The sequence below is a fragment of the Evansella tamaricis genome (assembly GCF_019042215.1).
GTDB lineage: Bacteria > Bacillota > Bacilli > Bacillales > Salisediminibacteriaceae > Evansella > Evansella tamaricis.
Genome location: NZ_JAHQCS010000054.1, coordinates 1 through 40386, shown reverse-complemented (window position 1 = coordinate 40386; position 40386 = coordinate 1). Strand labels below are relative to the sequence as shown.

General features: G+C 34.8%; 40 protein-coding genes and 5 tRNA genes. 36 read left to right on the top strand and 9 right to left on the bottom strand.

The features are described from left to right. Positions 1-186 precede the first annotated feature (186 nt). The 19 genes from KS419_RS04065 (at position 187) to rlmH (ending at position 17381) form a co-directional block, all read left to right on the top strand. On the top strand, positions 187-1122 hold the full coding sequence (locus tag KS419_RS04065; protein WP_217064802.1) for a YybS family protein: 936 nt from the start codon (positions 187-189) through the stop codon (positions 1120-1122). 12 nt (positions 1123-1134) lie between these two features. Beyond that, positions 1135-3105: a DHH family phosphoesterase gene (locus tag KS419_RS04060; RefSeq protein ID WP_217064801.1), complete on the top strand. Its 1971-nt coding sequence runs from the start codon at positions 1135-1137 to the stop codon at positions 3103-3105. Continuing rightward, complete coding sequence (gene rplI, locus KS419_RS04055) at positions 3102-3545, top strand: 50S ribosomal protein L9 (RefSeq protein ID WP_217064800.1); 444 nt, start codon at positions 3102-3104, stop codon at positions 3543-3545. Before KS419_RS04060 ends, rplI begins: the two co-directional genes overlap by 4 nt. A gap of 34 nt (positions 3546-3579) precedes the next feature. Further along, complete coding sequence (gene dnaB / locus KS419_RS04050; protein ID WP_217064799.1) at positions 3580-4944, top strand: replicative DNA helicase; 1365 nt, start codon at positions 3580-3582, stop codon at positions 4942-4944. 340 nt (positions 4945-5284) lie between these two features. Continuing rightward, positions 5285-6571: an adenylosuccinate synthase gene (locus KS419_RS04045; protein WP_217064798.1), complete on the top strand. Its 1287-nt coding sequence runs from the start codon at positions 5285-5287 to the stop codon at positions 6569-6571. 214 nt (positions 6572-6785) lie between these two features. Continuing rightward, positions 6786-6860, top strand: a tRNA-Glu gene (locus KS419_RS04040). Positions 6861-7202: 342 nt separating this feature from the next. Further along, positions 7203-7279: transfer RNA gene (locus KS419_RS04035), tRNA-Met, on the top strand. A gap of 107 nt (positions 7280-7386) precedes the next feature. Further along, a tRNA-Asp gene (locus KS419_RS04030) sits at positions 7387-7462 on the top strand. Positions 7463-7483: 21 nt separating this feature from the next. Beyond that, positions 7484-7559, top strand: a tRNA-Phe gene (locus KS419_RS04025). 11 nt (positions 7560-7570) lie between these two features. Then, positions 7571-7646, top strand: a tRNA-Thr gene (locus tag KS419_RS04020). A 359-nt stretch (positions 7647-8005) separates the two neighbouring features. Beyond that, positions 8006-9487, top strand: coding sequence for a M23 family metallopeptidase (locus KS419_RS04015; protein ID WP_217064797.1), 1482 nt, complete (start codon positions 8006-8008; stop codon positions 9485-9487). Positions 9488-9667: 180 nt separating this feature from the next. Further along, the gene (yycF, locus tag KS419_RS04010) at positions 9668-10375 is read left to right on the top strand and encodes a response regulator YycF (RefSeq protein ID WP_217064796.1); all 708 of its coding nucleotides are present in this window, start codon (positions 9668-9670) and stop codon (positions 10373-10375) included. Between the two features lies 1 nt (position 10376). Beyond that, the gene (gene walK, locus KS419_RS04005) at positions 10377-12209 is read left to right on the top strand and encodes a cell wall metabolism sensor histidine kinase WalK (RefSeq protein ID WP_217064795.1); all 1833 of its coding nucleotides are present in this window, start codon (positions 10377-10379) and stop codon (positions 12207-12209) included. Beyond that, positions 12187-13539 (top strand): YycH family regulatory protein, encoded by a 1353-nt coding sequence (locus KS419_RS04000; RefSeq protein WP_217064794.1) that lies wholly within the window; start codon positions 12187-12189, stop codon positions 13537-13539. The genes walK and KS419_RS04000 overlap by 23 nt, the downstream gene beginning before the upstream one ends. Further along, positions 13526-14320 carry a two-component system regulatory protein YycI gene (locus KS419_RS03995; RefSeq protein ID WP_217064793.1) on the top strand — a complete coding sequence of 265 codons (795 nt, stop codon included), beginning with the start codon at positions 13526-13528 and terminating at the stop codon, positions 14318-14320. Before KS419_RS04000 ends, KS419_RS03995 begins: the two co-directional genes overlap by 14 nt. Before the next feature lie 6 nt (positions 14321-14326). Beyond that, positions 14327-15121, top strand: a complete 795-nt coding sequence (locus KS419_RS03990) for an MBL fold metallo-hydrolase (protein ID WP_217064792.1) — start codon at positions 14327-14329, stop codon at positions 15119-15121. 180 nt (positions 15122-15301) lie between these two features. Beyond that, complete coding sequence (locus tag KS419_RS03985; RefSeq protein ID WP_217064791.1) at positions 15302-16531, top strand: S1C family serine protease; 1230 nt, start codon at positions 15302-15304, stop codon at positions 16529-16531. A gap of 144 nt (positions 16532-16675) precedes the next feature. Next, entirely contained in the window at positions 16676-16846 is a 171-nt protein-coding gene (locus tag KS419_RS03980) for a CxxH/CxxC protein (protein WP_217064790.1), read from the top strand. A 55-nt stretch (positions 16847-16901) separates the two neighbouring features. Further along, complete coding sequence (gene rlmH, locus KS419_RS03975; RefSeq protein WP_217064789.1) at positions 16902-17381, top strand: 23S rRNA (pseudouridine(1915)-N(3))-methyltransferase RlmH; 480 nt, start codon at positions 16902-16904, stop codon at positions 17379-17381. Here rlmH and KS419_RS03970 read toward each other — a convergent pair. The 3 genes from KS419_RS03970 to KS419_RS03960 are packed head-to-tail and all read right to left on the bottom strand — an operon-like array spanning position 17322 to position 20756. Further along, on the bottom strand, positions 17322-19037 hold the full coding sequence (locus tag KS419_RS03970; protein WP_246593646.1) for a recombinase family protein: 1716 nt from the start codon (positions 19035-19037) through the stop codon (positions 17322-17324). The two genes, rlmH and KS419_RS03970, sit on opposite strands and share 60 nt — an antisense overlap. Before the next feature lie 59 nt (positions 19038-19096). Then, a complete protein-coding gene (locus KS419_RS03965) occupies positions 19097-20581 on the bottom strand; it encodes a recombinase family protein (RefSeq protein WP_217064788.1) in 1485 nt (494 codons plus the stop codon). Further along, entirely contained in the window at positions 20574-20756 is a 183-nt protein-coding gene (locus tag KS419_RS03960; protein ID WP_217064787.1) for a hypothetical protein, read from the bottom strand. The genes KS419_RS03965 and KS419_RS03960 overlap by 8 nt, the downstream gene beginning before the upstream one ends. A 400-nt stretch (positions 20757-21156) precedes the next feature. On the opposite strand from KS419_RS03960, the gene KS419_RS03955 reads away from it, so the two are divergent. Both KS419_RS03955 and KS419_RS03950 read left to right on the top strand, forming a co-directional pair. Further along, a complete protein-coding gene (locus KS419_RS03955) occupies positions 21157-22161 on the top strand; it encodes a phage/plasmid replication domain-containing protein (RefSeq protein WP_217064786.1) in 1005 nt (334 codons plus the stop codon). Between the two features lie 592 nt (positions 22162-22753). Then, complete coding sequence (locus KS419_RS03950; RefSeq protein WP_217064785.1) at positions 22754-23581, top strand: hypothetical protein; 828 nt, start codon at positions 22754-22756, stop codon at positions 23579-23581. 149 nt (positions 23582-23730) lie between these two features. On the opposite strand, the gene KS419_RS03945 is transcribed toward KS419_RS03950, so the two are convergent. After that, a complete protein-coding gene (locus KS419_RS03945; protein WP_217064784.1) occupies positions 23731-23934 on the bottom strand; it encodes a hypothetical protein in 204 nt (67 codons plus the stop codon). A 121-nt stretch (positions 23935-24055) separates the two neighbouring features. Between KS419_RS03945 and KS419_RS25135 the strand changes: the two genes are divergently transcribed. From KS419_RS25135 to KS419_RS03930, 3 genes are all read left to right on the top strand, one after another. Continuing rightward, complete coding sequence (locus KS419_RS25135) at positions 24056-24442, top strand: ankyrin repeat domain-containing protein (RefSeq protein ID WP_217064783.1); 387 nt, start codon at positions 24056-24058, stop codon at positions 24440-24442. A 303-nt stretch (positions 24443-24745) separates the two neighbouring features. Then, a complete protein-coding gene (locus KS419_RS03935; protein ID WP_217064782.1) occupies positions 24746-24940 on the top strand; it encodes a hypothetical protein in 195 nt (64 codons plus the stop codon). A 78-nt stretch (positions 24941-25018) separates the two neighbouring features. Then, positions 25019-25450, top strand: a complete 432-nt coding sequence (locus tag KS419_RS03930; RefSeq protein WP_217064781.1) for a hypothetical protein — start codon at positions 25019-25021, stop codon at positions 25448-25450. Positions 25451-25701: 251 nt separating this feature from the next. Here KS419_RS03930 and KS419_RS03925 read toward each other — a convergent pair whose 3' ends face one another. Beyond that, positions 25702-26226 (bottom strand): hypothetical protein, encoded by a 525-nt coding sequence (locus KS419_RS03925; protein ID WP_217064780.1) that lies wholly within the window; start codon positions 26224-26226, stop codon positions 25702-25704. A gap of 184 nt (positions 26227-26410) precedes the next feature. Between KS419_RS03925 and KS419_RS03920 the strand changes: the two genes are divergently transcribed. From KS419_RS03920 to KS419_RS25130, 11 genes are all read left to right on the top strand, one after another. After that, positions 26411-26701 carry a helix-turn-helix domain-containing protein gene (locus KS419_RS03920; RefSeq protein WP_217064779.1) on the top strand — a complete coding sequence of 97 codons (291 nt, stop codon included), beginning with the start codon at positions 26411-26413 and terminating at the stop codon, positions 26699-26701. 493 nt (positions 26702-27194) lie between these two features. After that, complete coding sequence (locus KS419_RS03915; RefSeq protein ID WP_217064778.1) at positions 27195-27788, top strand: restriction endonuclease subunit S domain-containing protein; 594 nt, start codon at positions 27195-27197, stop codon at positions 27786-27788. After that, positions 27781-29310 (top strand): type I restriction-modification system subunit M, encoded by a 1530-nt coding sequence (locus KS419_RS03910; protein WP_217064777.1) that lies wholly within the window; start codon positions 27781-27783, stop codon positions 29308-29310. Before KS419_RS03915 ends, KS419_RS03910 begins: the two co-directional genes overlap by 8 nt. Before the next feature lie 11 nt (positions 29311-29321). After that, positions 29322-30188 (top strand): restriction endonuclease subunit S, encoded by an 867-nt coding sequence (locus KS419_RS03905; RefSeq protein WP_217064776.1) that lies wholly within the window; start codon positions 29322-29324, stop codon positions 30186-30188. Then, a complete protein-coding gene (locus KS419_RS03900) occupies positions 30188-30562 on the top strand; it encodes a restriction endonuclease subunit S (protein ID WP_217064803.1) in 375 nt (124 codons plus the stop codon). Before KS419_RS03905 ends, KS419_RS03900 begins: the two co-directional genes overlap by 1 nt. A 44-nt stretch (positions 30563-30606) precedes the next feature. After that, positions 30607-33708 carry a type I restriction endonuclease subunit R gene (locus KS419_RS25440; protein WP_217064775.1) on the top strand — a complete coding sequence of 1034 codons (3102 nt, stop codon included), beginning with the start codon at positions 30607-30609 and terminating at the stop codon, positions 33706-33708. 13 nt (positions 33709-33721) lie between these two features. Beyond that, positions 33722-34447, top strand: coding sequence for a M48 family metallopeptidase (locus KS419_RS03890; RefSeq protein WP_217064774.1), 726 nt, complete (start codon positions 33722-33724; stop codon positions 34445-34447). 363 nt (positions 34448-34810) lie between these two features. Further along, complete coding sequence (locus KS419_RS03885) at positions 34811-35194, top strand: hypothetical protein (RefSeq protein ID WP_217064773.1); 384 nt, start codon at positions 34811-34813, stop codon at positions 35192-35194. A gap of 19 nt (positions 35195-35213) precedes the next feature. Continuing rightward, positions 35214-36182 carry a caspase family protein gene (locus tag KS419_RS03880; protein WP_217064772.1) on the top strand — a complete coding sequence of 323 codons (969 nt, stop codon included), beginning with the start codon at positions 35214-35216 and terminating at the stop codon, positions 36180-36182. 31 nt (positions 36183-36213) lie between these two features. Then, positions 36214-36813, top strand: a complete 600-nt coding sequence (locus KS419_RS03875; RefSeq protein WP_217064771.1) for a DUF6338 family protein — start codon at positions 36214-36216, stop codon at positions 36811-36813. 16 nt (positions 36814-36829) lie between these two features. After that, complete coding sequence (locus KS419_RS25130) at positions 36830-36964, top strand: hypothetical protein (protein WP_281419765.1); 135 nt, start codon at positions 36830-36832, stop codon at positions 36962-36964. 468 nt (positions 36965-37432) lie between these two features. Here the strand turns inward: KS419_RS25130 and KS419_RS03870 are convergent, their stop codons facing one another. The 4 genes from KS419_RS03870 to KS419_RS03855 all read right to left on the bottom strand — a co-directional run bounded on the left by KS419_RS03870 (position 37433) and on the right by KS419_RS03855 (position 39272). Next, positions 37433-37744, bottom strand: coding sequence for an EVE domain-containing protein (locus tag KS419_RS03870; protein WP_343215024.1), 312 nt, complete (start codon positions 37742-37744; stop codon positions 37433-37435). Positions 37745-37748: 4 nt separating this feature from the next. Next, entirely contained in the window at positions 37749-38141 is a 393-nt protein-coding gene (locus KS419_RS03865; RefSeq protein ID WP_217064770.1) for a rhodanese-like domain-containing protein, read from the bottom strand. A gap of 18 nt (positions 38142-38159) precedes the next feature. Next, on the bottom strand, positions 38160-38579 hold the full coding sequence (locus KS419_RS03860; protein ID WP_217064769.1) for a MarR family winged helix-turn-helix transcriptional regulator: 420 nt from the start codon (positions 38577-38579) through the stop codon (positions 38160-38162). A 102-nt stretch (positions 38580-38681) separates the two neighbouring features. Next, positions 38682-39272, bottom strand: coding sequence for a hypothetical protein (locus tag KS419_RS03855; RefSeq protein WP_217064768.1), 591 nt, complete (start codon positions 39270-39272; stop codon positions 38682-38684). A 394-nt stretch (positions 39273-39666) separates the two neighbouring features. Here KS419_RS03855 and KS419_RS03850 point away from each other — a divergent pair, with 394 nt between their 5' ends. Continuing rightward, positions 39667-40143: a CarD family transcriptional regulator gene (locus tag KS419_RS03850; RefSeq protein ID WP_281419764.1), complete on the top strand. Its 477-nt coding sequence runs from the start codon at positions 39667-39669 to the stop codon at positions 40141-40143. Positions 40144-40386: the final 243 nt, after the last annotated feature.

Below are 40386 nucleotides of genomic sequence, written 5' to 3'. Positions count from 1 at the left end.
ATTAAATCAAGAAAGCGTTGTCAACAAAAACTTAACAAAAAGAGGCATTCCTGAACTCACTAAAAAATATGCCCACAAATGGTTGACGCAAACAATACTATTTAACCTTTTGTTCTTTCCGTCTTTATCGTGCTACAATAAGGAACGACATATAGATTTTCGAGAAGAAATGGGGTACCTCATCAAATGGAGCGCTCAAGTATTGTTCGTGAAGGAGCTATTTTACTAGGAATTTACTTATTACTAACTTTTATAACACTATTAATTCCCGTGGTTGGAATAATATCAATGTTTCTGTTACCTGTTCCATTCGTTTTTTTCACAAAAAAGTATGGATTAAAACCTGCGATCCTCTTCGGAATTCTTTCCTTTTTTTTCATCTTTATTTTTGTTGGACCAGTTGCTTTACCAATTACGATTAGTTTTGCTATAGGTGGTATAGTCATTGGTGAGCTTTATCATAGGGAAAAAGACGCTTTTGCCGTTCTTCTAGGAGGATCATTATCCTTTATATCCTCATTATTAGTACTTTATATTGGATCGATTCTCTTGTTGGGTGTAAATCCAATGGAAGAAATGCAAAACATTTTTACAGAATCCTTGGAAACAACAGAGGAAATGCTTATATTATTATCCATGGAAGATGATTCTGTACTTGAAGTTGCAGAAGAAATGATACAGCAATTTGTTTATGTAGCGCCAACGATAATCATTATGCTAGGAGTTTTCTTTGCCTTTGTAGTTCAATGGATTTCATCAAGATTTTTAATTAGAAGAAAATATACCATATCACAATTCCCTCCGTTTAGAGAATGGACTTTTCCAAGGGCATTTATCTGGTATTATTTAATTACTTATCTTTTTCTCTTAATTGGTACAGAAGTAGGATCACCAATGTATATAGTTATTGTAAACTTAAGACCAATCTTAGAGACAGTTATGGTTATCCAAGGATTTTGTTTTATGTATTTCTATTTTCATCATAAGAAAAAGTCAATTGTTTGGCCAATTCTTTTAACAATCACCGCGTTCCTTTTGCCAATTTTACTTTATATCATTCGTATCTTAGGTATAATTGACTTAGGATTCGAATTAAGGAAGCGTATGAACTCAAAGAAGTAGGAGTTGTAAAGAATGCCTAATTTCCTATTAAAAAGATGGCACGGCTATCACGTCATTGGATTATTTAGTATTGCCGTGCTATTTACAGGAATTTTAACAATATATCAGTGGAAGATAGGTATCTTAGGATTTATTTGCTTAAGTGTAGTCTTTTACTTGATGAAACGAGCCAAAACAGAGTTTGAAGATGAATTATCGGAATATATCTCTACGTTAACTTATCGTGTAAATAAAGTCGGGGAAGAGGCTGTTAGCAACCTTCCACTAGGTATTATTCTTTATAATGAAGAACATAAAATACAATGGGCAAATCCTTATATAGTTAATCTTAAAGCTGATGATTGTATTGGGAAACCATTAGAATACTTATCTGACTATCTTAAGGAATACTTTGAAGAGGAAAATGATCAATTTATTTTAAAGATTGAGAATCATAAGTTTAGAGTAATCCATAAACGAAATGAGCGTCTATTTTATTTTTTTAATGTTACTGAAGAACAAAAGATTAAAGAACTGTTTGAAAAAGATAAAACGGTTGTGGGATTAATTTATTTAGATAATTATGACGAAGTAACCCAAGGAATGGATGATCAGGTAAGGAGTAAATTATTAGCACATGTTACAGAAAATCTTAACAGGTGGTCACAGAGAAATGATGTATTATTAAGAAGAACTGCTGCGGATCGTTTTATCTCGATTTTTAATGAAGGCACCCTTTCAACTCTAGAAAGGGATCGTTTTACAATATTAGATGAAGTACGGGAGTCAACCGCAAAAGAGCGTATTGCTTTAACATTGAGCATAGGAATTGGAAGTGGAAGTTCCAAGATAAGAGAATTAGGTCAGTTAGCACAATCTAGCCTCGATTTAGCATTAGGAAGGGGCGGGGATCAAGCTGCAATTAAACAAATGAATGGAAAAGTCCGTTTTTACGGAGGTAAATCCAATGCAATGGAAAAACGAACCCGTGTTAGGGCCAGAGTTATTTCACATGCCATAAGAGATTTCATTTCAGACAGTGATAAAGTTTTTCTCATGGGTCATAAAAATCCAGACCTGGACTCTGTTGGAGCTGCAATAGGGATGTTAAAAATCGCAGAAGCGAACGGAAAAAACGGGTTTATTATATTAGACACATCGGATATTAATTCGAGTGTCGAGAAATTAATAGATCAGATTAAGCAGAAAAGGGAATTATGGAATAAATTTATTACTCCAGAAGAAGCTCAAGAGATGGTCACAGAAAAATCATTACTAATTATAGTAGACACACACAAACCATCTTTAGTAATTGAACCTTCGTTAATCTCCATTTCAGAAAGGATTATTGTCATTGATCACCATAGAAGGGGGGAAGAGTTTATTGAAGATGCCCTCCTTGTATATATGGAACCTTATGCATCCTCTACTGCAGAGTTAGTAACAGAACTATTGGAATATCAGCCCAAACATCCAAGACTGGATGTTCTAGAATCCACTGCACTACTTGCAGGTATCATTGTTGATACGAAAAGTTTTGCTATACGAACTGGTTCAAGAACATTCGATGCCGCTTCATATTTGAAAAGCAGAGGTGCAGATACGACACAAGTCCAACTACTCATGAAAGAAGACTTAGATCAATTCGTTAAGCGTGCTAAACTAGTGGAGAAGGCATTTATATATACAGGTGGTACTGCTATTGCATTAGGGGAAGAAGATCAAAATTATGGGCAGTTACTTATTGCACAGGCAGCTGATACACTTTTAACCATGAATGGAGTAGTTGCATCCTTTGTTATATCAAAACTAGGTGACGGGCGCGTAAGTATAAGTGCAAGATCATTAGGCGATGTAAACGTACAAGTTATCATGGAAAAATTGGGTGGTGGTGGCCATTTATCAAATGCTGCAACTCAAATAGAAGGAATAGAATTGGAAGAGGCTGAAGAATTATTGAAAGAAAAAATTGATGATTATTTCAAAGGAGGACAATCGACGTGAAAGTCATCTTTTTGAGTGATGTAAAAGGTAAGGGAAAAAAAGGTGAAGTTAAGAATGTATCAGAAGGATACGCGCGTAACTATTTGTTTAAGAATAATTTAGCTATTGAAGCTAACGCCGGTAATATGAAAACATTAGAAAAAAAACAAGAAAGTAAACAGCGCCAAAGGGAAGAAGAAGTAAAACAAGCTGAGGAATTGAAAGCAAAACTGGAAGCTATGGAAATTAAAATCAAAACAAAATCTGGAGATAACGGCCGACTTTTCGGTGCGGTAACAAATAAACAAATAGCAGAACATTTAAAGAAAATGAAAGTAAAAGTTGATAAGAGAAAAATAGAAATGGATGAACCCATAAGAACATTAGGATATACAAATGTTGCTCTTAAACTACATCCAAAAGTAACAGCAACGCTAAAAGTACATGTCATCGAAGAATAATTCATCTTTTGAACAGAAATGAGGGAATTTGGTCATGAGTGATCTTTTTACTGATCGCACCCCACCACAAAATATTGAAGCTGAACAAGCTGTACTAGGTGCTATCTTTATTAATGATCAAGCCCTTGTTACGGCATCTGAACGATTAGTACCAGAGGATTTTTATAGAGCTGCCCACCAACGTATTTATACAGTAATGTTATCATTGGCGCAAAAGGGAGAACCGGTGGATTTAATTACGGTGACTTCTGAATTACAGACAAAAAAATGGCTAGAAGAAGTTGGCGGAGTATCTTATTTAAGTGATTTAGCGGGGGGAGTACCTACAGCATCTAATATTGAATATTACAGTCAAATGGTAGAAGAGAAGTCTTTACTACGCCGATTGATTCGTGTGGCAACTAATATAGCACAAGAAGGCTATGCAGCAGATGAAGATGTAGACTCCATTTTAAATGATGCTGAGAAAACAATACTAGAGGTTTCCCAAAAGAAAAATTCAGGTGCTTTCATTTCAATAAAGGACGTTCTTGTGGAGGCATTTGATAAAATAGAATTATTACAGCACTCTGCTGGAGAGATCACTGGAATTCCAACAGGATTTACAGAGTTAGACCAAATAACAGCAGGTTTTCAACGTAATGACCTCATTATCGTAGCTGCAAGACCTTCTGTTGGTAAAACGGCTTTTGCCCTTAATATATCTCAAAATGTGGCAACTAAGACGGATGAAAATGTAGCTATATTTAGCCTTGAAATGGGTGCCGATCAACTTGTTATGCGTATGCTCTGTGCTGAGGGTAATATAGATGCTCAACGATTACGTACAGGGAAATTACTTGATGAAGACTGGCAAAAGTTAACAATGGCCATGGGGAGTTTATCAAAAGCAGGGATTTATATTGACGATACACCGGGTATAAAAGTTAATGAAATCCGTGCTAAATGTCGACGCTTAAAGCAAGAACGTGGCCTTGGAATGATTATGATTGATTACTTGCAGTTAATTCAAGGAGATGCCAGAAGTGGAGAGGGCCGACAACAGGAAGTATCTGAGATTTCCCGTTCATTAAAAGGGTTAGCTCGTGAATTAGAAGTCCCTGTTATTGCATTGTCTCAGCTCTCAAGGGGAGTTGAATCAAGGCAAGATAAACGCCCAATGATGTCGGATATTCGTGAATCAGGGAGTATTGAACAGGATGCCGATATTGTAGCCTTTTTGTATCGAGATGATTATTATGACCGTGAAAGTGAAAAAAAGGATATTATAGAAATCATTATTGCTAAACAACGTAATGGTCCTGTTGGTACCGTGGAACTGGCTTTTGTAAAGCAATATAATAAATTTGTAAATTTAGAAAAGAGATATGATGAAGGAGATATACCTCCGGGAGCCTAGCTGAAGAGCTAGGTTCTTTTTAGTAGGTAAGAATTTATAAGTTTGGGTACCTTCGCTACGGGGCACTTCGGAAGTGACAACCGAAGTCAAAAGCGGACTTCTAGTTGTCATTCCTCCACTGCCCTCCGCTCGTGACCATAGGCGCTTACGCTTTTCTTATAATCACGAACAAAAACCTTTAATCATATTTATATTGTTCGGATATATTATTGACTATGTGATAGTTAACTGATAAACTAACGTTGGTTTTCATGTTTAACGGATAAGTGGTAAAAACTAAAAAATGTTTATTAATTGTAAGATAATAAAATAAGGAAGATTAAATGGAGGTGCTCACATTATGCCATCCGTAGTAGTGGTTGGAACACAATGGGGAGACGAAGGAAAAGGGAAAATCACTGATTTTTTATCAGAGCAAGCAGAAATGGTAGCAAGATATCAAGGTGGTAATAATGCCGGTCATACCATTGTATTTAATGGAAAAAAGTATAAACTACACCTTATCCCTTCAGGAATTTTCTATAATGAAAAAACATGTGTGATAGGAAATGGAATGGTTATTGATCCAAAGGCTTTGATAACAGAATTACAATACTTGCACGATCAAGATGTTGATACGAGCAACCTTCGAATTAGTAATCGCGCACATGTTATTTTACCTTACCATTTGAAACTAGACGCAGTGGAAGAAGATAGTAAAGGTGTTAATAAAATTGGAACAACACGTAAAGGAATCGGCCCTGCATATATGGATAAAGCTGCGAGAGTTGGCATTAGAATTGCTGATTTATTAGATAAAGAAACGTTTAAGGAAAAATTAGAGTACAACCTTAAAGAAAAAAATCGTCTATTTGAAAAGGTTTATGAAGTGGAAGGATTTAAAATAGAAGATATTTTAGAGGAATATTTTGAATATGGACAGCAGTTTGCCAAATATGTAATAGATACTTCAGTTGTTTTAAACGATGCTCTAGATGCGGGAAAACGTGTTTTATTTGAAGGTGCACAAGGTGTGATGTTAGATATAGACCAGGGAACCTATCCATTCGTAACTTCTTCTAACCCAATAGCAGGGGGAGTAACAATCGGTTCTGGAGTTGGCCCTTCAAAAATAAATCATGTAGTAGGTGTTTCCAAAGCGTATACTACACGTGTTGGCGATGGCCCTTTTCCTACAGAACTGAAAGATGAGTTAGGGGACCATATTCGGGAAGTTGGTAATGAATACGGAACGACAACAGGACGCCCAAGGAGAGTTGGGTGGTTTGACAGTGTTGTTGTTAGACATGCACGCCGAGTGAGTGGCATTACAGACTTATCGTTGAATTCCATTGATGTCTTAACTGGGATTGAGACTCTAAAAATATGTGTAGCTTATAAATATCGTGGGGATATCATTGAGGAATTTCCAGCTAGTTTAAAAATCCTTGCAGAGTGTGAACCTGTGTACGAAGAACTCCCAGGATGGACAGAAGATATTACTGGAGTGAAATCACTTCATGACCTTCCAAGAAATGCACTATTTTATTTGGAGCGAGTATCCCAATTAACAGGGATTCCATTAACTATTTTTTCTGTGGGACCTGACCGTAATCAAACGAATTTAGTCAGAGGAGTATTTGCATAACAATAAGGAAAATAGCTGTCTCTAGAGAATTTTATACAACTAGAGACAGCTATAATACTAAATGGAATAAATTACATTAAAATAACAGACATCTATTTCAGAAAAAGAAGTTGCAATATAAGCTGGAAGGTGATAAGATAATTCTTGTCGCCAAGGAATGAGACCAATCAAGGTTATCGATGCATTATTGCAGTTATGAATAACCACAAAAATTGGCCCGTTGGTCAAGTGGTTAAGACACCGCCCTTTCACGGCGGTAACACGGGTTCGAATCCCGTACGGGTCACCAATATATAGATTTACAAAATATATAAATATAATGTATAATAACCAGAGTAACCTCACATACTAAAAAAGTAGTCACTTTGATCGCGGGATGGAGCAACGAGCGAAGCATCATCGAATAAACTTCGAGTTGTCTCGACGCATACACTACAAAGCGATACTAGAAGAGGAAGAGACAGTCTGAATCTTCGATCCGAAAACTTTCATATCGTCGCGGGGTGGAGCAAGGAGCAAATCTTCTCCGAAAAAGCAGCGACTTGTCCCGACGGATATTACTACAAAGCTTAGCTAGTAGAGGAAGGGACAACATCACTGAAATAGCATCATCCAACAACTTTCATATCGTCGCGGGGTGGAGCAGTCTGGTAGCTCGTCGGGCTCATAACCCGAAGGTCGGTGGTTCAAATCCGCCCCCCGCAACCAATTATATTCCCATGAGAATTAATACAAGCGCTCGTAACCACTGAGTATTTTAATAGTTTTAGAAGCTAATTTTTTTTTATTTTTTAAACATTAGTATCATAAAATAAGGTCCCGTGGTGTAGCGGTTAACATGCCTGCCTGTCACGCAGGAGATCGCGGGTTCGATTCCCGTCGGGACCGCCATTTATCTTATAACCCCATTTTGGCTCGGTAGCTCAGTCGGTAGAGCAATGGACTGAAAATCCATGTGTCGGCGGTTCGATTCCGTCCCGAGCCACCACTACTAAATTAGCTGGCCTAGCTCAATTGGTAGAGCAACTGACTTGTAATCAGTAGGTTGGGGGTTCAAGTCCTCTGGCCAGCACCATTACATAATATAAGCTTAACTACTAAAATATGTAGTTAAGCTTTTTATATTGTTTAACTATTTAGAGAATACAAGTCTATATGATCCATCAAATTACGACATGAGACATCATGTACTCTAGATAATTTCATCAATATCATCAACTAATAGTAGAAAAGTTTCAATAGTATGTCTAATTAGTAGTATTTTTGATAAAAATGTAACATTAGTAATACAGTTTTTTTACGTTTTTAACTGTAGTCTCCCATATCTACTAATTTATGATAAAATGACACATGCTAATAGATGGGAAATATTATCTATCAAAACAAGTTTAATAATCTGAATAATATCTACCCTGAATGTATAGGAGGAAAATAATGAGACCAAGTCAACTTTTCTTATCTGATTCAACCATGACTGGTATGTTGATTTTTGCAGGAAAAAAATTAATGGCAGTTTTAATTATACTATTATGTTTCATGATTTTTTATACATGGGAAGTATCTGCTAATGAAGAAGGGATTGATAATCCATATTCCATTGAAACAGTCTATCATGTTTTCTTTGGAGACGAGAGAGTTGGAGTAGTAGATGATCCGAATTTAATAAAAGAATTTGAAAAAGATTTCATAGAAAACTATTCAAAGAAATATGAAGGTTACATTCTTCGTTTGAATAAAGACTTATACTTAGTACCAGAGATAGTATTTAATGATCAGTCTAATAATGAAGATACGCTTGAATCATTAGAAAAATCATCAATCATTTCGGCAGAATCATTTGAATTACAAGTTGGAGAAGATTTTATTGGGCAAATAAATGGAAAAGAGGACATGGAGCAGCTATTGAAATGGATTACCCTTGAATATATTTCCGAAGAAGAATTTAACCAGTATAGATCCTTATCCGAAACAGAAGAAGATTTAGAAGAACTTTTTGTTGGTGATGAAAGAATCTTAGATATTAGTTTTTCTGAAGAAATTACTTGGAAGGAATCTTTGGCTGATCCTGATGATATACTGAGTATAAAGGAAGCTTTTGAAATCATCACGAACGGAGTTTTAGAGGAAGAGGTATACACTGTAAAAGAGGGAGATGTGTTAAGTTCAATTGCCAGTGAACATGATCTTTCTATGGAGGAAATAAAAGAAATCAATCCTGAAATTTCAGAAAACACATTATTACAAGTGGGAGATCAATTAAAAGTTACGGTGTTAGAACCTTTGACTTCCGTTTTAGTAGAAAAGGAATTAAAAAAAGAAGAAACAATAGAATATGACACAGAAACAATAGAAGATAGCGATATGTGGCAGGGAACTAGTAATGTAAAACAAGATGGTAAAGAAGGAATCAAAGAAGTACATTATACCGTTACATATGAAAATGGACGGTCTGTAGAATCAAAGGTAGTTTCAGAAAATATAAAGAAAGAACCGATTAATAAAATTGTGGTTAGGGGAACTAAAACTTCACCTTCACGTGGAACAGGTCAACTGTCGTGGCCGGCTGTAGGTGGATATATATCCAGTTACATGGGTAATAGATGGGGAAGGTTTCACAGAGGGATTGATATTGCACGGCCATCAAACTTTAATATCCTAGCAGCAGATAATGGAACAATAAAATCAGCTGGCTGGGAAAATGGATATGGGAATACCATTCGAATAAATCATAATAATGGAATGGAAACTTTATATGCACACTTAGAAAGGATAGACGTTAGTGTTGGTCAAACAGTTGGAAAAGGACAAGTTATTGGTAAAATGGGTACTACTGGTAACTCAACTGGAATTCACTTACACTTCGAAGTAACGAAAGATGGTGAATTGAAAAACCCAATGGATTACCTAAACAGATAAATAATTTGCTTTAAACCCTCTAAGCAATTTTAGCTTAGGGGGATTTTATGATAAATAATCGTAAAACAGACAATAATCACTATTTCCTGATATTAAAAAAGTTTTGATGAATGTGATAGAATATAGGAAGTATAGGATGATAAATTTAGTCTTATAAGACTACAGGAGCTGGTAAAAACGATGGATAAACAAAGAATTCTTGTCGTGGATGATGAACAGCCTATCGCTGATATTTTAAAGTTTGGCTTAGAAAAAGAAGGTTATGAAGTAATATGTGCATACGATGGAAATGATGCAGTTGATAAAGTCAAAAAGTTTACGCCAGATTTAATATTATTAGATATTATGCTCCCATATTTAGACGGGATGGAAGTTTGTAGAGAAGTTCGAAAAACATTTGATATGCCTATCATTATGCTTACAGCAAAGGATTCTGAAATTGATAAAGTACTGGGGCTTGAACTAGGCGCTGATGACTATGTAACAAAACCATTTAGTACAAGGGAAATTATTGCTAGGGTAAAAGCAAACCTTCGTAGAAATCAGAAATCAAAAGAAACAGAACACGGGAAAAAGAATATTGAAGTGGGACCTTTATTAATACAACCAGATGCCTATCTAGTATCGAAACGGGACGAACCAATTGAACTAACCCATCGTGAATTTGAGCTTATTTATTATTTAGCCAAACATCTTGGTCAAGTTATGACTAGGGAGCATTTGCTCCAAGCCGTATGGGGATACGATTATTTTGGGGACGTCCGAACCGTTGATGTTACTGTTAGAAGACTCAGGGAAAAAGTAGAGGATAATCCAAGTCATCCTACTTGGATTGTAACCCGTCGAGGCGTTGGATATTATCTAAGGAATGCTGATCAGGAGAAGTAGTATGGATAAAATCAGTATTTATAAATCGATCCATGTAAAAATCGTAATTATTTATGTTCTTTTAATACTTATTGCCATGCAAGTAATAGGGGTTTATTTTACTGGTAAACTGGAAGATGAGTTAGAAGAGAACTTTTTGGAGACGTTGACAGAACGTGCAAAATTACTTTCATATAATGTGGAACAAGAAATGACTAGGGATCAAGAAGAAACAGAGCGGACTCTTACTTCCCGCGTAAGCAGTCTTCTATTTGAACTATATAATATCGAAGGTACAGATGTACAAGTAATCGATTCTCATAACACAGTAATAAGTGTTACAAATCCTACTCAAAGACAAAATATCGGAAAACGAACAACAAACTATTTAGTAAAACGGGCACTTTTTGGTATAGAAGGTACAGACACTGCAGTTAATCAATCAGGGAATCTTATTAGAGTATTAGCGATACCAATACATTCTGATGATACTATTATTGGTGCCATTTATATTGAAGCATCGATGGAAGAGATATACGAGCAAATGCAACAAATTAATCATATATTAATGACAGGCACAGTGATCGCTCTTGGTATAACTGCAATATTAGGTATCCTTTTAGCAAGAACTATTACAAGACCAATTGTGGATATGAAAAGACAGGCCGTAGTTATGGGGAAAGGTGATTTTACTCAAAGTGTTAAAGTTTATGGTAATGATGAAATTGGACAATTAGCAAATGCATTTAATGTTTTAACCAACAAACTCCAAGACGCAAATGCAACAACAGAGGGAGAGAAGAGGAAGCTTACATCCGTTTTAACACATATGACAGACGGTGTCATAGCTACGGATAAAAATGGTAATGTTATATTAATGAACAAGCGGGCAGAAGAAATGCTCCTTAAAAAACAAGAAGATGTTTTGCAAATGGAACTTACAAAGGTATTAAATTTAGACAAGTTCTTAAAATTAGAAGATCTTTATCGTTTTACTGACCCTATTCTATTAGATTTTGATAACGCGGATCATGAATTAATTCTAGAAGCACATTTTTCGATAATTGAAAAAGAAAATGGAAATCAAAACGGATTGATTGCAGTTTTACATGATGTGACGGAGCAGGAACGTATCGAAGACGAAAGAAGAGAATTTGTTGCAAATGTCTCACATGAACTAAGAACTCCACTCACATCAATGAAAAGTTATCTGGAAGCATTAGCTGATGGGGCATTGGAAGATCCAGAAATTGCACCGAGATTTATTAACGTGACACAAAATGAAACAGAAAGAATGATTAGGTTAGTTAATGATTTGTTACAACTATCAAAGATGGATAGTAAAGATTATCAAATGAATATTGCAACCATTAACCTAACATTGTTTACAGAACAAATCGTGGAACGATTTCAGATGTCAACCAAAAATGAATCCATCTTATTTAAAATAAAAGTTCCAAGTAAAGATGTGTTTATTATAGGTGACAGGGACAAATTAACACAGCTAATGGATAATATTCTATCGAATGCAGTGAAATATTCCCCTGAGGGAGGAACAATTTCATGTGTAGTAAAAGAGGAGAAAGAAAGAGTGATTGTAACGATAAAAGACGAAGGCGTGGGAATACCTAAAGAAAATATTCCATATGTGTTTGACAGATTTTATCGTGTTGATAAGGCTCGCTCAAGAAATTTAGGAGGTACTGGATTAGGACTAGCCATAGCAAAGGAGATTGTGCTAGCCCACGGAGGTAATATTTGGGTTAGTAGTGATTGGGGTAAAGGTACGGCTATCTCATTTAGTCTTCCATATGATGAGGCGGTGAACGAGGATGAAGATGATCGAACATATTAAAACCGTCATACTTTGGTTGCTCATTATAAGTAGTGTTTTTCTTACTTGGATGATTTGGACGTATCAACCTGAATACAAAGTATTGGAATCATCAGAGACTAGTTTTATTGAAAGTGAAAGAATTGGGGAAGAGAGAACAATATCCTCATTTTTAATACCAAGTCAAATTGTTATTCATGAGGAAGAGGATCAATATTGGCTTCAGCCGTTAGAAGAAACTTATCAAGAAATAATGGAAAATGTTCGTAATATTGAGGTTGATCAACTCATTCCAACATATACAAAACCTCCGTCAATGGATAATCAATATAAGGGTATTGAGTTAATATTCTCTCAAAAACTTCACAAAAGTTGGTTACAGCGTATTGTAAACATGAATGAAATTGATATTCCATTGGAAACAATCGACAGAATTCTTATTTATGTAAATGAGAAATCCACGGATCCAGAAGTGATTATACGTTTTATTTCCTTTGAAGAAGAAATGATGTACCAAGGTAATACACAAATATCAGAAAATCAACTTCAGTCTTATCATACTGGATTTGAAAATGAATTATATGTACCAGTCAGAGCTTTGGACTTTAATATGAATTTAGAGAGTTCCTACCGGAAAATCAATTATGTACCTTCAGAGGGTTTCAGTATGAAAGGTTATACTTATTTCTCTGTAAATTCTATAAATCCTGATTCATTTAAGCAAGCATTGTTTGGAGATCCTGAATTTGTTAAACACTATTTCCAGGGAAATGATGAGGTCTACACGGATGGAAATAGAATTATGTATGTTGTGGAAAACAGTAATGTATTAAGATACGCTCACCCAAGGTCAGGCAGTACATTAACCATTCAGGAAGGGAATGTGGTGGAAGACAGTATTGATTTTATTAATGGTCATTCAGGCTGGACTGATAAGTATCGAGTAGATTATTGGAATCACTCGAACTTAATTGATCAAGTCATTTTCAGAATGACAATGAACGGACTTCCTGTATTAGGAATTAACAATAATAGAGTAGAGTATTATACGATGGAATTAAGAAGAGATGTGAATCAAATCACGGAATATACTCGTCCTTTATTTACTATGGAAGAGGAGGACTACGTTCCCCTTGAATTGGAATTCAATATCCCATCTTATGATCGGATCATGGAAATAATTGAAGAGAGTGAAACAATTGAAATAGATCAAATCGAAGATATAAAAATAGGATATTTCATGGAGAAAAGACAGTCATTTACGACATTTAAACCATCATGGTTTGTGAAGGAAAGAGATAGATGGAAACTTGTCAGTCGGGAAGAAGGTGGTCTAAATGGATTGGAGTAAAACAAAATCAATTTTTATTGCCACATTCTTTTTACTGAACCTTTTTTTGGGATATCAACTTATAGAAAAACAAAGCGACAGTAATTTAAATATGCTTACACAGTCAACATTACAGGAAAAACTTCAAGAGAATGAGATTAATATTGCAATTAACAATTCGGATGAAGTAAAATCAGGGTCACCAATAACTGGTTCATTCCGTACCTTTAACCAACTAATCCTTACGGAGCAGTTGGAAAATCAGGAAATTGAAGTATTAAGAGATGAAACGATTTATTCCACTTTAGATACTCCATATCGGTTAGTGGAAGGAAATATCCCCGCAGTTGTTAATTCTTTTGTTGAACAATATGTTCTTTATGGGGATCAATACGTTTTTACTGTTTACAATGAAGAGGAAATGTATATTGGAATGCACCAAACATTTGAAGGAAGAGCAATTGATAATCATAAAGAAGGGCCATTTCATTTAAAAATAAATCTAAATGAAGACCTGGAAATTATCAGCTATCAACAAATGTTCATGGATATTAGTCCACAAGGGAGAGAGCAAGACTTACTGTCACCTGTAAAAGTAATTGAAATTCTTTTTAATGATAACTATATCCCTGCAAATACAACTATTGAAGAGGCAGAATTAGGATTCTATAATCCACTCCAAGGAATGGTTGATTTGGAGTTTCGCGTGTTTGCACCCATGTGGAGAGTGTTAGTGCAAGATACATTTTATTTTGTAAATGCAATAAATGGGGAAGTACAACCAATTAATATTCAGGAGTGATGCAGCATGAGTTTAAGAGTGAGTGTGCTCGCAAGCGGAAGCACCGGGAACTCCATTTATGTGGAGACAGATGATCAATGCCTCTTAATCGATGCTGGATTGAGCGGGAAAAAAATGGAGCAATGTTTTGAGCAGATTAAATTATCTCCCTCAAAATTAAATGGGATTCTAGTAACTCATGAACATAGTGATCACGTGAAAGGTGTAGGAATCCTTGCGAGGAAATATAAACTACCAATCTATGCAAATACTCGTACATGGAAAGCAATGGAAAACGGGCTTGGAAAGATTCCAGTGGAGCAGAAGTTCCATTTTGAAACCGGAGTAACAAAATCATTTGGAAACATAGATGTTGAATCCTTTGGAGTATCCCATGATGCAGCAGAACCAATGTTTTTTACCTTCCATCACAATGGTAGAAAACTCTCAATTGTAACAGATACAGGTTATGTTAGTGAACGAATTAAAGGGATCACAAAAGGATCAAACTCATTTGTTTTTGAATCCAATCATGATATGGATATGCTTAGAATGGGGAAATATCCTTGGAGTGTCAAACGTAGAATATTAGGCGATGAAGGTCATGTATCCAATGTGGACGCAGCTATTGCATTAAGTGAGATACTGACAGATGATCCAGTAAATGTGTATCTTGCTCATCTGAGTCTTGACAATAATATGAAAGAGTTAGCCCGAATGACTGTTCATCAAACGTTGGAGGAGAAAGGGTATGAGATTGGAAAACGTGTGAAACTATTTGATACAGATCCTTTTAACCCAACACCTCTTACTGCAGTGTAATACTATGTATGTTTAATGTATCACATTAAAGGTAATCCTATTGTTGTGTGAAAAATAATCGAAAATCTCGTGCACTAATAGACGTTTTTATTACTAGTTTTGTAAAATATAATTGTCGGTTTCGTACACATGACTTTTCTCCACTAAACAAAGAAGCTAAACAATAGAGGAGGGTTTTTAATGGGATACTATGATTATGAACCAACAAGAAGAGAACAGAGAGGAACTAAAAAATCAGCATTGTACTCTTTCTTCAGTGCCCTATTTGGTGCATTAATCGTTGTTTTTACTATTCCTGTGCTGGCCAATTATAATATATTGCCCTATGAAATTGTTCCAAAGGGGACTCATCAAGTCTTGGATTCGATGGAGCAATCAAATGAATCAGAAACTGCAGTAACCGCAGCAACAAATACAGTAAATATATCCATGACTTCTGAAGTCATTGAAGCGGTTGACCGTGTTTCGGAGGCAGTAGTTGGTGTTGTCAATGTGAGGCAGGCGTCTACTGGAGGGTTTTTTAGTTCTGGTGGAGGAGAAGGAACCGGTTCAGGTGTGATTTATAAAGTCGAAGGTGATCGTGCCTTTATCGTAACCAATCAACATGTTATAAACCAGGCGAATCAAATTGATGTGACATTGAGTAATGGGTCAAGAGTACCTGCGGAGCTTGTAGGGGAAGACACGTTAACCGATTTAGCAGTTCTAACTATAGATGCAGAAGACATTGATACCATTGCGGAGTTTGGCAGTTCTGATGTTCTAAGAGCAGGTGAACCTGCCATCGCTATAGGGAATCCCCTATCCTTTGAAGGTTCTGTAACGTTAGGTATTATTAGTGCGGTGGAAAGAAGTATACCAGTGGATACAAGCGGTAACGGGCAGCCTGATTGGAACGCAGAAGTACTTCAAACGGATGCTGCAATTAATCCCGGGAACAGCGGTGGTGCATTATTAAATATTCAAGGAGAAGTAATTGGAATAAATTCCATGAAGATTGCACAGTCTGCTGTGGAAGGAATTGGTTTTGCTATTCCTACAGCCATTGCAATACCTGTTATTGAAGATATTGAAAGATATGGAGAAGTCCAACGTCCGCAGATGGGGGTAATGATCAGTTCCTTAAATGAGATACCTAGTTTTCACTGGCATGATACACTGGGCCTTCCAGAGGATGTAAAAGGTGGTGTCTACTTACAAGGGGTTACACCTAATTCCCCTGCAGAAATAGCGGGACTTCAAGAAGGGGACGTTATTGTGGAATTAGACGGTGAAGAGATACGTGACGGCCATGATCTTAGGAAATACTTGTATACGGAAAAACGAATCGGCGATACATTAATGGTAGGTTTTTATCGTAACGGGGAAAAGCAGGAAGTGGAGCTAACTCTTCAAATGCAAGTATTTTAAATCAAAGGGGACCACTCTAATTGTGGTCCCTATTTTCATCTAATATTATGCCATTGATTAACAGTTATCCACAATTGATGTGATTAATATGGAATGGTATAGTAAGGAATAGTTTAAATTTGCTTCAAAAAGGAGCGGGTATCGATGTACTATAGCTGTCCAGAACATATTGATTTAGCGCTAGACGAGACTGTTGATGAGACGTCAATGCCTCCGGAATTAGATCTAGTGGAGGAAACGAACAGTAAAGAAGTTAGATGTTCCTTTTGCAATGAACAAGCAAAATATAGAATTCATGTGGATAAACCCCAGTGAATTTGTGTATATGTGGATAAGTGTGTGGATAAGTGTGTTTGGGAGGGGGGGTATTGTGAATATCTCTATTATTACAGTAGGAAAACTAAAAGAAAAGTATTTAAAACAAGGTATAGAAGAATATTTAAAGCGTCTTTCTTCTTATGCAAATGTCCAAATTGTAGAAGTAGCAGATGAAAAGGCTCCGGACAACATGAGTGAAACGGAAACAGACATGATAAAAGAAAAAGAGGGCGAGCGGATTTTAAGTAAGATAAATCCGGATACTTATGTAATGGCGTTAGCCATAAAGGGTAAAAAGTGGAGTTCAGAGCGCCTTGCAAAGGAAATAGACCACTTAGCCACCTACGGTAAAAGCAAGATTGCCTTTGTGATTGGAGGATCTGTCGGATTAAGCGATGCAGTTTTAGGGCGGGCCGATGAGCAGCTGTCCTTTTCCGAGATGACATTCCCACATCAATTAATGCGGTTAATTCTAGTGGAGCAAATTTATAGAGCATTTCGGATTAATAGAGGTGAACCGTACCATAAATAGAGGCAAAAAAAGTTGTAAATAAGGTGGTATTTTATTGTCGGAAGCGGGTATTGAAAGTGATGATTCTTCTTCATTATCCGTTTCTCGATAGAGCTTGTGTATAAGTGTAAATGTCTTAGATATGTTGATCTCTGTAAAGTCTAAGTCGATTTCAATCTTATTAAGCATTCGTGAACGTTCCTTAAATTGTGTAATCGTAATTTCGTTAATTAGAAGATGAAGCAAATGTTTTTTATTGTCTCTTGTTGCATTCTTATATACTAAGAGGAATCGTTCTAATAGTTTTTCGATAATATCTGGTTGAATAATTTTTGTTTCAGTAGAACCTAAATGTATAGTTATCTCATTTTTCCTTTGCTCTAACTCCTCTTTTTCTTTAGCAACCTTTTGTAACCTTTCTTGTAGAATTGCTGTAGGAAGAGTATTCTTTTCGAATGCTTCCAAATATCGGTTCTGTAATAACTCTACCTTAGACAGTTGATCTTCAATCTGTTCTAACTCTTTCTTAAGCAGACTAATAGAATCAACGGAATGCGAGTTTATATCTTGTAGCGTTTTATATAGCATTTTCTTATTGGAAAGGAAATTATCAATTCTGTTGATAACTGCATCTTCCGTTTCATACGCTTTTATGGAGTTTGCTTTACAAGCGGAAGATCCTTTATTGTGGAAATTACCACAAACATAATAACGGTGCTTTCGTTTGGTTCCATCTTTACGAGTATATGTAGTTATGGAAGGAACCATTCCTTGGCCGCAATCAGGACAACGTAATAGAGTACTGAGTAAAAAAGGTTCATGTGATTGACGCTGTTTAAATGATTTGCTTTTTCTCCTTTCTTGTACAACACTCCACATAGCATCTGAAACAATGGCTTTGTGCTGACCTTCAACAAGTATAGGATTAGGGTTTTTTCCTCTTCTTCGCTTCGTATCCCAATTCTCAACCTTTAACCAACTAATTTTTCCATTATAGATAACATTATCTAAGATGGTTGCTACCCCATTGATGGAGAAGTGGCGATTGCGTTTAGTTCTATATCCTGCTTTATTTAAGTGATTAGCAATTGCTTTTAGACCTTTACCATTGGCATATAATTGATAGATTAGTTGCACTATTTCTGCTTCCTTTTGGTTGATAACAAGCTCCTTTTTAATAGTTTCATACCCAAATACTACACCACCGTTCCACGATCCTTCTAATGCCCTTTGCTTCATACCGAGCTTAACATTTTCTGAAAGAGTGTTTCTCTCCATTTCTGCAATTGATGCCATTAGTTGAACCACTAAACGACCAATAGGGCTTCCTGTATCGAAGTTTTCTGAGTAAGAAATAAACTTTACTCCGAAATCTTCAAATTTGTCTAATAGTGTAAGAGTGTCCAACATATTGCGTGAGAGACGAGAAATTTTCCATACTAGAACGGCTTGGAACTTATCCTTTTCAACATCTGCTACAAGTCGTTGCATAGCGGGTCGACCTTTAATATTTTTACCAGAAATTCCTTCATCCACATACTCTTCTGCAACTTCCCAACCATAGAGTTGAGTGTATTGACGAAGAGTCTGTAACTGGGCAGAGATACTATATCCCTCAGTTGCTTGTTCTTCTGTACTTACACGGCAATATATTGCTACTTGTTTTATATCATTCATTTAAATCCTCCTTTTTAATTTTATTATACACAAAAAAAGAGAAAGCATGTTCTGCTCTCTCATCCCACACATGTATTTTTTTCCTGAAGTTGGTCGTAACCAAAGTTATATTCTATTTTCTTGACGGTACGATCTTTACTTGTTTTTCCATTGTTAATGTATATGCAATCAATGAAGAAATGTAGCAATTCCTTTTTATCCTCATTTGACATTAGATGGAAAAACTGATCAAAGTTTTCAAATGCCAAACTAATTTGCTCACTTAAATTAATTCTATCTCGTTGTTGTAATTGTTTTTCAAGAGTTTCAACAAATTCAAGGAGCTGCTTTTCCTCATTTTCAATATTCTTCATTTGTTGTTTGAACGATAGTTCGTTCATGGTACCTTCACACACCCATCCTACAATTCTTTCTTTTTTGCTTTCTAAGTATATTAGTTCCTGTTTCATGGATGCTAGTTTCTCTTCAATAGGTTCCACTTCACTAGCAATAGACTGAGTGGTTGCTTTGATAACAGACGAGGTAAATTTCAGTGATTGTATTTCTTGAACAAAGTGGCTGAAAACAAACTGTTCTGCATAATCTTTGTTTATAAGATTGGAAGAGCAAGCACATGATCCACTGTTCTTGTTTTTGCTGCATTGGTAGTATTTATACCTGGAGCTACTGTTACCTTGAACCATAGGAGAGTTACATTGGGGGCACCTTAAAAGTCCAGAGAGGGGATATGAACCGGGGTGGACTTTTTGTGGTAAATAGCTTTTTAGTCGCATAATTTTTTGTGTTTGATTCCAAAGTTCATCATCAACTATCCTAGGATGTTTCCCTTTCCTATAGGTGTTTTTCCACTTCAGATTACCTATATACACCTGATTTGTGAGGATTGTCTTCACAGCGGTAATTGTCCAAAACTTGTTGTTTTTAGTCAAGATACCTTGTTTGTTGAGATCGGAAGCTATTTTTCTGTAACCCCATTGATCCATTCCGTATTTTTCAAAAATGTACCGTACAATCTTTGCCTCATCAGGTACCAATAGGAGTTCTTTGTTTTCTGAATAATACCCATAAACTTTCCCTCCATTGAAGTTCCCATTTTGTGCATTCTTTTCCATTCCCATTGATGTTCTGAATTTAATATTGTCTTTTTCTAGTTCTGCAATCATGGCCATTATGTGATACAGAATTTTTGCATGGTTGTCTCTTGTATCAATATTATCAGCAATGCAGATAAGGTTCCTCTTTGCTTTTGTAATTTTTTTGTAAACGTAAAGTGCATCAAGATTATCCCTTGCAATACGGTCAGCTTTGAAAAATATGACATACTCGATGTTCTCTTCCCTATCAAGAGCATGATGATACAACTTTTTAAATTCCTTTCTTTTGCTCATGGTTTCTGCCGATTCTGCCCCTTCGTCGTAAATTTTAACAAGGGTTAAATTGTTGTTTTTGCAGTACAATTCAATTTCCTCTTTTTGCTTTTCAATGGAAGTATTATCTAGTTGTTTGTCTGTGCTAACACGAACATAGCCAATGGCTCTAGGCATATTGTTTTTCCTCCTTTACAGAAATTAGTTGCTTTTCAAGTTCATCCTCATATTTCAGAAACAAGTCTGACAATAAGTTAATGAACATTTTTGCTCTGACTATCTTTAGTTCCTCGTCTGTTGCTAATTGTTGCTCAAGTTCATTATTCAAATCAATAGAGGGGGAGTTTTTCATAAGTGGTCATCCTTCCTGTTTGAGGTTCTTGCGAGGAGGCATCTAATTGGAATAACACTAGATGACAATTTCATTTTTAGATGCCTTATAGTTTAATTTTATTTGACAAAACCTATCCTGTCTAAAAAATTTGGTTCTACCCTTATTTATTTTAAAAGATATTTTTATGAAAAATCTAATATATTTATTTTTGTCATCCAATATAAGTAAGAGGTCAAACAGTACAAAACTACCAAATGATGAATAGTTTTGTATTTGTTGCATAGCATGATTCATTCAAATCACTATTTGAAATTAGGTAGTCTTATAAATTAGTTCGGTACGGGAAAAGAAAGTGCTTTAAAAACCCTATGACTACTGGGTTAGTTAACTCCCATAAACAAAAAAGGAGCTGGTTTAAGTGATACATTCAGTTGAAATGGTGTTACCTAACAAACAAGAAAGGGTTGAATATTTGTTCACGTCATATGGGGCAAACATAACCAAATACGAACACATTGGAGCAGCTGTTAGACAGTTAAATCGGGAGTTGAAAAAGGAATATCGTGCTTTCACTATTTCATGGTTAAGTTGTAATGCTAGCGGGACTTGGAATCTTCATTTGAAGATAGATTTAATTAAATTGCTAGGGAAAAGTTTCATACAAGAGGATGATTATGACTTGGTAGAATTTAAAATTCGAGATTTCCTCATTGACCATTTTGCTGAATCGTCTAGTTTTGATTCTCATAGATTAACTAGAATAGATTATAAGCTAGATGTTCGATTACCTGATAAAAAACAACGGGAACTTCTTTTTCACTTGCTTGAAAAACATGCGGCAAAGTATGCATATAAAGTGAAGATCAAATGGGGGAGAGACGAAGATGGAAATCCATTGAAATATCAGACTTCCCAGTATCACAAGTGTAAAAGTGTTGAGTTCATCATATATAGTAAAGAAGATGAGCGACTTGCAAAAGGCGAGCATATTGAATCCTATGAGAAAAATGTGATTAGATATGAAGTCAGGCTAAAAAATCCTCATCTAAATGGCATGAAAAGAAAAGATAAAGGGAAGAGTAGAGAAAAAGTACTTAAAACCTATTTTTCAAAGGAATTATGGAAGGAGTACATGGAGAAGCAGGTACTACCAATTGTTTACAGAGGTGATTATTATACAATCACTGAAGCGGAAAAAATAATTGAAAGAAGCCACTACTCCAAAAAGAAAAAAGATAGTCTACGTTCCTTCCTTGTCTCAATTTCTAAGGGATCAATTGACACTCCTAAGAAGAAAGGTATGTCAAATCCTACCCATCGTAAATACATTCGTGAGCTTGAGGCAATAGGAATTTCCCCAATACTAATTCCAAAGAACCGAAAAGATTTCCCTAATTCTATGAAGAATCCCTTCTGCATTTAAAATAGCTTTCACAAGGACAATTTCAAGTAGTATAGTGCCCCTATGATCTCTATTTCATTATTTCCAAATCCGAAACAGTAAAGAATAGTTGAACAGAATAGGGGATTTTTAACAATTTAAAAGAAAAGCATAAAGTAGATTGAAAATTTAGATTCCCTTAGCTATAATGAATGTTAAGTAATAATGGATAGTTATAATAAAAGGGATGGATTAATAGTGAAACAGACAGACGTATATCGTTTTATACTTATAGATGAATGTATGGGCTCGTATTCTTAAAAGAATACGAGCCTTTTTATTTTCATTTGACTATAGGAAATAGATTTATTGGGGAGGATTTTTAAATGAATTCAAACATGCATAAAGGGAACTATAAGCAATTAATCATTGATTAGGAAGGAGAGGATACCGATCAGCGATAGCAAGAACACGTGCACAGAATTGGCTATGGGATGACAAGGTGATAAAGGTATTTGTTGATGCAACGGAGTTATGATATCAAGGGGCTTTTGGATTAACTTAGCAAACTACTTTACTTATAATGTGAGGAACCATACTGTATAGAATCATATTAAATAAAAGAGGTGGAGTTTTGGATAGATACACAAAACAAGGAAAACAAGGATTTGACTCAAAAAAAGGGCTAGATGATATGTTTAATTCAATCTTTGATAGCTATGATCATAATGAATATAGAGTTATTGAAGGTTACATTGTTGAAGATAGTAGCAACTGTTCAGAAATTGATAGAAAGATTTTTCTTTCTCTCCTAAATTGTAGAGATGTTTACTTTTATACAGAACGGAAATTAAATATGTCTCTTTATACATTGATGGAAGAGGTTTATGGGGAGAATAATAAATCAAACGAGAAAATTATCAAAGTTAAACTAGCCAATATGGGGCTTACCAGCTTGAGTAGTTCCACAAATGACAGATATGTTTCAAGAGCTATTTTTGATGCTATTTCGGTTGACAAAGATTTGGATGGGAACTGGGAAGTGAATGCTAGATTAACTGGTTACCTGCACAACAAGATAATAAAATTGCAACTTGCTAATAAATACCACAACCAACTTGAAATAATAAAACAGGGTTATGCAAAGGAACTTTTCTATTATATTCAGGAACAAAGAATAAAAAATACCATAAATGTGTCGAGTAGTATGACTGTTATGAATGGAATTGATGAGCCGTACGTGAGCGAATTTAAACTAAAGGATAGAGGAAGTATCCTAAAAAAGTACGAGATAGCTTTGAAAGAATTTGAACAATGGGGAATTGTAAAGAGCTATGAAAAAAACGAGGATGGTTTCATTATTAAGTATTCCAATTTAAGAAAAGATGATCTGATGAAATTAGTAAATGCAACAATTACAATTGAGGAGTCTCTATGGGATATTGTTATTGGAGATATTTAAAAAGAATTGTTATGTCCAGATACTGTAATAATATAGTTCATTAACGTATCAATTTGTATCGTGGTTATCCATTCTGTACTCTATAAGGTCGCAATGTGTACGTAAGTTAAAATTATATACCTTGTTCCATTGATGTTTAGTGGTGTCTACTACTTATCATAAGAGACTAATAACATTAATCCACTATCATCATGCTCCCATAATTTGATCCAAGGAGTTACTCCATCCGGCAGGCTAAAAACTCTCTCCTCAAGTGGTTTTATAGGACTTATATCACATAGTACACCATGTGTTTTTGTAGCGGGATGGATGTTGATAGGCTGCTTAGTATCATTAACGTATTTAATCTTCATTCGTATACCTCCAATTAATAATTGAATTTGTGTTTACTATTATGACACGATTTTGTTTTTAATTTAAAAATTCAATGAACAGTTTTGAAAATAAGGAATTTGTAACATTGAGGTGATATAAGTGAATGAATATATTGAGAGGCTTAGAAATGAAAAAGTAGATGAACTTGCTACTCTTTTTAATAAACACGACATAAATACTGACATTTTTGGAGGTACTGCACTTACGTGGGCGACGCACATGGGTAATAGTGAGTTCGTAAAAAGGTTGATTGAGTTAGGAGCGGACGTAAATAAGTTAGATGAGAGTGGAAGGGTTCCATTGGAAATTGCCTGTTATTTTGGATACGAAGAGATTGTTCAAAGACTATTGAATGAAGGTGCTAGTATTAATAAAAGATGCTTCGAACGTGCGAGAGATAGCTGGAATGGTTCGGATCAAGCAAATATAATAGATATATTAAAGGTAGCAAAAACAAGTCAATCTAGGGTTATGGATAGTAAATAGTGAGTTTGGAGGAATATGAGTAATGAGAGACTCGACTGATAATAAAGAGGACGCAAATACAGTTATGCCATGCAGAAGGTGGTTAAATTTACCACTAGCTATTACAGGAGGGTCAAATGGACTAAAAAAACTGAGAAGAGACAATGCTAGAATAATAAGGCGAGTAAGGTGTCGGGAGATGTTTTTCAGATTATTTGGATTGAATAAATAAGATGGAAAAAAACATATCTCTTAACTATTACCATGTAAAGTAGGTGTGGTAGAGATAAGGTGGATAATCGTGAATGATATGGTGGTGGAATTATGAAAGACAATAAAGATAAGTGTAAAAGTGACTTAGTAGAGCTAGATATGGCTTTTCTCTTAACTGAAGAAGGAGCCAAGAGGATAGCAACGACTACTCCAGTTGTACTGTCTGGAACTTATACTTTCTTAGATGATAACGATGAAAAGGAAATAGCAAAAAAAATCCTCGAAAACAGAAAGAAAAGAACATAGTCCTGTAGTGGTGTTAGGTAAAAAAACAAGATTACAAAAATATAACCATATTATATAAAGATTGTGAGGAGGATTTATATGAAAGATAAAGGTGAAAGTAATCCGTTACCACTATTGCATGTATATCCCCATTACACACCTTCGGAAGAGGTCGTTTTAGTTGGTAATAGGAAAGCTCTAAATAGACTTAAAAAAGCGATTGAAGAAGCTCTGGTGGCGGGAGAAGTACAATCTGAGAACGTGTCTACCTCAATCATAGAATCGTATAATATTAGGATAATTGCCAATGAGGAAAGTTATGACGCACCTTTCTGGGGCAGTTTAAAGTTGCCGTTTGCAGAGTTGGAGGACACTGATCCGAATTTGTTGGATCAGTATGACCTCTTAGCCTATAAAATTGTAGATTCGGAGACATTAAAAGAAATGGAACCTGAAATTGAAAATGATAGAAAGAAAAGTATAGAATTAACCATTTTATTGAAAGGTGCTTGTCAAAGGAATGCTGATTAAGGCAAGGACAGAAGCCTTTATATTGAAGTACAACACTACAAAGAGGAGTTAGGAGTTACGAGATGATATATATGAGGGTATCGGTAAAATCCCCACTTTTGTAAAATGAACAGGGGGAAAGAAACTTAGACGAAATAAATTGTGGCGATCAACCAACTATTGATAAAGAATGCAAGTATTTCAGGAATGAAAAAGTCTAAGGGAAGTTGCCAAATGTAATTGGGAAAGGGAAAATAAATAAGCCCCCTGAATTATACAGAAGGGGCCTTATCCTTATGGTAGGTAGTAGTGAAATCCAAGAGACTCTGACTGACAATATCTCGGAGTCTGAGATGTGGGTAATGAGTTGTCCATAAGTTTGTGAACTCCTCATATATGTCAGCATTAACTTGTACCGTCTTTGTTATCGTTTTGTTATTTGGATCATAGACTTTCGGGTTCAAGATCAATTGATTTGAATGTGCTTGCAACAGTTGCTTCAGTTCATCTATATGTTTTGAGATGAACAGTAAAGATTCCTGTGTTTTGTCTGTATTTGAACCTGACTGTAAGTATTGTTTGTACTCATCTAAAGTCAACAACCGATCATACCGTTTCCCTGTTTGGTTGTACTGGTAGCTAGAATTGTCCCGCATTACTTTGGAAAAAGTGGATGGGGACAAACCTAACTTGGTAGCACAATTTTTCAAATGGTTTTCTGTTTCTTCTTCAAGCATTTTGTTCACAACCTCGACCTTATCAAGTATGGACAAATTCAAAAACTTTTGTGTATCCATCATCATTCCCCCTTAGTTGTTTGTTCTCTTTATACTAGATTTCTAAATGATAAATATTCAACTTTAAATAGAAAATAATTGTTCTATTAAGTTTTAGTAGTGAAGGTTGGTGCTTAGTATAAGGAGATAAAAAAACAACAGATACTGAGCAATATGCCAGTTATTTCAAAAGGAGGATAATAGAATGAAGGAAGTAGATAGGAATTTAGAAAAAGTAGATTTAGCAATAGATGATTTCGGGAAGGTAGTACAAGATTTTCGTTTAAAGAATGGGTTAACCTTGCAGGATATGGCCGACCTAGTATCATGCAGCCCTAGTTACCTCTGGAGAATCGAAAATCAAAGGAGAAATCCAGATATGGATGTAAAAGTTAGGATTTTAATGTTAGGGATGTGCTGGGATCCAAAAGATGTCTTGCTATTTCTGGAGAGAAGTCTATCAAAGGATGCACTACTAAACCAATCAGATCATTAAATCAAAGCTACTTTGGAGGGATACCGACTCTCTAAGTAGCTTTTTTATCAATTGAATTAGTTTTAGATTATTACACGTTTGTTCATAATAATGAAAATCTAATTAGGTACAAGAAAGGATAGTAGAGAACACTAGAATACTATTGAGTAACATAAGTGCTCTTTATATGGGGAAATAAATAGAACTATAAGTAAAAACTGTTCGAGTAATTTTATATCAAAATGGAAATATACTTACACTTGCAAGAATGAACAAGTACTTTAGATTAAATGGCCTATTGTTCAAATAAAGTACAGCCTGGTTAAGCAAACAAGGACTTATTAATAAAGGAGATAGTTTTGATCAAACTTACTTGTTCATTTAAACATATTGCTGTACGTGTATATAGTACAAAGATTGCACGAAACTTGGATTTGACTACATAATAAATAGGTTATATACTGGATTTAACAAATGTCAAATTGGGTATTTAACACTTTAAAGGAGGTGCCTAATGCAACTAGGTGATATAGCTATAGTAAAGACGGGGTTAGTACTAAGTAGAAAAAAGGCAGAGTTTGAACACGAAACAAAAGCTACATACAATCTCCTTACTCTAAAAAATATATCAGATGATGGCACAATTGAATCAACAATCTATGATAAATATAATAGTAAAGGTTTGTTGGGTGATCATTACTTTACACAAATTGGGGATGTCTTAATTCGTTTAAGTTATCCAAATACAGCAGTCTATATTGATGAAGCATCTAGTGGGCTGTTAATTCCGTCATATTTTGCAATCATAAAAGTAGATAAAAGGAGAATACTACCTGAGTTTTTAGCATGGTACCTAAATTCAAAAGATGTAAAGAAGGAATTTGAACGCTTCCAGTCAGGTAGTCGTATACCAAGTACCAATCAAAATATCATAAAAACCATTCCTATTTCTGAAACGTCAATAGAAAAACAAAAGGTACTAATTGATATTTATAAGCTCCATCTTAGAGAAAAAGAGCTTTATAGAACTTTGATAGAAGAAAAAGAGAAGTGGTTTGCAGGATTATTAAAACAAATACAACATAAATCGGAGGATAACCATGGTTGAAAAAGTAACACAACAACAAATTAATTCAGTACTATGGCAAGCGGCAGACACATTTAGAGGAAAAATTGATTCCAGCACCTATAAAGACTACATCTTAACAACGCTTTTCATAAAGTATTTAAGTGACTCTTATAAAGAGAACGTGGAAGAATACACAAAACGATACAATGGTAATCAAGAACGTATTAAACGTGCTTTATCGAGAGAACGTTTTGTGTTGGACGAATATTCAACATTTGATTACTTATATAATAAGCGTACTGATCCAGAAATTGGAGAAATCATCAATAAAGCATTAGAACGAATAGAAAATGAAAATACTGGTAAACTCCGTGGGGTATTCCGTAACATTGACTTTAATAGTGAAGCAATTCTTGGAAGAGCAAAAGAGAGAAATGCTATGTTACGGTCTTTGCTAGAGGATTTTAACCAACTATCTTTAAAACCATCACAGTTAGGTAACGAAGATATTGTAGGAAATGCCTATCAGTATATGATTGGGCTATTTGCTTCTGATGCAGGTAAAAAAGGTGGAGAATTTTACACACCTGCGGAAGTATCTGAAGTATTGGCAAGATTAGTTAAACCACAAGAGAATGATCGTATATATGACCCTACATGTGGTTCAGGTTCGTTGTTAATAAAAGTTGCTAAACAAGTTTCAAATGGCAAAGTTGCGATATATGGTCAGGAACGTAACGGTGCAACACATTCATTAGCTTTGATGAATATGTACTTACATGGTATTGATGATGCGAAAATTGAATGGGGAGACACCCTAGCAAACCCACTACATTTAGAAGATGGAAAGTTAATGAAGTTCCAAGCAATCGTCGCAAATCCCCCATTTTCGTTAGACAAGTGGGCAATGGGTTTTGCAGGAGAAGGATCAAATGATAAGAAATTTAAAATGGATGCAAGTTTAGACCCACATAGAAGATTCGAATGGGGTGTACCACCTAGTTCCAAAGGTGATTATGCCTTTGTTCAACATATGCTTTATTCTTTAGCGGAAAATGGGCGTATGGCTACTATTCTTCCACATGGAGTATTATTCCGTGGATCGAGTGAAGGTAAAATACGGAAGCAAATTATAGATATGAACCTTTTAGATGCAGTAATAGGATTACCAGAAAGTTTATTCTTCGGGACAGGTATTCCCGCATGTATTATGGTGTTCAAAAAGGACCGCAAACGTAAGGATGTATTATTCATTGATGCTGCTGGTGAAGGAAACTATGAAAAAGGAAAAAATCAGAACAAGTTAAAAGGACAAGACATAGAAAAGATTGTTAATACTTTTGAGAAATGGGAAACAATCGTTAAATATTCTAATGTAGCAGCAATTGATGAGATTAAAGAAAATGGTTACAACTTAAATATCCCTCGCTATGTGGACACATTTGAAGAAGAAGAACCAGTGGATATGAATGCTGTAAAGAATAATATTATGAACATAAAACAAGAGCTGGAAGAAGTGGAAGAAAAGATGGATAAGTATTTAAAAGAGCTTGGGTTGTAGGTGGAATGCAAATGAGTGTAAATGGGATTTCATTCAAAAATGAAAATAAAATTGGTAAAACTGTCTTTCCAAATGATTGGTCTATATACATATTAAATGATATTTTAAAACTTGTAAAAAGACCGCTCAAAATGGAAGAACAGCATGTTTATAATTTGGTTACAGTAAAGCGGAGATTCGGGGGAATGGTTGACAGAGGAATGCTTCGAGGAGATCAAATTGAAGTAAAGAGTCAATTTTTTATTCAATCAGGGGATTTTGTTATTTCTAAACGACAAATTTCTCATGGAGCATGTGCGATTGTACCTGAAGGTTTGCATGGATCAATTGTCTCAAATGAATATAACGTGTTAAGGAATAAAGAAGAATTAGATTTGGAATTTTTCAATTGGTATGTTCAACTTCCATTTATGCAAAGAAACTTCTACCTATCGAGTGATGGAGTTCATATTGAAAAGTTGTTATTTAAACTTGAGGATTGGTTAAGGAGAAAAGTGTGTATCCCTGATGTTAATGAGCAAGTAAGGATTGCAAAAATAATTTCAACATGGGAAAAAGCAATTGATCTAAAAGAAAGGCTAATCGAGGAGAAAAAAGAGCAAAAAAAAGGGTTAATGCAGAAGTTGTTGACAGGGGATTTAAGGCTACCTGGTTTTAAAAAAGAATGGAACTATTTTAAAATAAAGGAAGTATGTAATGTTGTGAGTGGTGGCACTCCATCGACCAATGATGGAAAAAACTGGGGTGGAAATATTCCTTGGTGTACACCTTCTGATATTACATCTTCAGGAAAATATATTCAGAATACAAAAAAATCAATAACAGATAAAGGACTAAAAAAAGTTCAGCAAATCTTCTTCCTAAAAATAGTATTCTAATGTGCAGTCGTGCGACAATCGGCCCACGTTGCATTAATAAGGTAGAAATGGCCACAAATCAAGGGTTTAAATCTTTTATTTGCAAGAAAGAACATTTAGATTACGAATTCTTTCACTACCTCTTGTCGATTTATATTCCCTATTTCAAAAAACTTGCTAGTGGTAGTACATTTTTAGAAATATCAAAAAGAGATGTAGAAAATACAAAAGTTTTTATCCCACAGGATATAAACGAACAAGTAGCAATTAGTTCTATTATTGGTAATATGGATAATGCAATAGAATTATTAGAAGAAGAAACTAGAGCACTTAGACAACAAAAAAAAGGTCTAATGCAATTACTTTTAACAGGAAAAGTTAGAGTGAAAGCATAGTGCCATTACTCTAACAACATAATTAATGAATGGAGGTGTAAATAGTGTCAAGGGAAAAAAGTTATGATGAGCTTAATATTAGCCAAGTTCCTGCAATTGAAGTCCTAAAAAAGATAGGTTATAAACACCTTGCAACAGATAAAGCGGAACTTATGCGTCGGAATTTGTTTAATGTAATACTTATTGATGTTCTAGAAGAAAAGCTAATAAAATTGAATTCCTATGAATATAAAGGACAAACATTTAAGTTCGAGAGTTCAAATATTCAACAAGCCATTCGAGATTTGGATGAGCCATTAACAAATGGTCTTGTAAAAGCCAATGAAGTTATTTATGAAACAATCTTAAATGGTAGATCTTATATTGAGTTCTTACCTGATGGTTCAAAAAAGTCTTTTACAATACAGTTCATTGATTGGGAGAACTTTGAAAACAATGAGTTTCATATAGTTGAGGAATTTAGTGTGGAGCGAATGGACGGACGGGGCACTGTTCGACCCGATATTGTGCTGTTTGTAAATGGAATACCCTTTGTTGTTATAGAGTGTAAAAAAGCATCCATATCAATGGAACAAGCGATTAGCCAAATGATTCGAAATCAAGGAAAAGATTACGCACCACAATTGTTTAAGTTCGTTCAATTGGTTATGTCCACAAACAAAAATGAAACAAAGTATGCGACATGTAATACACCGAAAAAGTTTTGGTCTGTATGGAAAGAAGAAAAAGAAGACTGGTTGAAAAAATGGATAGAACGGGCTGTTGAGGGAAGAATCCCAACTTTGCAGGATAAGAATATCATTTCTTTGTTTCATCCAGAGCGGTTGTTGGAGTTAACGAGGTATTTTACATTGTTTGATAAAGATGTAAAAAAAGTAGCTCGTTTTCAACAATACTTTGCGATAAAAGAAATTATTAAAACGATACAACAAAGAGATGAGAATGGTAATAGGCAGTCTGGTGTTATATGGCATACACAAGGTTCTGGTAAATCTCTTACGATGGTAATGTTAGCAAGATATATCTTAACTAAATTTGTTCAATTTAACTCGAAAGTAGCCGTTGTTACAGACCGAGTGGAATTGGATAAACAGATTCATAAGACATTTCGTCATTCAAGACTAAAAGCTAGTAGAGCAACCTCTGGAAGCCACTTAGTTGACTTAATTAATGACAACAATGCTGATATTGTGACATCATTAGTTCATAAGTTCGATACAGCCTCTAAATATAAAACAGTGGAATCTAAAGACATTTTTGTATTGGTGGATGAATCTCATAGAACTCAATATGGCGAATTGCACATAAAAATGAAAAAGGTATTTCCTAATGCTTGTTATTTAGGCTTTACAGGAACTCCTCTGATGAAAAAAGAGAAGAACACAATGATAAAGTTTGGGAAGCTCATTCATACTTATACTATTGCTGATGGAGTACGAGATAAAGCCATAGTACCCTTACTGTATGAAGGGAAAATGGTGGATCAGACAGTTAATCAAAAGGCAATTGATAATAGATTAGAGATGATCACTAGAAATCTTAATGATGACCAGAAACAGGACGTAATGAAAAAATGGAGTCTATTTGAAAGAATTGCATCATCTAATCAACGCATAAGTATGATTGCTTTTGATATAAATGAACATTTCTTGAAAAACTATAAAACAAAAGATAGTTACTTCAAGGCTATGTTAGCAACAAATAGTAAGATTGAAGCAATTCGTTATCTTGAGTCTTTTGACGAACTTGGTGATTTGAATTGTGCCGTTGTTATTTCTCCTCCAGATCAACGTGAAGGTCATGAAGCAGTGGATGTAGAGTCGAAGGATAAGGTACAACGTTTCTGGAAGCGGATGATGGATCGTTATGGAACAACTGATGAATATGAAGATGCAATCAAAGATGACTTTATAAATGGTGATGAAATAGACTTGTTAATTGTGGTTGATAAGCTGCTTACTGGTTTTGATGCACCTAGAGCAACAGTGCTTTATGTTGATAAACGAATGAAAGAACACACACTTCTTCAGGCTATAGCAAGGGTGAATCGTCTATATGAGGGCAAAGACTATGGTCTTATTATTGATTATAGAGGTCTTTTAGACAAACTTGACCAAGCCATGCAGATGTATTCAGGAGCTGGTTTAGAGAACTTTGATCCAAATGATTTAGATGGGGCAATCCATGATGTTATAAGTATTATAGGCTCATTAAGACAGTATCACTCTGACCTATTACAAATATTCGCTCCAATAAAGAATAAGCAAGATATGGAAGAGTATGAGGTTTGGTTAGAAGATGAGGAACGAAGAGAAGGTTTTTATGATGCATTAAGTAAATTCGGTAAACACCTAGGAATTGCATTAGAATCGGAGAAGATATACAATGCTTTGCCACCAGAGGAACTTCAAAAGTACAAGAAGGACTTGAAGTTTTTCCAGGAACTGAGGAATAGTGTGAAACTAAGGTATTCTGATACTATTGACCATAAAGAATATGAATCAAAAATGCAGAAACTAATGGATAACTATATTTCAGCAGAAGAAGTCATCCGTATCACGAACCCTGTTGATATTTTGAATGAAAAAGCATTTGAGGAAGAATTGGAGCGTTTAGAAACCAAACGAGCAAAGGCTGATGCTATTCGTACACGTTTAACAAAAAGTGTTCATGCAAAATGGGATGAAAATCCTGCTTACTATAAAAAGTTCTCTGAACGCATCAAAGAAGTTATTCAAGAGTACAAAGAGAAGCGAATTTCTGAGGCAGAGTACCTAAACAAAATGAAAGAAATTATGAAGGACTATCGTAATGGTGAATCAAGTGAAAGTTATCCAGAAATCATTAAAGAGAACCGAAATGCACAAGCCTTTTATGGTGTAACAAAGGATATTATGAGTAGTGAAGTAAAAGATCCAGAGGCAACTTATGAAGTACTTGGTGATTTAGCACTTCGGATAGATAAGATTATTCAAGATTACGCCAAGGTAGACTGGCACGATAATATCGAAATCCATAATCGAATTGCTCAAGAACTTGATGATATGCTTTATGATTTTTCAACAGTAAAAAATGTGGAACTTGATTTTGACACCATTGATAAGATTATAGAACAGATTAAAACCGTTGCCCTAAGACGTTATTGAGGTTGTGAACAACATGGAAAAACATTGTATACAGAACGGAAACCAAACAATTGAATTTAGCGTTGAAAGAAAAAATGTAAAGAATGTTAATCTGAACATTAAACCAGATATGACGGTAGAAGTTACTGCTCATGAACAAGTACCATTAAACTTTATTTATGACTTTGTAAAAGGGAAAAGCTCATGGATTTCTAAGCATGTAAAGAAGTTTGAGACTGTGCAACCTTTTAATCAAAGTAAGAGAGAATATGTTAGCGGAGAGGCATTTAGGTATTTAGGTAAACAATACCGCCTTCGTGTTCAAGAAACGGACGAAAAGGAATTAGTTAAGTATTTCCGTGGATTTATTTATCTTTACGCAAGAGACCCTGATAACTACAAGCGTAAAGCAAAGCTAATGGAAGAATGGTATCGTGAGAAAGCATTTAGAACGTTCCAGAACTCTTTGGTTAAACATTATCCTTTATTGCAGAAGTATGGTGTTGAAAAGCCCTCAATTGATATAAGAACAATGAAGGCACGATGGGGAACAGCATTACTAGATACAAATACAATTCTTTTAAACACTGAGCTAATAAAGGCTCCTAGACACTGTATTGACTATGTTATTGTACATGAGTTAATTCACTTTAAGCATAATGACCATAGTGAGAGTTTTTACAAGATGTTGTATTCGCTTATGCCTGATTGGGAGAAGAGAAAAGCGTTATTGGATGAAGAAGTCGTAAAGGATTTATAAAAACAACTACAAAGTATTAGGAGTATCAGAGTTTAGTTCCTTATATGGTATGGAGGCTACTGATAATGGTTAAGAGCATTGGTTATCTACAATGCTTATTTTTTTTTAGATATTTTACTTGTAATCGCAGCCGAAATGTCATATACTAGATTTAACAAATAGAGGTACTGGAATTGTAGTGCCAATTCTATGAAATAAAAGGATATATTGCAGTTTCTAAATTTAAGAGTTATTTTACTAAAAGAAGAAAATTGGAACTACTTGGTAAAGAACACAACAGGATAAGACAACAAAAGGAAGTTCTATATTGTATAGGATTTCCTTTTTTAATATTAATTCAATAAAAGAAAGGGATGGTTTTCAATGTCTAAGAAAAGAGTGTTTATTAGCTTTGCCATGGAAGATAAGGAGTTAAGAGATTTTTTGGTAGGACAAGCCAGAAATGCTAATTCCCCATTTGAATTTGTTGATATGTCAGTAAAGAAGCCTTGGGATTCAGCATGGAAAACAAATTGTAGAACTAGAATCAAGGGCTGTGATGGTGTATTGGCTATAGTTACCAAGAATTCAAAAAAAGCTGATGGTCAGTTATGGGAAGTGAAGTGTGCAAGGGAAGAAGGAATCCCTATACGAGGAGTATGGGGATATAAAGATGATAAACCTGCCAGTCTACCAAAAGAACTTGAAGGTGTAAGAATTGTAAATTGGTCGTGGGATAACATTGCAAACTGGATAAAAACCTTGTAATAGGAAGGGGAAATATTAAATGAGAAAAGCATTAGTTGTTGGCATTAATGATTATCCTTCTGCACCATTAGGAGGATGTATTAATGATGCAACATCATTTGCAAGTATTATAGAAAATAATGGCGATGGTTCTCCAAACTTTGATGTTAGGTTATATACAAATGTTTATAGTAAATCGGAGTTGAAAGAATTAATTCATGAATTATTTCAAGGAGAAAGTGATACAGCATTGTTTTATTTTTCGGGGCATGGTTCTATTGATGATGTGGGTGGTTATATTGTTACACCTGATATGCAGCCACGTGATGTAGGTGTTTCAATGGATGAGATACTTACTATGGCTAACAATTCAGGGGCTAAAGATAAAATAATAATTTTGGACTGCTGCCATTCAGGGGCTTTAGGATCTCCAAGAGTAAATGGAGCTACTGCCACTCAAATAGCAGAAGGAGTTACCATTTTAACAGCAAGTAGAGACAGTGAGTATTCCTTTGAAGTAAATGGTCAGGGTGTGTTTACAACATTATTATTAGATGCTTTAAAAGGAGGATCTGCTGATTTAAGAGGACATATCACTCCAGGTAGTATTTATTCCTATATAGATCAGGCATTGGGTCCATGGGATCAAAGACCAGTTTTTAAAACTAACATTACCAGATTTACATCATTACGAACAGTGAATCCGCAGGTTCCAATAAATACTATTAGAAACCTAGTAAAGTATTTTCCTAGTCCAGAAGATGAGTTTGAATTAGATCCATCATTTGAGGATACTAATTCACCTGATGTAGAGCATCATTTAATTGAGCCTTATGCAATTGAAGGGAATGTAACTATTTTTAAAGACCTTCAAAAACTTGAAGGGGTTGGATTGGTTGTTCCAGTAGAAGAAGAACATATGTATTTTGCAGCAATGAACTCCAAATCTTGTAAACTTTCTGCTTTGGGTTATCATTATTGGAGACTTGTAAAAGATAGACGAATCTAATACTTGATCTACAGGGAAGGGTGGCTATCTATTGACTATTGGAAATCTTGATATTCTCCTTTATACTTTAATCTTTGTAGTGCCAGGGTTCATTATTGACTCCATCTATAGATTCTGTGTGCCGCAACAAGAAGCTAAAGGTGAAAGTGTTTTACTAAGGTTTTTACTCTTTAGTACCTTGAATTTTTCTGTAGTCTTCCCAATATTACTTTGGTTATATGGAATTCCCTATATTAAATCTAATGAAAATGTAATATTATACGTTAGTTTATTGATTGTGTTTTTTGTTTCTGTAGTTATTGGATTAATTATTTCCGTAATTACTAATAAAGGTTGGATTCGTACCTTTTACATGAAAATAGGAATTCACACAACTCACGTTATACCCACTGCTTGGGACTATCAGTTTAAGAAAGAGGAACCTACGTATCTAACTGTTTATCTGGAGGATGGAAGAATAGTACATGGATATTGGGGTTCTGATTCGTTTGCGTCATCTATTAGGGATAGTAAAGATATTTTTCTAGAGAATATATTTGATGTAAATGAGGAAAAAGCATGGAATGTGATTTCTGAAAATAAAGGTATTTGGATTCCGGAAAAATCTATAAAATATATTGAATTTCATTGAAAGGATGAGCTATGTTATGACAGATAAATCAAAGCAACACTATGGTTATCAGCCCAAAAAAATAAACAGTGGTTATCAACCCAACAAAATGCAGGCTACACCACCACCGCCCAAAACAAGCCCAAATGTAAAACCTATAAAAGAAAAATGACATTTGAATTAAAGTAAAGGGAGCACTCGCTTTAGCGAGTGCTCCCAAGTTTAAATGAATGACTTTTTTCGTATTTCACTTTTAAAACCTTACTAAATCAGCATCTTGATTACATATAGAAACTGCCCCTAGGTTTATACTATTTCAAATGAAAAAATGGTAATTTGTTTGCAATAACAGATATATAAAGAAAAAGCATTGGAATGACCTTCCAATGCTTTTTTTGCCTCTTAAATAACCACGGTGAACCGTACCATAAATAGTGGTAAAACAGAGAGTGGAATTGATTATAGATAAAGAACATCTCAACATGTTAAAAGGAGATTAGAATTTTCTAATCTCCTTTGTTTTTGTTTTAAAGCATTTGTTTTGCAATTAATTTAAAATCTTGTTCACACACTTCTAAATGGCCAAATCGGAATGGATAACCCCAGCGCTCTTTATTTTTTATGAAAGAGAGTTGGGAGATTAACGGATGAATAGATGCTTCTGTACAATTTTAATAAAGTCTATATTTCTTCGGAATGGTATAAAACCATTTCCCATATCATACTGAAAGACAGTATCGCCGATAACCTTTCCCAAAGCAGTAAATTTTTGATACGGAGTATTTTCGGTGATATTTTTCTTTGAAGAGTAATAAACGATCCAATCGCCAGTACTCATCTTTTTTAAAGGAGTTTCTTTTCCATGACAAAGTTGTGCAAATCCACCATTTACTCCCTTCACTACATGATCACGAGACGCAACGCCAATCCAATACCTTGTTTTCTTTTGCATTGTCTCAACACCCACAATTATTTGGTGTGTTATCCTTTTGCGTTGAATCTGAAACGGGAAAATTCATTTCTTTCCATGCTGCTATACCACCGGTTAACTCTTTAACCGTATAATCTCTTTCTAGCAAAAATTTTGCTACTTTAGCAGCGGTATTGCACCAGACATCCCAGCAATAAACAATAATTTCTTTATCTTTTGGTATCTCATTTAAGCGATTTTGTAGTTCTTGTTCGGGCATAACTTTAGCACCTATAATTGTAATATTCCTTAAATTATTTGGTCCATTTCTTACATCAATTAAGAAATATTTTTCAGGATTAATCTTAATGGACTTTAAGTAATCCATTGGACTAATTGTTGCTTGTAGACGTGCATTAAAATAATCAAGTGTATTCATAAAATAACCTCCTTATTTCTATAGTGAACTCCAAACTTTTATAAGCATATCCTTAAGTAATTGCTTTTCTTGTTCGTTTAAAGGGGATAAAACTTCTGATTCTGTATCCGTTAAGAACTCCCAACATGAATCCAATACACTATTACCTTTATCAGTAATCATTAGGCTATAGGATCTCCGGTCATTTGGATTTTTAGTTCTCTCAACAAAACCTAATGTTTCTAAATGATCAACATGAGTCACCATAGTGGTCCTATCAATCTGTAGTCTATCAGCAATAATTTTTTGAGATGAGTAGGGTTTATCTTGGACAAATAAAAGTACTCCATATTGTCTGGCATCAATGTTGAATGGACTTAATGTATCAGCAAACTTACCTTCCATTTGTTGCAGAACTTTACCTAGTAAAAATCCATAAGACTGGCTTAACTTATTCAAATGTTAATCACCTCTTTAATTAGTCAGTAAATTATATAATCAGTTTAACTGATTATTTTGCAAAAAGTAATACATGTTTTTAATAAAGGTCTTAAATACGATTTACGAATAACCTTTCGTATCTGGATATTCCAGTTCAAATTTAAGTGCTTTGCCAATGGTGTCCCTATCGGGAGATTCACCAGGTAAATAAGCGTAGAATGGAATTGAAATGAGATTTGTATCTTCATCAATGAACACTTTATAAGCCTCAATATCGAAGTTTAATTCATATGGAGATAAATCTATTTCAATGATTAACTTGTCACCCTCATAATAAGAGTTATGTAAAGGTTGATTACCTTCATCTGTAGAAAAGCTTTCTATTACTTCACTATCAAAGTCTACAGAAAACCCATAATTGAAGTATTGGTTAGTTAATTGAGCAATTTTATATTGACCATCCTCTTGTTTTAATTCAATATAACTCCACCATGTATTTTCTACGGGCTCATTATATTCAGTCAAAGTTGTCTGATAAATTACATATATTATAATGTCATTTTCTCTAGGTATAACTTTCACTCGGTAATCTTCCAAAAATTTGATGGTCGCTTCTGAATATTTACCGATTTCAAAACTTTCGTTTTCCCCAACGAACATCGAGTAGGTTTTTTTTATATTATTATAAAGAGAACAATTCAATGACTTCATAGAAAGGGTCTGTTTGTATACAAGATTTATGATTAAGCAACTATTGAAATTTGAATATTAGTAGCTTGAATCTACGAACAACTTGCTCAAGGTAAAACGTTACGCTTGTCCTTCTTCCTAGTGCACCTCTAGCTGGAAATAGATTTTAAACTATAGAGTATCAAACAAATTGAAAAAAATACGGGGCGATTTAGCAGATTTCATGGGAAATCTGAACCAAAATATATAGTAAAGATTTTCCAAGGTATGTTGATAAATCAACCTTTCTCTTATTGGTAACATGAAAAGACTCTTCCACAAGAAAAAAAGGTTGACTGTTAATGTATAATTGTGATACTATTAAAAATTTGATAAAAAATGATTTATGTGTTAAGCTGATATAAGGTTACGATATATGGAGGTGGATTTTTTGTTTCAAATTGGCGATAACATTGTTTATCCAATGCACGGAGCAGGTGTAATTAAAGCCATAGAAGAAAAGGAAATCTCAGGGGAAAAACAACAGTATTATGTTATAAAAATGTTAATTAGTAATATGCAAGTGATGATTCCAACGGGGAAAATACTGAGTTCGAGAATACGCCCAGTTACGGACATAATGGCATTAAAACACATCATACACATTTTTCAGCATGGAGAATCAGATAAATTACTGCCGTGGAAACAAAGGTATAAAGTGAACGCGGACAAAATAAAAACGGGTGAAATACAAGAAGGAGCTGAAGTTGTACGTGATTTAAAGCGTATGAAGGAAGAGAAAGCACTTAATTCAAGCGAGAAAAAAATGTTTGATAACGCACACGAATTTTTGATAAGTGAACTAAGGTTAATTAAAGGGATTACTGAAAATCAAATTAAAAGTTTCTGTTAAGGTTAATAGATAAAGCAGTACATCTTTTAAAGATAATCACTTTACTAAGCAGTACAAAGATCCTAATAATAGGTAAACATCTAGAAACGACTACTTTTAGGGTGGTCGTTTTTTATAAGTTAAGCGTATTAGTTTCGGCACCTTGGTAGTCTAGCTCCAGCGCCTACTCGCATGGGAACTGAAAAAGTGGTGCTTTTCCACTTTTACAGTCCCTAAGCAATGAGCGTAGCCGTCGCAATCTTT

Coding starts and splice junctions, on each gene's coding strand:
- KS419_RS03980 (WP_217064790.1), top strand. CDS start 16,676: ATGTACTATAGCTGTCCAGAACATATTGATTTAGCGCTAGACGAGACT.
- dnaB (WP_217064799.1), top strand. CDS start 3,580: ATGAGTGATCTTTTTACTGATCGCACCCCACCACAAAATATTGAAGCT.
- KS419_RS03905 (WP_217064776.1), top strand. CDS start 29,322: ATGAGTGTAAATGGGATTTCATTCAAAAATGAAAATAAAATTGGTAAA.
- KS419_RS03945 (WP_217064784.1), bottom strand. CDS start 23,934: ATGAAGATTAAATACGTTAATGATACTAAGCAGCCTATCAACATCCAT.
- KS419_RS04015 (WP_217064797.1), top strand. CDS start 8,006: ATGAGACCAAGTCAACTTTTCTTATCTGATTCAACCATGACTGGTATG.
- KS419_RS03880 (WP_217064772.1), top strand. CDS start 35,214: ATGAGAAAAGCATTAGTTGTTGGCATTAATGATTATCCTTCTGCACCA.
- KS419_RS03930 (WP_217064781.1), top strand. CDS start 25,019: ATGAAAGATAAAGGTGAAAGTAATCCGTTACCACTATTGCATGTATAT.
- KS419_RS03855 (WP_217064768.1), bottom strand. CDS start 39,272: ATGAAGTCATTGAATTGTTCTCTTTATAATAATATAAAAAAAACCTAC.
- KS419_RS03925 (WP_217064780.1), bottom strand. CDS start 26,226: ATGGATACACAAAAGTTTTTGAATTTGTCCATACTTGATAAGGTCGAG.
- KS419_RS25130 (WP_281419765.1), top strand. CDS start 36,830: ATGACAGATAAATCAAAGCAACACTATGGTTATCAGCCCAAAAAAATA.
- KS419_RS04045 (WP_217064798.1), top strand. CDS start 5,285: ATGCCATCCGTAGTAGTGGTTGGAACACAATGGGGAGACGAAGGAAAA.
- KS419_RS03970 (WP_246593646.1), bottom strand. CDS start 19,037: ATGAATGATATAAAACAAGTAGCAATATATTGCCGTGTAAGTACAGAA.
- KS419_RS03960 (WP_217064787.1), bottom strand. CDS start 20,756: ATGAAAAACTCCCCCTCTATTGATTTGAATAATGAACTTGAGCAACAA.
- KS419_RS03920 (WP_217064779.1), top strand. CDS start 26,411: ATGAAGGAAGTAGATAGGAATTTAGAAAAAGTAGATTTAGCAATAGAT.
- KS419_RS03865 (WP_217064770.1), bottom strand. CDS start 38,141: ATGAATACACTTGATTATTTTAATGCACGTCTACAAGCAACAATTAGT.
- KS419_RS03985 (WP_217064791.1), top strand. CDS start 15,302: ATGGGATACTATGATTATGAACCAACAAGAAGAGAACAGAGAGGAACT.
- yycF (WP_217064796.1), top strand. CDS start 9,668: ATGGATAAACAAAGAATTCTTGTCGTGGATGATGAACAGCCTATCGCT.
- KS419_RS03915 (WP_217064778.1), top strand. CDS start 27,195: ATGCAACTAGGTGATATAGCTATAGTAAAGACGGGGTTAGTACTAAGT.
- KS419_RS03995 (WP_217064793.1), top strand. CDS start 13,526: ATGGATTGGAGTAAAACAAAATCAATTTTTATTGCCACATTCTTTTTA.
- KS419_RS03990 (WP_217064792.1), top strand. CDS start 14,327: ATGAGTTTAAGAGTGAGTGTGCTCGCAAGCGGAAGCACCGGGAACTCC.
- KS419_RS03885 (WP_217064773.1), top strand. CDS start 34,811: ATGTCTAAGAAAAGAGTGTTTATTAGCTTTGCCATGGAAGATAAGGAG.
- KS419_RS03890 (WP_217064774.1), top strand. CDS start 33,722: ATGGAAAAACATTGTATACAGAACGGAAACCAAACAATTGAATTTAGC.
- KS419_RS03900 (WP_217064803.1), top strand. CDS start 30,188: ATGTGCAGTCGTGCGACAATCGGCCCACGTTGCATTAATAAGGTAGAA.
- KS419_RS03850 (WP_281419764.1), top strand. CDS start 39,667: ATGGAGGTGGATTTTTTGTTTCAAATTGGCGATAACATTGTTTATCCA.
- KS419_RS03910 (WP_217064777.1), top strand. CDS start 27,781: ATGGTTGAAAAAGTAACACAACAACAAATTAATTCAGTACTATGGCAA.
- KS419_RS04000 (WP_217064794.1), top strand. CDS start 12,187: ATGAAGATGATCGAACATATTAAAACCGTCATACTTTGGTTGCTCATT.
- KS419_RS03935 (WP_217064782.1), top strand. CDS start 24,746: ATGAAAGACAATAAAGATAAGTGTAAAAGTGACTTAGTAGAGCTAGAT.
- KS419_RS04060 (WP_217064801.1), top strand. CDS start 1,135: ATGCCTAATTTCCTATTAAAAAGATGGCACGGCTATCACGTCATTGGA.
- KS419_RS03965 (WP_217064788.1), bottom strand. CDS start 20,581: ATGCCTAGAGCCATTGGCTATGTTCGTGTTAGCACAGACAAACAACTA.
- KS419_RS03870 (WP_343215024.1), bottom strand. CDS start 37,744: ATGCAAAAGAAAACAAGGTATTGGATTGGCGTTGCGTCTCGTGATCAT.
- walK (WP_217064795.1), top strand. CDS start 10,377: ATGGATAAAATCAGTATTTATAAATCGATCCATGTAAAAATCGTAATT.
- KS419_RS04065 (WP_217064802.1), top strand. CDS start 187: ATGGAGCGCTCAAGTATTGTTCGTGAAGGAGCTATTTTACTAGGAATT.